We start from the raw sequence: 57671 nt of genomic DNA on the forward strand, positions 1-57671 counted from the left end.
AGCTGTACACGCCGGGGTCGATGTCGCCGCAGCGTGTACCCATGACGAGGCCTTCGATGGGTGTGAAGCCCATGCTGGTATCGACGGATTTGCCGTTTCGGATGGCGGTGATGGACGCGCCGTTGCCGAGGTGGGCGACGATCATTCGCAGGTCTTCCAGCGGTTTGCCTAAAATCCGCGCGGCTTCGGGGGCGACGTAGCGCATACTGGTGCCGTGGAAGCCGTAGCGGCGGAAGGCGTATTTTTTGCGCAATTCGCGCGGCACGGCGTAGGTGTAGGCGCGTTCGGGCATGGTTTGGTGGAACGAGGTGTCCATCACGCCGACGTTGGGCAGGCCGGGGAAGTGTTCCTGCGCGGCGAGGATGCCGCTGATGTTGGCGGGGTTGTGCAGCGGGGCGAGCGGGATGCAGGCTTTCAGTTCGTCAAGGACGTCTTGGTCGATGAGGACGGACTCGTGATATTTTTCGCCGCCGTGGGCGATGCGGTGGCCGATGGCTTTGATGCGGTCGTGCAGGCCGTGTTTTTCCAGTTCGTTCAACAGCATACCCACCGCGCCGGCGTGGCAGTTGCGGCCGGTCAGGGGAACTTGGCGTTTGTTGCCGTCTTTGCTGAAGGTGATGACGGCTTCGGGCGTGGTCAGGCGTTCGCCGAGGCAGCTTAGGACGACGCTGCCGCTTTTGCGGTCGATAACGGCGCCTTTGAGCGAGGAACTGCCGCAGTTCAGGACGAGGATGAGTTGGTCGGACATGATGATTCTCCTTGTAGTTTGTGGTTGTTTTTTTGGTGTGGGGTCGTCTGAAAAAGGATGGGCGTCGGGCGGGGTGCGTTTCAGACGACCTCTTTGGGCAAAGTGTATGCCGCATTTTCTATCGTCATTCCGTCCCCGCCTACGCGAGGACAGGCTGTGGCGGGAATGACGGCGATACGGGAAGCTGTCTTTTATCGAAGTTTCCGTATTTTTCCTTGTGGTTTGCCGCCCTCTACCACAGGGTAAGGGAATGGTCAGTGATTTGATGCCTCCTTGTTTTTCAGACGACCTTTTTATGGCTCGCGGGCAAACCCACGCTGTGTCGATTTAAAAACAATCCTCAGGCACCCTGACCCGCCCTTCCATAATCACGCGCGCGCTGCGGCTCATGACGGCTTTTTTCACTGCCCAAATACCGTCCGAACACTCTGCCGCCGCACCGACGCGCAATGTGCCGGAAGGATGGCCGAAGCGCACTTCGTTGCGCGTTCCGCCGCCTGCGGCGAGGTTGACCAGCGTGCCGGGGACGGCGGCGGCGGCGGCGATGGCGACCGAGGCAGTGCCCATCATCGCGTGGTGCAGTTTGCCCATGCTCAGGGCGCGTACCAGCAAATCGATGTCGGCGGCGTTCACGGTTTTGCCGCCGGAGGCAGTGTAATCGGCGGCGGGCGCGACAAAGGCGACTTTCGGCGTGTGCGCGCGGGCGGCGGCTTCGGAAACGTCGTTAATCAAGCCCATTTTCAGCGCACCGTAAGCGCGGATTTTTTCAAATTTTTCCAGCGCTGCAGCATCGTTGTTGATGTCGTCCTGCAACTCTTTGCCCGTGTAGCCCAAATCAGCGGCGTTCAGGAAAACGGTCGGAATACCCGCGTTGATAAGCGTGGCTTTCAGACGACCTATGTCCGGAACGTCCAGCTCGTCCACCAAGTTGCCGGTCGGGAACATACTGCCTTCGCCGTCGGCGGGGTCGAGGAATTCGATTTGCACTTCGGCGGCGGGAAAGGTAACGCCGTCCAGCTCGAAATCACCCGTTTCCAAAACTTCGCCGTTTTGCATCGGAACATGGGCAATGATGGTTTTGCCGATGTTTTTCTGCCAGATTTTCACCGTGCAGATGCCGTCTGAAGGAATCTTGCCTTTATCGACCAAGCCCTGCTCAATGGCGAACGCGCCCACGGCGGCGGTGAGGTTGCCGCAGTTGCCGCTCCAATCGACGAAAGGCTTGTCGATGGAAACTTGCCCGAAAAGGTAGTCGACGTCGTGGTCGGCGCGTTCGGACTTGTCCAAAATCACCGCCTTGCTGGTGGACGAGCTGGCGTTGCCCAAACCGTCTATCTGCTTGCCGTAAGGGTCGGGGCTGCCGAGTACGCGCAACAGGATTTTGTCGCGCGCGCTGCCCGCTTCCCGCGCCGCCTCGGGCAGGTCGGAGCGTTTGAAAAACACGCCTTTTGATGTGCCGCCTCGGTAGTAAACGGCGGGGATTTTGATTTGCGGCATTCTGTTTCTCCTTGTTTTTGATTTGGGTTTTCAGACGACCTCTACGCCGCGTTCCCTTCCAAAAAATCCTGTGCAAACCGTTGCAGCACGCCGCCGGCTTCGTACACCAGCACTTCCTCTGCGGTATCGAGGCGACAGGTAACGGGGACTTCGACGGTCTCGCCGTTTTTGCGGTGAATGACGAGGGTCAGGTCGCCGCGTGGTTTGCGTTCGCCGACCACGTCGTAGGTTTCCGTGCCGTCCAGTTGCAGGGTGTGGCGGTTGGTGCCGGCTTTGAATTGCAGCGGCAAGACACCCATGCCGATGAGGTTGGTGCGATGGATGCGCTCGAAGCCTTCGGCGGCGATGGCTTCTACGCCCGCGAGCCGCACGCCCTTCGCCGCCCAGTCGCGGCTGGAACCTTGGCCGTAGTCCGCGCCGGCGATGATGATGAGCGGCTGTTTGCGGTTCATATAGGTTTCGATGGCTTCCCACATGCGCATGGTTTCGCCTTCGGGTTCGACGCGGGCGAGCGAGCCTTGGCGCACGCTGCCGTCTTCGTTTTTCACCATTTCGTTAAACAATTTGGGATTGGCGAAAGTCGCGCGTTGGGCGGTGAGGTGGTCGCCGCGGTGGGTGGCGTAGGAATTGAAGTCTTCTTCGGGCAAACCCATTTTCGCCAGATATTCACCTGCCGCACTCGCCGCCAGAATCGCGTTCGAAGGCGAAATGTGGTCGGTGGTGATGTTGTCGGGCAGAATCGCCAAGGGCCGCATTCCCGTCAGGCTGCGTTCGCCTGCCAACGCACCTTCCCAATAGGGCGGACGGCGGATGTAGGTGGACATCGGACGCCAGTCGTACAGCGGACTGGGGGCTTTTTGCGCTTTGCCGGTGTCGAACATCGGTACATACACGTCGCGGAACTGCTGCGGTTTCACATATTCGGCAACGACGGCATCGATTTCTTCGTCGGTCGGCCAGATGTCTTTCAGACGGATTTCTTTGCCGTCGTCTGAAACGCCGAGTACGTCGTTTTCAATATCGAAACGGATGCTGCCCGCGACGGCGTATGCCACCACCAGCGGGGGCGAAGCGAGGAAAGCCTGTTTCGCATACGGGTGGATGCGGCCGTCGAAGTTGCGGTTGCCCGACAGTACGGCGGTGGCGTACAAATCGCGGTCTATGATTTCCTGCTGGATTTTCGGGTCGAGCGCGCCGCTCATGCCGTTGCAGGTGGTGCAGGCGAAGGCGACAATGCCGAAGCCGAGTTTTTCCATTTCGGGCAGCAGGCCTGCTTCTTTCAAATAAATTTCCGCCACTTTCGAACCGGGGGCAAACGAGGTTTTGACCCACGGTTTGCGTTTCAGCCCGAAGCGGTTGGCGTTGCGCGCCAAGAGCGCGGCGGCAACGACGTTGCGCGGGTTGGAAGTGTTGGTGCAACTGGTAATCGCGGCGATGATGACCGCGCCGTCGGGCATGAGGCCGTCTGAAGGCTCTTCGTAAGGCTTCGCCAGCCCTTTCGCCGCCAAATCGACGGTGGCAAAACGCGCGTGCGGGTTGCTCGGGCCTGCCATGTTGCGCGTTACGCTGCTCAAATCAAACTTCAACACGCGCGGATAAACGGCGGTTTCTAAGGCATCTGCCCACAGCCCTGCGGTTTTGGCGTAGGTTTCCACCAATTTCACCTGCGCGTCGTCGCGTCCGGTCAGTTTCAAATAATCAATGGTTTGCGCGTCGATGGCGAACATGGCGGCAGTCGCGCCGAACTCCGGCGTCATGTTGGAAATGGTCGCGCGGTCGCCGATGGACAGGCTTCTCGCGCCCTCGCCGAAAAATTCGACAAACGCCCCAACCACGCGCTCTTTGCGCAGAAACTCGGTCAGCGCCAACACAATATCCGTCGCCGTAATGCCCGCCTGCCGTTTGCCCGTCAACTCCACGCCGACAATATCGGGCAGGCGCATCATGGACGCGCGCCCCAGCATCACGGTTTCCGCCTCCAAACCGCCCACGCCTACGGAAATCACGCCCAGCGCATCAACGTGCGGCGTGTGCGAATCCGTGCCGACGCAGGTGTCGGGAAACGCCACGCCGTTTTTGACTTGGACGACGGGCGACATTTTTTCCAGATTGATTTGGTGCATGATGCCGTTGCCCGCCGGAATCACGTCCACATTTTCAAAAGCGGTTTTCGTCCAGTTGATAAAGTGGAAACGGTCTTCGTTGCGGCGGTCTTCGATTTCGCGGTTTTTGCGGAACGCATCGGGGTCGTAGCCGCCGCATTCCACCGCCAGCGAGTGGTCGACGATAAGCTGCGTCTGCACCACCGGATTTACTTTGGCAGGATCGCCGCCCTTCTCTGCAATCGCATCGCGCAAGCCCGCCAAATCCACCAACGCGGTCTGCCCCAAAATATCATGGCACACCACCCGCGCGGGATACCACGGGAAATCGATTTCCTGCTTGCCTTCTATCAGCTGACCCAGCCAGCTTTGCAGCGTCGGCAAATCGACTTTGTCCGCGCGGTTGACCAAGTTCTCCGCCAAAATGCGGCTCGTGTAAGGCAGCTTGTCGTAAGAGCCGGCTTGAATGTCCTCACACGCCGCACGCGCGTCGTAGTATTCCAAATCCGTACCGGGCAGCGGTTTGCGGTAACGTTGGTTGGCAGCCATGTTCAGTTCTCCTGTGGATCTATTTTTCTTGTGGTTTGAGGTTTCAGACGACGTTTTTGAAGGGGTCGTCTGAAACTTAAATATTCGGTTTTAATGGGTAACAACGATATTGCACGTCGTCTGAAATCCGGTCGGCTCGCGGGCTCTTCCCGCATTTTGGCGAAACCGTGAAAAAAGTTGCCGCGCTGCCTCCGCCATTCCCGCCGCGACCTGTCCTCGCTTAGGCGGGGGCGGGAATGACGGCAGACGTTGCGGCTGGTTTTTCAGACGACCTTCTCTCTCTCACATATTCCAACAGGCCGTCTGAAAAGCGTAACCGTAGGCGGGTTTCGGTTTTCCGCGGGCAAAGCCCACGCTACACGTCGTCTGAAATCCGATTGGCGTCTCCTACGGCTGTTGTCCGTCTCAGCGTTCCTCAATCTCCACAAACGCCAAATCTTCAGGGCCGGTGTAGTTCGCGCTCGGACGGATGATTTTGCCGTCTTTGCGCTGTTCGAGGACGTGTGCCGCCCAGCCGGTGGAGCGCGAAATCACGAAGAGCGGCGTGAACATGGCGGTCGGTACGCCGAGTTTTTGGTAGGACACGGCGGAGAACCAGTCTAAGTTCGGGAACATTTTTTTCTCTTCCCACATCACGCTCTCCAAGCGTTCGGCGATGTCGAAGAGGCGCATGTCGCCCGCTTCCCGGCTCAAACCGCGCGCCACTTCTTTAATCACGACGTTGCGCGGGTCGGAAATGGTGTAAACCGGATGGCCGAACCCGATAACGATTTCCTTGCGGGCGATGCGTTCGCGGATGTCGGCTTCGGCTTCGTCGGCGTTGCGGTAGCGTTTTTGGATGTCGTAGGCGACTTCGTTCGCGCCGCCGTGTTTCGGACCTTTGAGCGCGCCGATGGCGCCGGTGATGCAGGAATACATATCCGAACCCGTACCGGCAATCACGCGGGCGGTGAAGGTGGAGGCGTTGAACTCGTGTTCCGCATACAGAATCAGCGAAACGTGCATGGCCTTAACCTGCGATTCGGTCGGGCGTTTGCCGTGCAACAGGTGCAGGAAGTGGCCGCCGATGGTGTCTTCCTTGCTTTCGACGTCGATGCGTTTGCCGTTGTGCGAATATTGATACCAGTAGAGCAGGATGCTGCCAAGGCTGGCGATGAGTTTGTCCGCGATGTCGCGCGCTTCGCTGTCGGGGTGGCTTTCGCGTTCGGGATGAACGCAGCCGAGCATGGACACGCCGGTACGCATGACGTCCATCGGATGCGTGTGCGCAGGCAGGCTTTCCAACACCTTAATCACGCGGATAGGCAGGCCGCGCATGGATTTGAGCTTGGTTTTGTAGGCGGCGAGTTCGGATTTGTTGGGCAGGTGGCCGTGAATCAGCAGGTGGGCGACTTCTTCAAACTCGCATTTCTGCGCCAGATCGAGAATGTCGTAACCGCGGTAGCTCAAATCGTTGCCCGTGCGGCCGACCGTACACAGCGCGGTATTGCCCGCCGCCACGCCGGAAAGGGCGACGGATTTTTTCGGTTTGAAGGTCGGGGTTTCGGTGGTTGCAGTCATGGTATTTCTCCTTTGTGTTTTTATGGGATTTTGGTTTTTCAGACGACCTATTCAAGGTTGAGGGTCGTCTGAAAACGGTTTTTTTACTTCTGAAACAATTTATCCAGCTTCTGCTCGAAGTCGTGATAATTCAAATGCTCGTAAAGCTCGGCGCGGGTCTGCATGGTATCGACCACCGCCGCCTGCGTGCCGTCGCGCATAATCGCCTCATAAACATTCAGCGCGGCCTTGCTCGCGGCGCGGAACGACGAGAGCGGATACAGCACCAGCGACACGCCGTTGTCCGCCAGCTCTTGCTGCGTATAAAGCGGCGTCGCGCCGAATTCGGTAATGTTCGCCAACACGGGCACTTTCACCGCATCCGCAAATTGCCGGTACATCGCCAAATCCGTCATTGCTTCGGGGAAAATCATGTCCGCGCCCGCTTCCACGCAAGCCTGCGCACGCTCAATGGCGGCATCCAAACCTTCCACCGCCAGCGCGTCCGTCCGCGCCATAATCACAAAATTCTCATCCACACGCGCATCCACGGCGGCTTTAATGCGGTCAACCATTTCATCTTTAGAAACAATGGCTTTGTTCGGACGATGGCCGCAACGCTTCTGCGCCACCTGATCTTCGATATGCACCGCCGCCACGCCCGCACGCTCGAAGTTGCGAATCGTGCGCGCGATATTGAACGCCCCTCCCCAACCGACATCAATGTCCACCAGCAAAGGCGTATCCACATTGTCCGTAATCCGCCGCGCATCAATCAGCACATCTTCCATTGTGGTGATGCCCAAATCCGGAATCCCGCACGAACAGGCCGCCACGCCGCCGCCCGACAGATACACCGCCTTAAACCCGCTCTGCGTCGCCAGCCGCGCAAAATAAGCGTTCACACAGCCGACCACGGCAAGGGGATTCGACTCCTTCACAGCTTGGCGGAAACGGGCACCGGCAGAAAGTTGGCTCATGTTAATTCTCCTTTGTAGATTAGATTTTTTTCAGTATCGGCTCAGCGGCTCGGTTTCCACGAAACCCGAAACGAACCGTTCAAAAAGAAACAATGGTTTCAAAACCATTTTCAGACGACCTTTCAAGCCACTAACCCATCACGTCGCCTGAAAATCAAAATCAATAAAAACAATTGGTTAATAAATTCAATACATACAATTCGGCTGAAGCGGAGGTCTAAGTATTTTTTTATTATTTTAATATTCGGAAGGAAATACAGTGGGAGATACAGAAAATTTAAAACCCGAACCGACCGCAGAAATACGGGAAACCAAATTCGGGCGAAGAGCCGTCAGACCGCCGCGACTGCCCAAAAGCAGACGACGACGAATGCGGCAGGGATAGAAGACAATCTATAACAAGACGGAGAAGTTTGGTACAGATTCATGATAGGGTTCCTTTGTAGTGCGATGTAGTTTTTATTGGTAAGGGCAAATTTAAAAAATAATTTTCAGGCTGTCAAACACTTTTTCTCAAATATTTTTAAAAATTTCAATCATTAATGAACAATACTTCAGAAACAAAACCCAAAACCCTCACCTTGAAACACCTCAAATCCTTACCCGACAAAGCCTTAACCACTTCCAATCAATCAGAACGATTTTAAACAATACTTCTCAAAATTAAATATAATTAATTCATTTTTCAGGAATTTTTGTTTAACCGCAAAAAACAGCATCCAAACCGCCCAAACCACCCGATTTTGCACCCACGCCCTTTTCAGACGACCAAAATTTAAATAACATCATGATTTAACAATAAAAATAATCTAATTTTAAAATGTAGTCGCGTGTAGTTTTAGATATAAAAAGGTCGTCTGAAATCGTAACCCTATGATTTCAGACGACCTTCACACCCAGCCGTAGCATGGGCTTCGCCCACGAAAAAACAATACCATGATTATCGCCCGACTCGAAAACCAACCATTCGACTGCGTGGGCAAAGCCCACGCTACGATCCGTAGTAGGCATCGAACCGCCCTACCCGCCGCCGCGTTGAATTTGCCCATCAAGGAAAGTTTTGTATTTAATGGGAAAGTTTTTTGCTTATCTCAGATTCACGTTCATCCACCATAAAAGTTAAAAAAGGTCGTCTGAAACCCATAACCACATGATTTCAGACGACCTTTTCTCTTTTCCATCCGCTTTTCAGACGACCTTACAGTAAGAATATCGTTGCCAGTCCCAAGAAGATCAGAAAACCGCCGGAATCCGTTACCGCCGTAATCAGCACCGAGCTGCCCAACGCAGGGTCGCGACCGTATTTTTCCATGATGACGGGGATGAGGACGCCGACCGAGGCGGCGAGCAAAAGGTTCAGCGTCATCGCGGCGATCATCACCAAACCGATGCCGATGCTGCCGTACAGCAGCCATGACACCACGCCCATGACCGTTCCCCAGATGATGCCGTTGACCAAAGCGACGCCGACTTCTTTTTTCAACAACCGTCCCGCCTGCATCCCTGTCAACTGCCCCATCGCCATCGCGCGGACAATCATGGTGATGGTTTGGTTGCCGGAATTGCCGCCGATGCCGGCGACGATGGGCATCAGCGCGGCGAGTGCGACGATTTTCTCGATACTGCCTTCAAAAGCGCCGATAACGCGGCTGGCAAGAAAGGCGGTGCAGAGGTTGACGGCAAGCCACATCCAGCGGTTTTTCACCGAATCCCACACAGGCGCAAACAAATCTTCCTCTTCCTGCAAACCCGCCATGTTCAACATATCCGCTTCCGATTCTTCGCGGATAACGTCCACCATCTCGTCGATGGTAATCCTGCCGATGAGCTTTTTGTTTTCATCGACCACGGGCGCGGTGACCAAGTCATAACGTTCGAACGCCTGCGCCGCCTCTTCCACGTCGTCTTCGGGGCGGAAGCGCACGACTTCGGTCGCCATCACGTCTGCCACCAAGTCTTCGGGATCGGCAACCAAAAGTTTGCGGATGGGCAGCACGCCTTGCAGGATGTCGTTTTCATCGACCACAAAAATCTTGTCGGTATGGTCGGGCAGGCTCTCGAAGCGGCGCAGGTAACGCAGCACCACTTCGCAGGCGACGTCGGCGCGAATGCTGACCAGTTCGAAGTCCATAATCGCACCGACTTGGTTGTCTTCATACGACATCGCCGCCTTGACTTGGGCGCGCTCTTCCTCGTCGCGCGTCTGCAAGGCTTCATAGACCACTTGGTGCGGTAAATCGCCCGCCAGCTCCGCCAGCTCGTCCGCGTCCAAGTCATCGACCGCCGCCAACAGCTCGTCTTTGTCCATCGACTCGATCAGCGTTTCACGCACCGCGTCGGAGACTTCCAGCAACACTTCGCCGTCGTCTTCAGGCGTGACCAACAGCCAGACGATATTACGCTCGCGCGGCGGCAACGATTCCAACACCGCCGCCACGTCGGCAGGGTGCAGCTCGTTCAAAAGGACGGTCAGCTCGCTAAATTTGTCACGCAACGCCTCGTCCTCAATCGGCACGCCTTCTTCAATCTGCGGGAAGGCGGGCGAAAGAATTTCGCACAACGCGTGGATACGGTCGAAATCGGCGGAAACGCGCTCTACGTCGCTTTCGATAACGTCGTTTTCAAGGTTCGGAGGGGTTTGTTCGATGCTCATAAATGCTCCGCCCGCCGGATGCGGGAGGGCATTTCGGCGGGATGGTTATCGTGTATTTCGGGATAAACCGGAAGGGAAGTTCAGTAAAAACGAACTGGGAAGATCCATAATAAAAGCCTGCTGATTCAGGCGTCGTGTTGGAAACGGAGCGTATTTTACCGCGTTTCGGAGCGGTTTACTATTTTTAACTGAAAAGGTCGTCTGAAATTTATAAATTTCAGACGACCTTGGTACATATTGGTTTTTAACTCAACCTATGCTTACTGAACTAAACACAAAATATAACCATTCAGCATAATTAAAGTAAAGTTGATATGTTGACTGATAAATTTATGTAGAAATTATATTTAAATTCATTTCATATTCAGAGTCACTTGAATAGATAACAATAACTATATCATTTTTGGAATGTAAGTTTTTAGTCGTCAAGGCAATTAAAAGCCAATTCATATTTAGGGGCGAACTCCCCAAATACTTCTCTACCGATTTTTTTATATTATTTGTTTTCAACGAAAACAAATAAGGTAATAGTTCGTATTTTTCTAAAGTCAAAAAACTATAGCTATCAATCCAATATTGTATAGTACGATTTTCAACATCGCTATAACGAAGAAATTTTTCTAGATTTGAAGATACTTCTGCTTTATTGGTAGAATCAATGTTAAGCCCTCTACTAATATAATTTTTGATATGGATTTTTTTGTCCTCAACCGATTTTTCATTTGAAAAGATAAACCATATAATATTCTCAGTAAAATGACCTTCTGCATTCGAAGAATTATTAATGGCAGGTGAAATAAGCACATGCAAGCCATCTGCCATATCTTCCATCCAGACATCAATAATATTGCCATTATTTTCTTGAACCCACAAAAGATTATTTTTGATGATGTTTTGAAATAAGTTAGCTGTTTTTTTTAAATAATCGAAACAATCTTTCTTATATTGATAATTATCACTATCAATATAAAACCGAATATTGGTTAGCAAAGTTCCCTGCAATAGTTCATCCAATGACTCTAAACATTCCCATATTGCCCGCTTAAAAGTATCTTCAGGTAAGTAAAACACCTCATTATGAAATGTTCCCCCAGTACCATTCAGTATTCCATCTATTGAAATTTCTTGTGGTAAATAAATTCCATTCCTCAATAATGCAATTTTTTTATTTGCCCATTGTTTCCATCTAGATTCAATATGCTTTTTTTCTTCTGCCCATGCTTCTTTTTGATATTGTTTATGTATTCTTATAGAAAGAAAGAAAATACCAACAATTAGCAAAGGTAGGCACAAATATAAGGCTTTCTGTATCAATGTAGAATCTTCTGTAAACCATAACAATATGGCTACTAGAATATATAACATTGTTAAAGCTACCAAACAATACCATTTATATATAGGTCTGAAAACCTCTTCTGCTTCAGGAATATCGGGAATATTCCATTTCATGATATATCCTTTCTCTATCTATCAATACTGTCTGAAAATGATTTTGGATAGTTTGACACTACACGAAGATTTTAACCTTTGTGTATTATTCTATATGGCAATCCATTTTTTGTTCTCAGCTCATATCCGGTTTCATCTTTTGCAGACCAATGGATATACTTGTAACGGATCTTCCGTACCTGTTGCGGTGAGTAATACTTACTCAGTTCAAAATTGTACCTTTTTGCCCAGGAATCTTGGGATGCCTTCTGTATATCATAAGGCAATTTGTTAAGCAGTTCGATAATTTCCGGAAAGTGGGAAGCCTCTCTATGTTTTATCCGATTCCTGTTAAATACAATAACCTTATCACTGCAGTGCGTTTCCACAATCAAGCGCATAATCTTGAATGCAACGCGGGCATAATCATTAGGTATTATATTCTTACGTATTGCTTCCATCGTTTCTGGAGTTTTTTGCGTCCCCCCAAAATCACCTTCATAAGTCTTACTTTTTACCCAATGAATATCATCTTCTTTAAAGAAACCTTGCTCTTGAAACCATTTTTTCATACCTAGAAAATTTTTCTTAACCGGAAACGGTTTTTTTTGCGCTTCGGATTGATAGCTTCCACCAACATCTGCATGTGCACCACTAATAATAACTTCCATTCCAAAACCATTACTAATGGCACTGTCTATATTTGTTAGAGAGAAATATTGTCGGTATTCATCTGCAGCTGTCAAATGAAAAACTTTACTTGCATAATTACGTCCAAAATTGAGATGTAATTCCTTTACATCATCATCAAATGCACTTGTCGGTTCTGGTATAGTATAAACTGCCGAAAATGACGATACAGTATCAAATAAGCCAACAAAATTGACGATAATTCTTTCTCTTTTAAGATTCCAACCTTTAAACAGTTGAGGTTCCGTTTTTACTCTATGTAAAAAATGCCTGGCAGCTGCCGCTCCTCTGCTGAAACCGAATATGTTCAGTATAAGGATCGTCGGGATCCGATCACCTAAACTTTGCTTGACCATAGTCTGAATCTTCTCAAAGGATTGAAAAACACGGGCTTCTATACCGGTAGGACCACTACCGAAAGCAAATCCCTGTTGCGAATCTGTATGATATTCTCTGTCCTTCAGCGGAAAACCTTTACGTGCACGATCTTTGTTCTCCCTATCCCAATGATTAATTTGATCTGCACCGGTACCGATCCCTTCGATATAAGCCCAGCCTATATTAGCTTTTTGTCCTCTTGCTTGATACAGATACGACACATTGGAATGATCATTGAAATAGCTTTCATATTCACTGGCTGTTTCTTTGCCCTTATACATTTGAGGATTTTTCTTCCTATTCTCAATGTTGTATAAATTATTTTTTGTACCGTCAAAAAATACGTTTATCGTAAAAGTATCAACATAGACCTCCTTTTGAGACCCAGTTGTCCCATTGGTTGTCGCTTTACCATGCACGTTACTTCCACGTTGAGTGGCATTTCCCTTCTTTGTGACTATCCTATTAATTAATCTACTTCTACTCATGATATTTCCTTAATAATAAGCGATCTTGCTAATTTCGTAACGTTGATGGATTTCAGCATCTGGCAATACAAATTTTTGCCCATTGTTTTCAAGATACGCCTCTATCAACTCGAAATGATCGTCAAGTTTCAATTTCAATGTAGCAAACTGATTTATCGGAGGTGTACTGATATTATGCGCTCGAGTCCTCTCAGGAAACGCCTGCTGAAATGTCCTGTACAACCTATTTAATCGGATATCATCATATATTATTTTATAATCATTCTGTTCTCGTTCTTCAGTCTTAAATGGATGCAATCTGATGCCCCACCGATTACCCGTTTCTTTGTCTATTAACCATATCTTGATGTAAGTTGGCATCGCCTTCATTGCCTTCTTCTCTTCTTCTACCCTCTCCTTACCGATAGCCGTCCAGCGCTCCGTGTTAGCGAATTCCATATAGTATTCGCCGTTCCATTCCCCTCCATCGACTTCAACCTCCAAGTTCCATGGATATTTCGTTTGCATCTGTTTGTACCACTCCGCACTCACCTTTTTGGGTCCATCTATATAAGTGTGATAGAAATTGGGGTGTTCTTTACGGACTCTGTCTAAATATTCTTTCCGTTCTTCCTGATTGTGAAAACCTGCGACTTTGTAATACCATATTTCATTAAAGTGATGTTTGGCAGCCTCTTCCACAGAAGGCATGATTTCTTTTGCCTGCCAGGACATCAATTCCTTGCGAATAAATACATTGGTAAGGTTCAGCGTCACCCAGCCGTCAGGAGCAACAGCCAATTCAAAATCATTGGGAGATTCATATTGCGGAGTTTCTGTGTCCTCTACTGCATTATTGAATACCCTGTAACTTTTTGCCATCATAGGACGTATCTTTTCGGTTGGAAGGGCTTCATCCAACTGATAAAATTTATTTTCAAACTGAGAGGAATAGGTAAAAGTCAGCCTTTCGGGAAGTAAATCAAACTCTGCCGTTCTTCCCAAATACCCTCCTCTTCCCCATATAGAACCCGTACCAAAGAAATTTCGCAATACTGTTCCGTTCTGCAAATAAAAATCAGAACTGTACTTATTTGATACATCTATTGCTTCTGCATCCAATGTTAAATATGAAGAATTTTCCGGTGTGGCGTTAACCAATATTGCATCTGCCATCGTAATTCCCCAAACCATGCCTTTTCCCTGTTCGGGATTGCCATTGCCTTCAATCATTCTATTTAATCCTATGTTTGCCAATACAATACTCAGATAGCCCGCTGCTACCATGCCTAACAGTAAATTTGTTTTCCTGTGTTTCATTCAGACGGCCTTTTTACTATCTTATTGATTCCAATAAAGATACGAATTAATGATATCAATCCAGTATCCGTAAGTTACCCAGCCATTGAGCAGAATGAAAACAACTGCACAATATTTCCAATGACGGTTTTGATACATTCTAATGATACAGTAGGCATTAACAACCAGAAAAAAAATGTATCTGCCAATCTCCTCCCACAATATCTGAAACGTTAATACCAAATATCCCATATCCAATATCCCTATATCATTTAAATTTCTTTAGATTCTTCATCATCAGATTCAAAAACCATCCCCTCCAGTTTACTTCCTGAATATACCCTGAATGCCTCCCCTTTTTCATTGGTTACACCTCGATAAATTTCACCGTTTGCCATAGTAATTTTATAAGCAAAATTAGGGATAGGCATACCTGTACGTTCATCTTTTAATACAAACATTTCGTCATTTCCTGGATTAGGGATCGCCAAAGGATAGTCCTCGGAATGATTGGCTGTCACATGAAATGGAGCTCTAAAACGCAACATTTTTGGACCACCAATTTCAACCTCTCCATTTTTAATTCGAATGTAAGCTCCCTGACTAACTAACAAAATTCCTTTATCTGATGCAATCGTAATTTCACCTTCTGTACTGGTTAAGGCCGAATTTTTTCGTGCATTAATCTGCAATTCACCATTTTGTGCCTGAATAGCCACTTTACCTTTATTCGCTTGTATTTTCATTCCACTATTTTGGGCAAACAGATTAAGACTATCTGCAGCATGAACAGTAAAATTTTTTCCTGAAGTTATGCCTGTATTTTGTCCACTAACTAAATTAATAAACTCTTTTGCTGTATGAATTTGGCTTTTCGAAGTTGCACTAGCAATACCATTTGGAGCGGATTGGATAATCCCTGCTTGTTTTAATTCTTTAAGGCTATTTTCCAGTTGCTCCCTCTGTATCTTAATTTCTGCCAATTCATTTTGTGCACTTTGCGCAGCTTTATCCAAGCTTTGAGCTAATCCTAACATTTCCTCTAGAACACTTATAGCCTCATGCATATTTAATACTTTATCAGATGGACTCTTACCGTCTGCACTGATTAATATACCATTGCCAGCCCTTACCGCACCCCAGCCGTCGGTTCTGAGTTCAAAGCCTTCGCCGTTCTCTCCGCGTTTTGTCCTACCGCTGTCGACGATGTGGCCGAGGTTGAGTTGGGATTTTTGGTAGTCGGTGGCGAGTTTGATGTGTTCCTGACCTTTTTGGTCTTCCATCCTGAGTTTGTTGTTCGCCCAGGTACGGATGACGTTCCTTGTGTTCCAATCGGCAGGGATGTGGTCGGGATGGGCGCTGTCGTGCATGACGCCGGAGATATACGGGCGATCGGGGTTACCTTGGACGAAGGACAGCATGACTTCGGTGCCTTCGTGCAGGGGGAAGTGGATGCCGTATTCGGGACCGGCATAGGGTTTGGCGAGTCGGACGGGACGGCTTTCTCCGCCGGGGCTCCATTCGTCCAAATCAAACGGCAGTTTGACGCGGTAGCGTCCCATGTCGTCGATGTAGGCGTAGGTGCAGTTCTCCGCCGCGGTCACCCGTGCGGGCAGTGTGCCGGCGATATGGGGACGTGGGGTGGTGCGTTCGGGACGGAAGGCGAGTTGGGCGGGTATGGCGGTAAAGGTGTGGCTGTAGGCGCTATCGCGGCTGCCGCTGTGTTCCATACTGAGTACCAGCCAGCCGTCGGGGGCTTCGGGGAAGGCGGTATCGGTTTGGAACACTTTCATCGGTGCCATCGAAACGACGTTGCCGCTGCCGTTGGCGACGGTTTGGCGGCAGAGGACGGCTTCGTTCAACAGGGTCGTCTGAACTTTGGCTTCATCGGTTGTTTTAGGGTGAAGCCCCCAGTTTTGCTGTTTGCCCAATAAGACGGTATTGTCGGCAGATTCTTCGGATTGTTTGTTGTCGGTTTCTGCGAAGAGGTCGGTATCGGCGGTGCGGTAGTTGTAGTCGGCACTGCGTATGCCTTCGACGATGGGGTTGTGGCGGATGCTTAAGTTGAACAGTGCTTCGGTACCGACGCTTTCCAATCCGGCATGGGGACGGTAGGAAACGGGTAGGCTTTGGTCGCGGAAGTAGTGTTCGGGACTGTCGCCGAAGACGACCACATCGCCATGTTGTTCATTCTGCTCGAAGGCATACCAAATGCCTTCTTCCTCACACAGACGGTTGATAAAGGCGAAGTCGCTTTCGAGATACTGGGTCACATACTCGCGTACGGTGTAACTGCGGCTTTTTTGGAAACGGTAATCCACACCGGAGAAGCCGTGGTGTTTGAAGACGGCGGCAACGATATCGGGGACGGTTTGGTTTTGAAACAGTCGGGAAGATTGGAAATGTTTTAAAGCCGCGAAACGCGGCTCTAAAACAAAGCGGTAAACGGTTTCATCCTTGGATACCGACAGCTTCTCACACGAAGTCACGATGCCCTGCCATTGTTTCGCCGGAGGCTCGTCTGAACCGGCTGCGAAGGCGGCGGCGACTTCGGACAATACGGCTTCCTGCGGACGGATTTCAAACGCTGCGCGTTGGTTGAGGTAGGAAGACAACGGCAGGGAGGAATCGGTGGAGGTGGCGGTGATTTCGACGCGGTAGGCGGTGTTGGCGGCTTCGGAGGCGGTGAAGGATTTGACGGAGAGGGACGGGGAGAAACGGGCGAAGGTGAGGTGGTAGGATTGGCGGGCAGTCATGGCGTTGAATTTAAAGATGACAATGAGGTTCGTATGGTAACTCGAATGGCATCAACAGTAAAGCAGATGGGATAAACGGTAGAAAGGTCGTCTGAATGGAGGTTTTCAGACGACCTACTTTGGGGATAAAAATCTAATCTCAACCTGTTTATACATATCTCATACTCGCTGCGGACATAGATAAAGACACACTAATCATTTTCTACATAAATATGGCAACCCAACCATTTTTTTAATGATATGAAATACAAATTATTCAATTCATGTGCAAAGGGAGTGCCATATTCACTGACCATAACAGTATATTCCTCTAACAAGGAAAAGGTATCATCGGATATTGAAAGAATAAGCTGACCGTCAGTTACATCAAACTCATCTTCATCATTTGAATTCAGAAAAATTCTAAAGGAAAGGTTATATTCTTTCTTGCGCTTTGTTAAAAAAACTTGCCCCTCCCAATAATTCCCTTCTCTTTGTAATGAAGACATTATTTCCTTTAAATCATTTATTTTTACATGCCAATTTATACTGTCACGTCTGATTTCTAAATTCATATTTCCTCTCGACAACAAATATTCGGACTGGCGACATAAGTCATTCCGACCACCCAATAACCCGTAAGAAATAGCTGATAGGGCACGCTATTTATATAAAACATTTTTTGTGAAAATCATTATTCAGCTTTGCTCATCATTTCGCCCCATCTTAATTTAAAAATCCGGATTTTCCTTACGGTATGCTTCGTTATCTTTTTTCAAAGTTTCATGAAACTGATGCATCGGATTTTCCGGTCTCTGCCTACCGTAACTTGAAATTAATACACGCACTGAATAATCCGGCAAAATGTGAAACTGCAATAATCCGTTGTCTTCATCGGTAAATTTATCTACCTTAGCATTAACGTTACGCTCTTCAAATTCATTTTTATCCGTGCTTATCATCAAAGTCAGAGGCAGCGTCATCCCCTCATGCCAGCGCGGGATGGAAACGCAACATTGTCCACCTCCTTCCTCTGCATAAGGACTGATTCCACCTAAATGCCATGTTTGCCCGACCTGTTGATAAAAAATCGTTACACCTCGGTCGGAATAGTTGTTGAGCATAAATGAAAACGAGCGTTCCTGATCGGTATCCACAAAAAAATCATCCTTTTGATTGAAGATTTCTTTTATTGAAGAAGCATAGATTGATAGAACCGGAAGAGCGGCGACTAAAACGACCAAGCCCAAAACCCTAAATATTTTTTTCATTTTTTTTCCTTTTTGTCTGCCATAAGGCTTATGGCAGCGCATTTTAAATGACAACGTGGTTCGTATAGTAGCTTGAACGATGTAATGGGTAAAGCGAATGGGATAACTGGCTAATGGGTCGTCTGAATGGTGTTTTGTTGGCGTTGTTTCTTTCAGACGAGCTTTGATGTGCGTCTCTCCTGACGTTATTGATTTAAAATAAAGGTCGTCTGAAATCTTAGATTTCAGACGACCTTTTTCTGCATTAAACCTTCGATGTTTAGAAAGTCAGCTATTTTCTAACAGTCAACAGTTTTTCTGTTGGTTTTATTTGGGGTTTTTCTCGATGAGGGCGACAAGTTGGTCGATATAGCCTTGAACGAAGCTTCTCGCTGATTCGATGAGTTTGCCGTTGTCGTCAAATAAGGTGGGGGAGTTGCCGAGGAAGACTTCGGGCTGTCCGGTCAGCGGCATATTGAAGTAGGACAAGGCAAGGCGCAGGTTTTTTTGCGAGCTGTAACCGCCCATTTTGCCGACGGAATGGCTGATGATGCCTGCGGGCGTGTTTTTCCATGCGACGTCGGCGTTGGGTTTGGAGCCGATGTCTACCGCGTTTTTCAGGCAGGCGGGGACGGTGCGGTTGTTTTCGGAGGTAACGAACAATACGCCGTCGGAGGCTTTGATGGTTTCGCGGAAGGCGGTGTAGCTTTCGGGCGTGGGGAAGTCGGTTTCGGCGGGGTCGTCGTAGTCGAAATTGTAGAGCGGCAAGCCGCCGATTTCGACGATTTGGGCTTCGTAGCCTTCGGGGAACATGGGGATGACGTTTTGCGCCACTTTGCGGGCGAACGAGCCTTTACGCAGGCTGCCTACTAAAATGCTGACTTTTTTTGCCATGAATTTTCTCCTGATTGTGTGAAAATAATAACGATTCTTAAATTCATTTTAAAACTGTCAGCCGATTGTCGTCAATCCTATTGAGTGCAAATTGACCATTCATTCTGCGCAAAGTGAATCTGAACTGAGGAATCGGTGTGATGGCGGTTTGCCTACCTCTCCCCTGCTCAGGTTTCGAGACGGTCATTTCCTAAATTGCTGGGACAGTATCGGCTCAGCAATCATCGAGGTCGTCTGAAAACCCTATCGGGCATGAATCAAGACGACAATGCTATAATCCATCCTAAAATTTTTATCTTGAAGAACACGCCATGCAAGCCGATTTCAGACGACCTGTCCTTGCCATCGACACCAGCACTTCCTACCTGTCCCTCGCGTTGCAAACCGACGGGCAGATTGTTTCGTTTCATGAAGACGTCGGCACGAAGCAATCCGATTTGATTCTGCCGCAGATTCGTGTTTTGTTTGAACAAGCGGGTATTACGGCGGCGGATTTGGGCGTGATTGTCTATGCACAAGGTCCCGGGGCGTTTACCGGTTTGCGTATCGGGACAGGCGTGGCGCAAGGTTTGGCGACGCCGTTTGGCACGCCCCTCATCGGTATCCCCTGTCTGAATGCGGCGGCGTATCTGCTGCCCGAACAAAGCTGCGTACTGGCAGCGACCGACGCGCGTATGGGCGAGGTGTTTTACGCATGGTTCGACACGGACGCGCACCAGCGGCTTGGCGATTATCAGGTCGGCAAAGCGGCTGAAATTGTCGAACCCGAAGGTCGTGCGTTTACCGGCGGCATAGGCAATGCGTTTGCCCTGACCGATGCACCGCCCTTTGCCGGTACGCCGCAAATGCCTGCCGCGTCCGACTATCTCAAGCTGGCACTGAGCGGGCGTTATCCCGCGTCCGATGCGGCACACGCCGAATTGCTTTATGTCCGCAACAAAGTCGCCCTGACCGCCAAAGAGCAGGCAGAACGGAAAGCGCAGGCATGAATATCCGCCCCGCTTTTTCAGACGACTGCCCTGCCCTTGCCGCGATTGATGCAGTCAGCAATCCGTCGCCCTGGTCTGTGAAACAATTCGCCTCCGCGCTGGCGCAGCCTACGGATAAACTATGGGTCTGCGAGACCGACGGCGTCATCAGCGGCTTTATCGTTTGGCAGGATATATTGGACGAATCTGAGCTGCATTTGATTGCCACCGCACCCGAATACCGCCGCCAAGGCATTGCCGCCGCACTATTGGAGCATTGGTTCCGCCACGCCCAAACCGCCGGCATCACGCGCCTGCTGCTGGAAGTCCGCGCAGACAATGCCGCCGCCCAATCGCTGTATCTCAAATACGGCTTTACCGAGGCCGGCATTCGCAAACATTACTATTCCCTGCCCGAAGGCGGGCATGAAGACGCCGTTTTAATGGAAAAACCATGTTAAGCAGCCGCTATCTCCACTTGCATCAGGCATTAGGCTTAGGCCCGATGTGGCTGAACCGTAACGCCAAAGTCATCCCGCCCGCAGGTGATGCCTCCGTTACGCAGCCGCAAAAACCTGCCGCCGCCCAAGTTGCCGAAGCCGTCCGCACGATTTCCGCATCGGCACATCATGCCCGTATGGCGGCGATGGCGGCGGTTCAACACGAAAAAACTGCCCCCGCAGCGGCAACGCCTCCCGTACCGCCGACTGCTGCGCCGGTTGACGCGCCTGCTCCGTCTGCACGGACGAACTCCGCGCCTGAAGACACCGCCAAAGCCGCCACTACAACCGTTTCAGACGACCTCCCGCGCCTGCAAACCGAAGCGCGTCCGTCCGAAGTCATCATCATCAGCATCTGCCCCGCAACCGAAGACAGTCTGCACGGACAACTCTTTCACGGCGCGGTCGGCGTCCTGCTCGACAATATGCTTGCCGCCATCCACCTGACGCCCCAACAAGCCTACAAAACCAGCTGGGTCAAAGCAGCGCCTGTTTTCAGCCCGCACCCTACTGACGAACAAATCCAAGCCGAGCTGCCCCAGCTTGCCCGAGAGCTGGCCGATACGCAGGCGAAGGCCGTGTTATTGGTGGGTCAAATCTTTGAAAAACCCGAGCTTGCCCCATTAATAGACACCCTCTGCGGCAACACGCCCCGCTTCATCCTTCCCCACCCTGCCCGCCTGCTGCGCCAGCCGCAGCTCAAAGCAAAAGCCTGGCAGGTTTTGAAACAAGTGCGGCAGATACTGAATTAAGGCACGCCGACAGCGTTCCAAACATACCCCGCACCACATCCGACCCCTTCCCTATCCATCATGTACCTCACCCAAGAAAAACCCTACCGCCCGCTGCTGATTGCCCTGATTTTCCTGAATCTGCCTCTGGCATTGCTGCTGCACGAAATCATCACAGTCGGGTTGTTCCGCCATTCCGGACTGCTGCTGACCTTACAAGACGGGCAGTTGCGGCAAGTTGCGGGCTGGGATGACTCCATCGTTTGGTTTATCTGCGGCGTATTCGGCTTTTTCAACCTGATGATTGCGGGCGGTCTGACCAAGCTCGCCTACAAAAAAATGATGCGCTGCCATTTCCGCTACGCCCTGTTTTTAAGCGGGGCGGCGGCGTGTGCGGCGGCTTTGGTCGTGATTATCTTAGAATCTTTACTGGGCAGCGCGGCATTGGGCGGCATGCGGCAAGGCGGGATATTTCTTTACGCATTGAGCGTTTGGATATTGGCGATGCTGACGCTGCCGCGCCAACTGACCCGCGCGCCGGAGCAGCCCATCATTTTTCACAAAATGAAAAGATAAGCCCGACAGCAGGAAATCAGAGCAACGTCTTTCTTCATGTTCTCCGGCAAAAAACCATAAAAAAGGGGTCGTCTGAAACTTTTCAGACGACCCCTTTGCCCAACTCATTCGACCTTAGCGTTTGAATTCAGTTAGGATTTTTAAAGTTTGCATCAATCTGTAAGCAGGCAGGCATCGGATTTTCTGCTATGATTTTTCTATCTTGCCCCAAGGTCGTCTGAAAGAAAGCGCACGATGAAACCTAAACTGATTATCTTCGACTGGGACGGAACGCTGGCAGACACGACGCGCCCGATTATCCGCACCTTCCAACAAAGTTTTGCCGACTGCGGCATGCCCGTTCCCGATGACGATGCCGTTCGCGTCCTTATCGGTTACAGCCTGCCCGAAATCATCCGCCGCCTCGCCCCGCATGCCGGCGAACACATGCGCGAAGAATTGGCGGAAACCTACGCCGCACACTATCTCAATCCCAACAACCACAACATGACGTTCTTCCCCGAAGCACTGCCCTGCCTGCACACCCTGCAAAGCCAAGGCTACTGGCTCGCCGTCGCCACGGGCAAAGGCAGGATAGGACTCGACCGCTCTATCGCGCAAACCGGTACAGCCGATTTTTGGATGGCGACCACCTGCGCCAGCGAACAAGCCTCCAAACCCGCGCCCGACATGGTTTTCAAACTCTGCGACGAACTGGGACTGACGCCGCAGGAAACTTTGGTGGTCGGCGACACGACCCACGACTTGGAAATGGCAGCCAACGCCAAAGCTCCCGCCGTCGCCCTCACCACAGGCGCACACTCCGCCGCCATGTTGAACACCGCCCCGCATCTCGCCATACTCGACAGCCTCTCCGAGCTGCCTGATTTCTTGGAAACGTTTGATTGGACAAGCAAGGTTTGACTCAAGGCACAAGCCCTTTAAAGCTGCAGGCAGCCAAACCGTAGCGATTTGAATTAAACCCTAGACCCACCACCAATCCGTAGCGTGGGCTTCGCCCACGGAATCTATCAATCAAACCCCAAACCAAACTATGACCCAACCGTTTTTTTTTTCGTGGGCAAAGCCCACGCTACAACTCGCTGCAAGCATTACAGCTTGCTGCCTCCTGATACCGTCCTTCCTGCCTGCTCGACCATGCCAAAATGAATGATTCAATCGCCAACAAAAACGTCATCTGAAAACCTATTTCCAAGTTTTCAGACGACCTTTTTTAGTTCACCGAGACCAACCGCCTATCCCTACCTCAACAACTCATCCGTTATCCGTTGCAAAAATTCGATGCGTTCGGGCTTGGCTCCGCCTGCTTCGGCGGCGGCTTTGACGGCGCAGCCGGGTTCGGCGCGGTGGGTGCAGTTGTGGAAGCGGCATTGTCCGACGAGGTGGTTCAGGTCGGGGAAGTATTGCAGCAGGTCGGCAGCTTGGAGGTGGTGCAGCCCGAATTCTTGCAAACCGGGGGAGTCGATTAATTGGGTTTCTTCGTTTAAATCGTAGAGCTGGGCGTGGGTGGTGGTGTGTTTGCCGGAATCGAGCGCGGTGGAGATGTCGCCGGTGCGGGCGGTTTGGTTGCCCAAGAGGGCGTTGGTCAGGGTGGATTTGCCCATACCGCTTTGTCCGAGCAGGATGTTGGTATGCCCTTGCAGGACGGGGCGCAGGATGTCGGCGTTTTCCAGCGCGCGGGTTTCGATCACGGGATAACCGAGCGTTTCGTAGAATTTGAGTTTGTCGCGCCAGAGGGCGGTTTCGGGCAGGTCGGCTTTGTTTAGGATGATGACGGCTTGGATGCCGGCGGCTTCGGCGGCAAGGAGGGCGCGTTGCAACAGGGCTTCGCTGGGCGAGGGAACGGCGGCGGTAACGATAAGGAGCTGGGTAACATTCGCGGCGATAAGCTTGGTTTTCCAAGCGTCTTGGCGGTAGAGCAGGCTTTCGCGCGGCAGGTAGTCTTCGATGACGGCTTGTTCGGCGTTGATGTTTTGGATATGCACGCGGTCGCCGCAGGCGAAATCCACCCGCTTTTTGCGCGTGCTGGCTTCGTAGGTTTTGCCGTCGGGCGTGCGCACGATATAGCGGCGGCCGTAGCTGGTAATGATTTGGGCGGTATCGGTCATAAATGGTTGGGTCGGGTTGGGTCGGGTGGATTGGATAAAGGGAATGTTCGCGGCGGCGTTGTTGCCTTGCGGCGAAAAGGTATTGTACCGAAATAGGCAGGGGTCGTCTGAGTCGTCTGAAACGATTCTATATCGGGTTAACTGTAAACCGATACGGCGTTGCCGCTTTGTCTTAATTCCAACTCATCCGCAAGATTCAAACGGTTTTCAGACGACCTCCCAGCCCATCACAAGCCGAGCGACCACGCGTTGACGCCTTCGGAAAAATCTTCCAAACGGTTTTCGTAGTGCGCGAAGATTTCTTCGATGATTTCGTCTTCGCCGTCGATCAGTCGGATTAAATCCATATCGGCTTCCGAAATCAGCCCACGCCCGAGCAGCTCTTTGCGTATCCAGTCCAACAAGCCCGACCAAAAATCCTTGCCCACCAAGATAATCGGGCGGTCGGGTGTTTTGCCCGTCTGCACCAGCGTCAGGCTTTCAAACAGTTCGTCCAGCGTGCCGAAGCCGCCGGGCATGACGACATACGCGACCGCATGTTTCACAAACATCACCTTGCGCGGGAAGAAATGTTGGAATTTGATGGACAAATCTTGATACGGATTGGCTTTTTGTTCGTGCGGCAACACGATATTCAACCCCACCGCTGGGCTTGCGCCCGCAAACGCGCCCTTGTTCGCCGCTTCCATAATCCCCGGCCCGCCGCCGGAAATGACGGAAAAACCCGCATCCGAGAGTTTGCGCGCCAGACGCAGCGTAAATTCATAGTCGGGATGGTTCTCCGGCGTACGCGCGCTGCCGTAAATGCTGACCGCAGGCTGAATCGCCCGCAGCTCCTCGCCCGCCTCGACAAATTCCGAAATAATCTTCAAAACATGATACGACTCCCGCGCCTGAATCTCGCGGCGCGCCTCATCGGGCAGCATAGGCTTCGGCAGTTTTTTGAGCAGGCTCACAGTTTTTCCTTCATCTTGTTGAATCCCCACATTGTAACCGACAGAACCCGAGGTCGTCTGAAAACGCAGGCAGGAATGACGGCAAATGTTCCTTATTTGAACCGAATCATGCGTTTCAGCCCGCCATCCCGCGCAAAAGAGACAAGATTGCCGTCGCAGCCGCGACCGCTTGCGTTACAATCCCCCATTTCCGCCCACATCAGACCATGCTCGAAATCCTCTACCGCGACAGCCGCACCATCGCCGTCAACAAACCCGCCGGAATGCTCGTCCACCGAAGCTGGCTCGACCGCCACGAAACACAGTTCGTCATGCAGACCCTGCGCGACCAAATCGGACAACACGTCTATCCCGCCCACCGCCTCGACCGCCCCACATCCGGCGTCCTCCTGTTTGCCCTCGACCCCGAAGCCGCCCGCCTGCTGACGCAGCAGTTCGAACAAAAAACCACACGCAAAACCTACTGGGCAATCGTGCGCGGATATTTGCCTGACGACGGACTCATCGACTACCCGCTCAAATATCAGCCCGACAAAATCGCCGAATCCCAAACCGAAGCCACCCTCCAAGAAGCCCAAACCCAATACCGCTGCCTTGCGTGCACCGAATTGCCCTTCCAATCCGCCGCCCGCTACCCAACCTCGCGCTACTCGTGGGCGGAACTCATCCCGCACACAGGTCGCAAACACCAACTCCGCCGCCACATGAAACACATCTTCCACCCCATCGTCGGCGACACCAACTACGGCGACCTGCGCCAAAACCACACCACCGCCGCCCACCTCGGTCCCACCCGCCTCATGCTCCACGCCCGCAGCCTGTCGTTCCAAAGCATCGAAAACGGCGAAACCCTGACCGTCTGCGCCGATACCGACGAGAGCTGGCGGATTTGGCTGGATAAGTTTGAAGCCTAAGCGAAAGGTCGCGAGACAGGCAGGCTGGTGATGCTGCGAAGCTGGACATGGTTTTCAGACGACCTTTATGAATCAAAACATACTTGAGATAACCGACCCCCGTAGCGTGGGCTTTGCCCGCGAGATTTGCCGTCCGCCAGTCTGAATCGGGTATTTGTGCTGACATCTGCTTGCGGGTAGAACCCGCGCTACGGTTTGCTGCACCGATACCGACGAGGGCTGGCGGATTTGGCTGGATACGTTTGAGGCATAAGCGGAAGGTCGTGCAAACAAGTGGGCTGGTTATGTTGCAAAGCCGGACGCGGGTTTCAGACGACCCCATTCCTGCCATCTCATTCCGTTCAACCCACATTCATGCCGAATAATCCTGTTTGACGGTAAAGGTCGTCTGAAAACGCTACACTCTTTCAGACGACGTCTGTCATATCACCATAAGGACATTCCATGAGCGACATCGAAAAACAACTCGCCGCCATCCGCTACACCGCCGACCGCACCAAACGCTACAACGAACATGGCTTTACCCTGTTGCAACTGGGCATACGCGGCGTGGTCTATTTCAATACCCGTGATAATGTCGCCGATGCCTTAACCGGTTTGATGGATTTCTATTACGAATGGGGAAAAAACAAGCTAACAATAGCCAGCCATGAGATAGGAACAGGTACACGGAACAGAAGCGGTCGGATGCGCGAGATCAAGTTGAGTGAAAAGTCGTACCTTAAAGAACGGGATAAAGTGTACCGTTGGCTGGATGAAAGAACCGAAAATGCTTCCGAGGTTGATTGGGGAATGCAAAGCGAGCATGCAAATACCAGTGCATCCTATTATTTCAATATCACTTCTTTTGCCGCCTACTTTGCAAACGATCCAGATATATCAAGAGGCACCCTGCTTTTTAATTTGCCACTGGAAATTTTGTCTTCTCCCCAAGATTTGGCAAAGCTGGATGAATTTGTCGGCAAAATTTCAGAGAAGCTGGATGTTTTCCACGGCTATATCGGACTGGCAGCGATTCCACCGCATAATTATCACGACGGTGCGCCGTATGAATACGGGGTTTGCCGCGAGAATTTAGGGCTGATTCCGGTCACGACCGATTATTTGGCAGACTTTTATGACTACAATATCCGCAGTATCAGTTGGTACACACTGGTCGGCAGGGAACTTTACGGACAGCTCCCGGCAGGTAGGATAGAGCCTGTTTTGGCAAATCATCCCAATATTACTCTGCGCGACATCGCAGGCATCAAGATTTTCAAAATCGGTAGCCTGCCCGAAACAGGGGATATCCGCGAAGATTTACCCTTGGACTACATTGCGCTAAACCGAGCTTTAGAACCGATACGCGAAAAATATCCGCGCGAGAATATGGGCGGCATCACCCGCGAACAGATGTATTATTGGTCGAGAAGATGGGACGGCTGGGAAGTGGAAGAAAAAGACGGCAAGCGGATCTACACCCAAGCGCCGCAAGAAATCATCGGCGTCGAGGAAGAGCCTGTTCCGATTTCAGGTATGTGGAAAATCACCAGCTTTGACGGTGAAACCCGCCATTTCAATAAAGGCGAGATCTTCCCCGAAGGAGAAGGAGTTCGGACGCAAGATGTACTTCTCGGACCCCAAATGGGGCTGACCATTTGGGAGCTGGTCAAAGGCGACCACAACGAGCCTTTGCGCAGAAAGGCAATGTGGTAGGCAAGCGCCCTGCCTTTCCGAACGTCAGCCGATACGTTAAAATATGCCTCGTCTGAAACCCCGTTTTTAAGGAAAACCGCCATGACCCGTATGGTTCACTGCGTCAAACTCGGCAAAGAAGCCGAAGGTATGAAATTCCCACCGCTGCCCAACGAATTAGGCAAGCGCATTTTTGAAAATGTATCCCAAGAAGCTTGGAATGCGTGGACACGCCATCAAACCATGCTGATTAACGAAAACCGTTTGAGCCTCGCCGACCCGCGTGCGCGCGAATATCTGGCACAACAAATGGAGCAGTATTTCTTCGGCGACGGCGCAGATGCCGTTCAAGGTTATGTACCGCAAGAGCCAAAATAACGCCATCATTTGCTCAAAAGGTCGTCTGAAAACGAAAATCGGATTTCAGACGACCTTTTGTATCAATAGACTTGCTGCAAAGCCATTTCATTTTATAGTGGATTAACTTTAAATCAGGACAAGGCGACGAAGCCGCAGACAGTACAGATAGTACGGCAAGGCGAGGCAACGCCGTACTGGTTTAAAGTTAATCCACTATATTTCCGCTATTTCCGTATTTTCCCTATTCCTCTCCCCCGCAAAAGAGGATGAAAAATACCAAAATCGCAACCGTTTATCAGCTTATCAAATTTACCACCAGCTTATTGCATCCTTTGGACAAGAGTTGACCGAATCGCAATAACCCATCAAAATTTGCCGTACTTCAATATAGGTTTCGCAAAAGCTCAAATGAATTTCTCCAACCATCTGTTTTCAGACGACCTCAACATGGTTTCTTTGACCTGCTGCACCCGACCTTTGTCCTGAATAAAGGGAGAAAACGTCGCGTAGGCCTTACCCACGGAAAGTGTTCAAAGAATTATTTATCTAACACCGGCTCCCCATACAAATATAAACCGATTTCCAATGATGCACATATCGATCTTTAACAGTAAGCAAGACCTAATAAAATTCAAAAACTCAATTCCATCCATGAAGTCTCGATTGTGCAAAATACCAATCAACAGAATGCCCTATTTCTATTTGAATCCACCATAAATGCTTCAATGGGTTAAAAAATAAAAAGCCGAACGGATAAACCATTCGGCTTTCTATCAAAAGCAACGATTATTGAACTTTAATTTCTACATCAACACCGGCCGGCAAGTCCAGTTTCATCAGTGCGTCGGTAGTTTTGTCAGTCCAGTCCACGATGTCCATCAGGCGCAAGTGGGTGCGGATTTCCAATTGTTCACGAGAAGTTTTGTTCACGTGTGGAGAACGCAGAATGTTGAAACGCTCGATTTTAGTCGGCAACGGAATCGGACCTTTTACAACGGCACCGGTACGTTTTGCAGTTTCAACGATTTCTTGAGCAGAACGGTCGATCAGGCTGTAATCATAAGCTTTCAGGCGGATACGGATTTTTTGGTTTGCCATTTATCGATATCCTTCAATTAAGCGATGATAGAAGAAACCACACCTGCACCTACGGTACGACCACCTTCGCGAATCGCAAAGCGCAGACCTTCTTCCATAGCGATAGGTGCAATCAGTTCTACAGTGATGGCTACGTTCTCACCAGGCATAACCATTTCTACACCTTCTTCCAAAGTAACCGCGCCGGTTACGTCGGTAGTACGGAAGTAGAATTGTGGACGGTAGTTAGCGAAGAACGGAGTATGACGGCCACCCTCTTCTTTGCTCAATACGTACACTTCCGCTTTGAATTTGGTGTGCGGAGTGATGGTACCCGGTTTAGCCAATACTTGACCGCGTTCCACTTCTTCGCGTTTGGTACCGCGCAGCAATACGCCTACGTTGTCACCGGCTTGACCTTCGTCCAGCAGTTTGCGGAACATCTCAACACCGGTACAAGTGGTTTTTTGGGTTTCTTTCAGACCTACGATTTCGATCTCGTCACCAACGTGGATGACACCGCGCTCTACACGGCCGGTTACTACTGTACCGCGACCGGAGATGGAGAATACGTCTTCGATAGGCAACAGGAAAGGTTTGTCCACGGCACGCTCTGGAGTCGGGATGTAGCTGTCCAATGCGGCAGCCAGTTCGAAGATTTTTTCTTCGTAAGCGGCGTCGCCTTCCAAGGCTTTCAGTGCAGAACCTTGTACGATCGGGCAGTCGTCGCCTGGGAAGTCGTAGCTTGACAGCAAGTCACGGATTTCCATTTCAACCAGTTCCAACAGCTCGGCATCGTCAACCATGTCGCATTTGTTCATGAACACGATGATGTAAGGTACGCCTACTTGGCGGGCCAACAGGATGTGTTCGCGGGTTTGCGGCATAGGACCGTCGGCAGCGGAACATACCAAGATTGCGCCGTCCATTTGTGCGGCACCGGTAATCATGTTTTTAACGTAGTCGGCGTGACCCGGGCAGTCTACGTGTGCGTAGTGGCGGGTTTCGGTTTCGTATTCTACGTGTGAGGTATTAATGGTAATACCGCGGGCTTTTTCTTCGGGAGCGTTGTCGATTTGGTCGTAAGCTTTTGCAGCACCGCCGAATTTTTTAGCTAAAATAGTAGTCAAAGCAGCAGTCAGAGTGGTTTTACCATGGTCAACGTGACCGATGGTGCCAACGTTTACGTGCGGTTTGCTACGTTCAAATTTTTCCTTAGCCATGAGCTAATTCCTTTACATTAAAGATCGATTAAAGAACAGAGGTCGTCTGAAAAATCATTTCAGCCTTTCAGACGACCTATTTGCCTGATTAGCCTTTACGGGCTTCAGTTACAGCAGCAGCTACGTGGGCAGGAGCTTCAGAATATTTCTTGAACTCCATAGAGTAAGTTGCGCGGCCTTGGGTTGCAGAACGCAGGTCGGTAGAATAACCAAACATTTCTGCCAGAGGTACTTCGGCACGGACTTTTTTACCGCCAATACCGTCATCATCCATACCCAATACAACGCCACGACGACGGTTCAAGTCGCCCATTACGTCACCCATGTATTCTTCAGGAGTTTCCACTTCAACTGCCATGATCGGCTCAAGCAGAGCAGGATTGGCTTTACGCATACCTTCTTTGAAGGCTTGAGAAGCAGCCAATTCGAAGGCCAGCTGAGAGGAGTCAACGTCGTGTGAAGAACCGAAGATCAAACGTACGCGTACATCAACTACAGGGTAGCCTGCAACGATACCGTTAGGCAGGGTATCGCGGATACCTTTATCCACAGACGGAATGAATTCGCGAGGAATCACACCACCTTTAATTTCGTCGATAAATTCGTAACCTGCACCACCCGGTTCCATAGGTTCCATTTTAATCACAACGTGACCGTATTGACCTTTACCACCGGATTGTTTAGCGTGTTTATATTCGGCTTCGACTTCTTTGCGGATGGTTTCGCGGTAAGCCACTTGAGGCGCACCGATATTTGCTTCCACGCCAAATTCGCGTTTCATACGGTCAACAATAATTTCCAAGTGCAGCTCACCCATACCCGAAATAATGGTTTGACCGGATTCCTCGTCTGTACGAACGCGGAAAGAAGGGTCTTCTTTAGCCAGACGGTTCAGGGCAATACCCATTTTCTCTTGGTCGGCTTTGGTTTTCGGCTCAACGGCAATATGGATTACCGGCTCAGGGAATTCCATGCGTTCCAAGATAATTGGCGCGCTTTCTGCACACAAGGTTTCACCGGTAGTAACGTCTTTCAGACCGATAGCAGCTGCGATGTCGCCAGCGCGTACTTCTTCAATTTCAGTACGGTCTGCAGCAGTCATTTGTACCAAACGGCCGATACGTTCACGAGTGCCTTTCACAGAGTTCAATACGGTATCACCGGACTTCACGACACCGGAGTAAACGCGAATGAAAGTCAGTTGACCAACGTATTTGTCGTTCAACATTTTGAACGCCAATGCAGAGAATTTCTCTTCATCGCTGGCTTGACGGCTGTCGGCCTCTTCAGTGTTAGGGTTAACACCTTGAACAGGAGGAATATCGGTAGGAGCAGGCAGCAATTCTACAACTGCGTCCAACATACGTTGAACACCTTTGTTTTTAAATGCAGAACCACACAACATAGGTTGGATTTCGCCTGCCAGAGTACGTTGACGCAAACCGCCTACGATTTCTTCCTCAGTCAGCTCGTCGCCGCCCAAGTATTTGTCCATCAATTCTTCGCTGGCTTCTGCCGCAGCTTCAATCATGTTTTGACGCCATTCTTCAGCAGTTTCAACCAACTCGGCAGGAATATCGCCATAGGTAAAGGTCGTACCTTTGTCAGCTTCGTTCCAGATGATAGATTTCATTTTCAGCAGGTCAACAACGCCGCTGAAGCTATCTTCTGCACCAACCGGGATTACGATAGGTACAGGGTTTGCGCGCAAACGGGTTTTCATTTGCTCGACAACGCGGAAGAAGTTGGCACCCTGACGGTCCATTTTGTTTACAAACGCCAAGCGCGGTACTTGGTATTTGTTAGCTTGACGCCATACGGTTTCAGATTGTGGCTGAACACCGCCCACTGCGCAGTAAACCATTACCGCACCGTCCAATACACGCATAGAGCGCTCCACCTCTACGGTAAAGTCAACGTGTCCCGGTGTGTCGATGATGTTGAAGCGGTGTTCGGGGAATTGTTTCGCCATACCGGACCAGTAGGAAGTTACGGCAGCAGAAGTAATGGTAATACCACGCTCTTGCTCTTGTTCCATGTAGTCGGTAGTAGCCGCACCGTCATGTACCTCGCCCAATTTGTGGGTCAAACCAGTATAGAACAAAATACGTTCTGTAGTAGTGGTTTTACCCGCGTCGATATGAGCGGAAATACCGATGTTGCGGTACAGGCTGATCGGGGTCTTACGAGCCATTTTATTAGCCTTTCAAAATTAGAAACGGAAGTGAGAGAATGCTTTGTTGGCTTCAGCCATGCGGTGTACTTCTTCACGTTTTTTCAACGCACCGCCGCGACCTTCGGACGCATCAATCAACTCGCCTGCCAAACGCAGGTCCATGGATTTCTCACCACGTTTGCGGGCCGCATCGCGAACCCAGCGCATTGCAAGAGCCAGACGGCGTGAAGGACGAACCTCAACAGGAACTTGGTAGTTTGCACCACCTACACGGCGGCTTTTCACTTCCACGATAGGTTTGGCGTTTGCAATGGCTTCGTTGAATACTTCGATTGCTGCTTTGCCGGTTTTTTTCTCGATTTGCTCCAACGCACCGTAAACGATACGTTCGGCAACAGATTTTTTACCGTCAATCATCAATACGTTCATGAATTTAGTCAGCTCGACGCTGCCGAATTTAGGATCAGGCAATACATCGCGCTTGGGGACTTCTCTACGTCTTGGCATTTTAATTTCCTTTAATCTATTCAGTTGGGTCAATTCCCATGAATACCCAAAAGAGCATTCACTTACTCGGCCGTTGTTCAGCTTAGGCGGCCGACGTGCCTATTTAAGTCCCTGCAATTATTTAGGACGCTTAGCACCGTATTTAGAACGGGCTTGTTTACGGTCTTTGACACCTGCAGTATCCAAGGAACCGCGTACAGTGTGGTAACGTACACCCGGCAAGTCTTTTACACGACCACCGCGAATCAGTACGACGCTGTGCTCTTGCAGGTTGTGGCCTTCACCGCCGATGTATGAAATGACTTCAAAACCGTTGGTCAGGCGAACTTTACATACTTTACGCAATGCAGAGTTAGGTTTTTTAGGGGTAGTTGTGTATACACGGGTGCATACGCCGCGTTTTTGCGGGCAAGCTTCCAGTGCAGGCACTTTGTTCACGTACACAGGCTTTTGACGGCCTTTGCGTACCAATTGGTTGATAGTTGGCATATTTTCTCGTCCTGTTGAGTTAAATACTTGCCGACACCATGTCGGCAAGATTGGAATTATATTTTTATTGCAAGAGTTTAGTCAAGCAAACAGCAGATAAAAGTTGGTATTTTGTATTTACTAAGAACTATTTAGCAACTGAGGTCGTCTGAAATGGATAAAGAGTTTTCAAACTCTGCGCTCCCTATTTCAGACGACCTTTATCAAAAATAAGTCGGTTCGCAACTCTTAAGGACTGCCCTTCCTCCCGTACTTTTCACGACAACCTTGACAAGCCACACCGGTCGTCTGAAAAAGAAAACCGCAAGCTGTGTTGGCTTGCGGTTTTCTTTCAAACAAATATCCCATGGATTATTCATCTGTCGCTTCGATTTCGGAAGTTTCTTGCTCCGCTTCTTGCCATTGCTGGCGGCGGCTGCGGTGGTAAGTCAAACCGGTACCGGCAGGAATCAGACGACCTACGATTACGTTCTCTTTCAGACCGCGCAACTCGTCTTGCTTGCCCATGATGGCGGCTTCGGTCAGAACGCGGGTCGTTTCTTGGAACGATGCGGCAGAAATGAAGCTGTCAGTAGACAGAGAGGCTTTGGTAATGCCCAACAATACGTTTTCGTAACGTGCCGGCTCTTTACCTTCCTCCAACGCTTTTTCATTGGCTGTCATCACATCGCCGCGTTCGACTTGCTCACCGGTAATGAATTCGGTTTCACCTGAATCGACAATATTCACACGGCGCAGCATTTGACGGATGATGACTTCGATATGTTTATCAGAAATCTTCACACCTTGCAGACGGTAAACCTCCTGCACCTCTTGGACAATGTAGCGTGCCAATGCTTCGATGCCTTGCAAACGCAGGATATCATGCGGATCGACAGCTCCGTCAACGATGGTTTCGCCGCGGTTTACCACTTGACCGTCGTGTACCAAAATTTGTTTCTCTTTGGAAATCAAAGTCTCGTATGCCACACCATCCACGTCAGTGATAATCAGACGTTGCTTGCCTTTGGTCTCCTTACCAAAAGAAACGGTACCAGTAATTTCTGCCAGCATACCTGCATCTTTCGGCACGCGTGCTTCAAACAGCTCGGCAACGCGCGGCAGACCACCGGTAATGTCGCGGGTTTTGGAAGAGGCTTGCGGGATACGCGCCAATACGTCACCTTTACCGATTTCCTGACCTTCGCGTACGGTAATCACTGCGCCCACTGGGAACGCCATAGATACCGGAGTGGAAGTACCCGGGATGCAGATTTCCAAACCGTTTTCATCCAAGAGTTTCACAGTCGGACGCAGCAGTTTGGATGCGCTTCCGGAGCGGCGTTTGCCGTCAATAACTACCAAAGTGGACAAACCAGTTACATCGTCAGTTTGTTTGGCAACGGTTACACCCTCTTCCACATTCTCGAATTTCACCCAACCTGCATGTTCGGTAATCATCGGACGGGTATGCGGATCCCAGGTTGCCAATGTTTGACCGGCTTTAATGGCTTCACCGTCTTGAACCATCAAAATCGCACCGTAAGGCACTTTGTGGCGTTCGCGCTCACGACCGATGTCATCATGAATAACGACTTCGCAAGAGCGGCCGATGACAACCAATTCGCCTTTGTTATTGGCAACATAACGCATTTGGCTGCTGAATCGTGCCGTACCGTTGGATTTGGCTTCAACTTGACTGGCTGCTGCCGCACGGGATGCCGCACCACCGATGTGGAACGTACGCATGGTCAACTGGGTACCCGGTTCACCGATAGACTGAGCCGCAATGACGCCGACTGCTTCACCGGCATTAACCAGTTTACCGCGTGCCAAGTCGCGACCGTAACAGTGCGCGCACAAGCCATGGCGGGTTTTACAAGTAATCGGGGTACGGACCTTGACTTCATCGACACCGGATTGGTCAATCATATCCACCAGTTTTTCAGTCAACAACGTACCGGCTTCAACCAAGGTTTCGCCACTTGACGGATCGACAACGTCAGACGCGGTAACACGACCCAAAATACGATCGCGCAATGCTTCAATCACATCACCGCCTTGCACAACTGCCTTCATGACAAAGCCGTCTGTAGTGCCACAATCGTCTTCAACAACGACCAAGTCTTGAGTTACGTCTACCAGACGACGGGTCAGGTAACCGGAGTTCGCAGTTTTCAATGCGGTATCCGCCAAACCCTTACGCGCACCGTGGGTCGCAATAAAGTATTGCAATACGGTCAGACCTTCGCGGAAGTTTGAGGTAATCGGCGTTTCAATAATCGAGCCGTCAGGTTTAGCCATCAGACCACGCATACCGGACAACTGTTTAATCTGAGCCGCAGAACCACGGGCACCAGAGTCTGCCATCATATAGATGGAGTTGAATGACTCTTGATCGACTTCGTTGCCGTCACGGTCGATAACTTTCTGTTTAGACAAGTTATCCATCATCGCTTTAGCAATTTTATCGCCGGCACGACCCCAAATATCCACCACTTTGTTGTAGCGTTCGCCGTTGGTGACCAAACCTTGACGGTATTGGTCTTCGATTTCTTTAACCTCGGCATTAGCTTCAGCCAACAAGGCCGCTTTTTCTTTCGGAATTTCCATGTCGTCAACAGCAATGGAAATACCGCCTTTGGCTGCGAATCCGAAACCGGTGTACATCAAGTGGTCGGCGAAGATAACCGTATCGCGCAAACCGCATAGGCGGAACGATGCGTTAATCAGCTTAGAAATTTCTTTTTTCTTCAGCGCTTTGTTGATGTATTCGAACGGCAGGCCTTTAGGCAGGATTTCGCTCAACAATGCACGACCGACAGTCGTTTCGTAGCGGGTAACGACAGGCTCAAATTCACCAGCTTCGTTTTTCACCCATTCGCGCAGACGTACGGTGATTTTCGTACCCAGCTCAACCTGTTTGGTATGGTATGCACGATGCACTTCTTTCACATCAGCAAACAGACTGCCCTCACCTTTGGCATTGATGCGGTCGCGGGTCATGTAGTACAGACCCAATACAATGTCTTGGGAAGGTACGATAATCGGTTCGCCGTTGGCAGGAGACAATACGTTGTTTGAAGCCAGCATCAGGGTGCGCGCTTCCATTTGCGCTTCCAAGCTCAATGGAACGTGTACCGCCATTTGGTCACCGTCAAAGTCGGCGTTAAACGCGGCACATACCAACGGATGCAGCTGAATGGCTTTACCTTCAATCAGGATGGGTTCAAACGCTTGAATACCCAAACGGTGCAGGGTCGGCGCACGATTCAGCATAATAGGATGTTCGCGAATGACTTCTTCCAAGATGTCCCATACTTCAGGTACTTCTTGCTCTACCAATTTTTTCGCTGCTTTAACGGTAGAAGCTAAACCTTGTTTTTCCAGTTTATGGAAAATGAACGGCTTGAACAGTTCCAAAGCCATTTTTTTCGGCAAACCACATTGGTGCAGACGCAGGTATGGACCTACGGTAATCACGGAACGACCGGAGTAGTCCACACGTTTACCCAGCAGGTTTTGACGGAAACGACCGCCCTTACCTTTAATCATGTCGGCCAATGATTTCAGCGGACGTTTGTTGGCACCGGTCATGGCTTTACCGCGACGGCCGTTATCCAACAGCGAGTCAACCGCTTCTTGCAACATACGTTTTTCGTTGCGAACAATGATGTCAGGAGCGTGCAGTTCCAGCAGGCGTTTCAGACGGTTGTTACGGTTGATGACGCGACGGTACAAATCGTTCAAATCGGAAGTGGCAAAACGACCACCGTCCAACGGAACCAGAGGACGCAAATCAGGCGGCAATACCGGCAACACGTCCATAATCATCCACTCCAGTTTCATACCGGAACGATGGAAGGCTTCCAATACTTTCAAACGTTTTGCGATTTTTTTGATTTTGGTATCTGAACCGGTCGACTCAAGCTCTTGGCGCAGAATTTCGATTTCGCCTGCTACATCCAAGGTGCGCAACAATTCGCGGATACCTTCCGCACCCATTTTGGCATCGAAATCGTCGCCGTATTCGTCCAGTTTGTTGTAGTAGTCATCTTCAGTCAGCAATTGACGGCGTTGCAGCGGAGTCATGCCGGGGTCGGTCACAACAAATGCTTCAAAGTACAATACGCGCTCGATGTCGCGCAAAGTCATGTCCAACACCATACCCAAACGAGAAGGCAGGGATTTCAAGAACCAAATGTGTGCCACAGGTGCGGCCAATTCGATATGACCCATGCGTTCGCGGCGTACTTTGGACAAAGTCACTTCAACGCCACATTTTTCACAGGTTACGCCTTTAAATTTCAAGCGTTTATATTTTCCGCACAAGCATTCGTAGTCTTTGACCGGACCAAAGATTTTGGCGCAGAACAGACCGTCACGCTCAGGTTTGAACGTACGATAGTTGATGGTTTCGGGCTTTTTAACTTCGCCGTAAGACCATGAGCGGATGGTTTCGGGAGAAGCAATGCCGATTTTGATGGCATCAAACTCTTCTTCCATGCCGGCAGTTTGCAACGGATTAAATAAGTTCAACAAATTCATTTTTGCTCCTTGAAGGAAGTATTTTTACTGCGTAGCGGATTTTCGATATTGGAAACGGTACGTTGCGGTTTCAGACGAACTGATATTTTCAGATTTCGATTAATTCATTCTTATTCTGCAACCGCTTTTTCAGACGACCTAGAGAGGTCGTCTGAAAACTTCTGTTTAGTAACGTTCCAAATCGATATCCAAGCCCAGTGAGCGAATCTCTTTAACCAATACGTTGAAGGACTCAGGCATACCGGCATCGATTTTGTGTTCGCCTTTGACGATGTTCTCGTACATTTTGGTACGACCTGTTACGTCGTCGGACTTCACGGTCAACATCTCTTGCAGTGTGTAGGCTGCGCCGTATGCTTCCAGCGCCCAAACCTCCATCTCACCGAAACGTTGGCCACCGAACTGAGCTTTACCGCCCAGAGGCTGTTGAGTAACCAGACTGTACGGACCGGTAGAGCGCGCGTGCATTTTTTCGTCAACCAAGTGGTGCAGTTTCAGATAGTGCATCACACCTACTGTTACCTTGCGGTCAAACGGTTCGCCTGAGCGTCCGTCATACAGCGTGATTTGGGTTTTGCTGTCGTTAAAGCCCAGTTTTTCGACTTCAGGATCATCACTCGGATAAGCCAAGTTCAGCATTTCGCGGATTTCGGATTCTTTCGCACCATCAAATACCGGCGATGCGAAAGATGCGCCTTTACGCAGGTTGGAAGCCAGTTCGATGATTTCTTCATCAGTCAGGGCATCCAAATCTTCTTTCTTACCGCTGCCGTTGTAGAGTTTGTTCAAGAACTCGCGCAGCTCGCTGGCTTTGCGTTGTTCTTTCAGCATACGGTCGATACGCTCGCCGATACCTTTTGCTGCCCAACCTAAGTGAACTTCCAAAATCTGACCGATGTTCATACGGGAAGGTACGCCCAACGGGTTCAGTACGATGTCCACAGGACGACCGTCCGCCATGTAAGGCATGTCTTCTACAGGCAGAATGCGCGATACCACACCTTTGTTACCGTGGCGGCCCGCCATTTTGTCACCGGCTTGCAAACGGCGTTTGATGGCGATAAAGACTTTCACCATTTTTTGTACGCCAGGCTGCAATTCGTCGCCTTGGGTCAGTTTTTTCTTCTTGATTTCGTACAACTCGTCCGCTTCTTCGCGTTTTTGTTGCAGACTCAATTTAATCAGTTCTAATTGTTTGGCCAAATCTTCATCAGCCAAACGGATATCGAACCAATCGTGTTTGCTAGGCAGCCCCGCCAGATATTCCGTCGAGATTTCGCTGCCTTTAGCCAGCTTCATAGGACCTCCGTTGGCTTTTTGGCCGACGATCATACGCTCAATACGGTCAAATGCGTCGTTATCAAAAATACGCAACTGGTCGCCCAAGTCTTGACGGTAACGTTTCAGCTCGGAATCGATAATAGATTGAGCACGTTTGTCACGTTGGATACCTTCGCGGGTAAAGACTTGAACGTCGATAACCGTACCGCTCATGCCGGTAGGCATACGCAAAGAGGTGTCTTTTACGTCGGATGCTTTTTCACCGAAGATGGCGCGCAACAGTTTTTCTTCCGGAGTCAGTTGGGTTTCGCCTTTAGGCGTTACTTTACCTACCAACACATCGCCTGCTTCCACTTCTGCACCGATATAAACGATACCTGATTCGTCCAAACGGTTTTGCATACGCTCGGACAAGTTCGGAATATCGCGGGTAATATCTTCCGCACCCAGCTTGGTATCGCGGGCAACAACATTCAATTCCTCAATGTGAATCGAAGTATAGCGGTCGTCCGCAGCCACTTTTTCGGAAATCAGAATCGAGTCTTCATAGTTATAACCGTTCCACGGCATGAAGGCGATGGTCATGTTTTGACCCAAAGCCAATTCGCCCAAATCGGTGGATGCACCGTCAGCAATCAAATCGCCGCGTTGCAAAACGTCGCCTGCTTTGACGGCTGGACGCTGATTGATATTGGTAGACTGGTTGGAACGGGTGAATTTAACCAAGTTGTAAATATCGACACCCACTTCACCGGCAGTCGCTTCATCGTCATGAACACGAATCACAACACGGTTGGCATCGACATACTCAACCACACCGCCGCGGCGGGCAACGATTGCAGTAGCAGAGTCAACGGCAACGGAACGCTCAATACCGGTACCAACCATCGGTTTTTCAGGACGCAGGCACGGTACGGCCTGACGTTGCATGTTGGCACCCATCAATGCACGGTTCGCATCATCGTGCTCCAAGAACGGAATCAGAGATGCCGCTACAGATACCACTTGACCAGTTGCCACGTCCATATATTGGACACGGTCAGGCGTTGCCATAATGGTTTCACCTTTTTCACGACAAGTTACCAAGTCACCAATCAAATTACCGTCTTTGTCCAAATCAGCATTCGCCTGTGCAATCACATAGCGGCCTTCTTCGATAGCAGACAAGTAATCGATTTCCTCGGTTACTTTGCCGTCGATAACGCGGCGGTAAGGAGTTTCCAAGAAACCATAATCATTGGTACGCGCATAAACGGACAATGAGTTAATCAAGCCGATGTTCGGACCTTCAGGCGTTTCAATCGGACATACGCGGCCATAGTGGGTCGGATGCACGTCTCGCACCTCGAAACCGGCACGTTCACGGGTCAAACCACCCGGGCCCAACGCAGATACGCGACGTTTATGGGTTACTTCAGACAAGGGGTTGGTCTGATCCATAAACTGACTCAATTGGCTTGAGCCGAAGAATTCTTTGATGGCAGCAGAAACAGGTTTCGCATTAATTAAATCATGCGGCATTAAGTTTTCTGATTCTGCCTGATTCAAGCGTTCTTTTACGGCACGTTCCACACGAGCCAAACCACTGCGGAATTGGTTTTCAGTCAACTCACCTACCGAACGCACACGACGGTTGCCCAAGTGGTCAATATCGTCTACTTCGCCATGACCGTTACGTAATTCAACCAAAGTAGCAATAGAAGCAACAATATCTTCGACGCTCAGAACATAACCGCCTTTTTCGGCAGCACCTGCGAAGGTTTCGTTCAACAAACGGTCATACCAAGAATGTTGTTGTGCTTCAGACAATTTTTGCTCATAAGTACGCGTATTGAATTTCATACGGCCTACGCGAGACAAATCGTAGCTGTCCTCACTGAAGAACAAGCGGTTAAACAATTGCTCGACTGCCTCTTCGGTAGGCGGCTCGCCCGGGCGCATCATGCGGTAAATCGCAACACGTGCTGCTTGCTGATCAGCAGTCTCATCAGTACGCAGAGTATTGGAAATATAGCCACCCTGATCCAATTCATTAATGTAAAGCGTAGTAAGCTGTTTTACACCATGGATATCAAATTTTGCCAACAACTCTTCAGTGATTTCATCGTTGGCCACAGCCAATACTTCACCCGTTTCAGGATCAATCAAATCCGCGGCCAAAGCTTTGCCAATCAAACTTTCCGGCTCCACATCCAAACGAGTCAATCCCGCATTGCTGATATCACGGATATTTTTTGCGGTAATGCGTTTACCTTTAGCAACCAATACGTTGCCTTCTTTATCTAAGATATCAACTTTGGCAGTTTCACCTTTCAGACGACCTACAACCAAATCGGTTTGAACACCATTTTCAGACAGATAGAACGTTTCTTTATCGTAAAAAATATCCAAGATCTGTTCATTGTTGTAGCCCAAAGCCTTCAACAAAATCGTAACCGGCATTTTACGGCGACGGTCGATACGGAAATACAGCAAATCTTTCGGGTCAAATTCGAAATCCAACCACGAACCACGGTAAGGAATGATTCGAGCAGAGAACAACAATTTACCGGAGGAATGGGTCTTGCCGCGGTCATGCTCAAAGAACACACCAGGAGAACGGTGCAACTGAGAAACAATTACACGTTCGGTACCGTTAATGACAAACGAACCACTTGGAGTCATCAATGGGATTTCGCCCATGTACACTTCATTTTCACGAACTTCTTTGACTGTCGGTTTAGACGCTTCCTTGTCTAAAATAACCAATCGGATACGCGCACGCAAGGGAGCGGCATAAGTGATTCCGCGCAATTGACATTCAGGAATATCAAACAAAGGCTCACCCAACGTGTAATGCACAAACTCCAAACGCGCATAACCGTTGTGGCTTACGATAGGGAAAATAGAATTAAATGCAGCCTGCAGACCATCGTCAGTACGCTGATCAAAAGCATTTTCTAATTGCAGAAATTTCGCATAAGAATCAATTTGTGTTGCCAACAAAAAGGGAACGTCCAATACGTTCTCTCGTTTTGCAAAACTCTTACGGATACGTTTTTTCTCGGTAAACGAATAGTTCATATACACTCCGAAAAGCAATTTTTAAAGAAAGAGGTCGTCTGAAATAACGCCTATTGTTTGTGATATTTACATTTATTTAAACTTAACTTACGAATAAATTGCAAATAAATGTAAATATCAAATTAACCTAATAACAACAAGCAAAATAAGGCTGGCAGAAAACTGCCAGCCTTCACAGGAAGCATCAAATTATTTGATTTCGACTTTAGCGCCGGCTTCTTCCAATTGTTTTTGGATGTCTTCAGCTTCAGCTTTAGAAACACCTTCTTTAAGAGTTTTAGGTGCGCCATCAACGATGTCTTTAGCTTCTTTCAGACCCAGACCAGTAATTGCGCGAACTACTTTAATCACGCCAACTTTTTGGTCACCGGCAGAAGCCAGTACTACGTCAAATTCAGTTTTTTCTTCAGCAGCAGCTGCACCAGCACCTGCAGGACCTGCAACTGCAACTGCAGCAGCAGAAACACCGAATTTTTCTTCAAAAGCTTTAACCAAGTCGTTCAATTCCATTACGGTCAAAGAACCAACTGCTTCCAAAATGTCTTCTTTAGTAATAGCCATGCTATTTATACTCCAAATATTGTATTAAAAAATAATTGATTAACAGAAACAAAATTGATTAAGCGGCTTCTTCGCCTGCTTTTTTCTCTGCCAAAGCAGCCAAACCGCGCGCAAAGCCTGATACAGGAGCTTGCATAACGAACAACAGTTTGGACAACAGCTCTTCGCGGCTCGGAATAGAAGCCAACTCAGCAACCTGAGCAGCATTCATTACTTCACCATTGTAAGAACCGGCTTTAACTACAATTTTGTCATCTTTTTTCGCGAATTGGTGCAGCACTTTAGCAGCAGCAACAGCATCTTCAGAAGCAGCATAAACCAATGGACCAACCATTTGATCAGCCAAAGCTGCGAATGAAGTACCCTCTACTGCACGACGAGCCAATGTATTTTTCAGAACGCGCAAGTAAACGCCTTCTTTACGCGCATTAGCGCGAAGCTCAGTCATGCTGGAAACACTGATACCGCGATATTCAGCAACCACGAGAGTCTGAGCGTTAGCAATTGCTGCGCTGATTTCCTCTACGGCTACTTTCTTGGTTTCAATATTGAGACTCAAGGTCTACCTCCCACTGTTTATAAACAGGATATCTGAATGATATCCCACCAGCGCGGTAACCTAAAAAGACATCTTACAAGCAATCTTGCAATGTGTTTCAGGACTACCGTCTGCGTAGGGTAGTTACGATTAAATCTTGCGATCCCTACGGTCTTGGACATCTACTTAATTCTAAGTAGCCCAAATTCAAGCAACTCAAAATAGAGTTGCTTGAAAATTTCTTAGATTAGTTATTCACACTTGATGTATCAACGCGAACACCTAAACCCATAGTGCTGGACACAGCAACTTTTTTCAGGTACTGACCTTTAGCAGCAGCGGGTTTAGCTTTAACGATAGCGTCCAGCAATGCATCAAAGTTCTCTTTCAAATCAGCCTCAGCGAATGAAGCACGACCGATAGTTGCATGAACGATACCAGCTTTGTCTGTACGGTATTGCACTTGACCTGCTTTTGCATTTTTAACTGCCTCAGCCACATTAGGAGTAACAGTGCCCACTTTAGGATTTGGCATCAAACCACGCGGACCCAAGATAGTACCCAATTGACCAACGATGCGCATTGCATCAGGAGAAGCAATAACGACATCAAAGTTCAGATTACCTGCTTTGATTTCAGCAGCCAAATCCTCAAAGCCGACAACATCAGCACCAGCTTCTTTAGCTGCATCAGCATTTGCACCTTGAGTAAATACTGCTACGCGGGTTGTTTTACCAGTACCTTTAGGCAGAACGACTGAACCACGGATAACTTGGTCAGATTTACGCGGATCAACACCTAAGTTGAAAGATACGTCAACAGACTCGTCAAATTTAGCAGTCGCTGCTTTTTTGACCAAAGCAATTGCTTCATCAATTGCATATAATTTATTGGCTTCAACAGAAGAGCGCAAAGCTTTCAAGCGTTTAGATACTTTAGCCATTATACAACACCCTCCACATCCAAGCCCATTGAGCGAGCAGAACCAGCAATAGTGCGAACAGCAGCATCCAAATCAGCTGCAGTCAAATCAGGTTCTTTAGTTTTAGCAATTTCTTCCAACTGAGCACGGGTCAATTTACCCACTTTATTTGTCAGAGGATTAGAACTACCTTTTTGCAGACCAGCAGCTTTTTTCAACAGAATAGAAGCCGGAGGAGTTTTCATCACAAAAGTGAATGATTTATCCGCAAATGCAGTAATGACAACTGGAATCGGCAAACCAGGCTCCATGCCTTGAGTTGCAGCATTAAATGCTTTACAGAATTCCATAATATTCAGACCACGTTGACCCAAAGCAGGACCAACTGGGGGAGATGGATTGGCTTTACCTGCAGGAATTTGCAGTTTGATGTAGCCGATAATTTTCTTTGCCACTTATAGGACTCCTAAAAACGGGTATAGCGCGGAACCATTTCCGCTTCCCAAAAAGAATTTAGCATTATATTTGCTTAGAGATTTTTTTTCAAGAGATTTAAAAACTTAAATCTTTTCCACTTGACCAAACTCTAGCTCAACTGGGGTTTCACGACCAAAAATCTGAACAGAAACCCTCAATTTATTACGCTCATAATTCACTTCATCTACAATACCATTGAAGTCAGCAAAAGGTCCTTCGTTTACACGAACTTGTTGTCCAACTTCAAATTCAACCTTAGGTTTAGGCTTCTCAACTCCAGAACGAACCTGTTGCAAGATTGCATCAGCTTCTCTTTGAGAAATCGGAGTAGGCTTATTTGCCGTACCACCAATAAAGCCTGAAACACGGGGGGTGCTTTTCACCAAATGCCATGAGTCATCAGTCATTTCCATTTCGACCAAGACATAGCCTGGATAAAACTTACGCTCACTAATGGTTTTTCGACCATTTTTGATATCGACCACTTCTTCAACAGGAACAAGGATCTGACCGAAATAACCTTCCATACCTTCGCGAGCAATGCGCTCTTTTAATGTCTTTTGGACATTTTTCTCAAAGCCGGAATAAGCCTGCACAACATACCAACGTTTTGACATTTTTACCCCCTCTTCAACAACACATCAAAAAACAGCCATGAAATAGCACTGTCCGCTGCATAAATAAATACTGCCAAGATTGAAACAAATATAACAACGAAGATCGTCATCTTAACTGCATCATCTCGCGCAGGCCAAACAACTTTTTTAAACTCAGACCATGAGTTTTTAAAATAGGAAAGCAGCCCTTCTCGCTTAGGTGGCGTAGAATGATTGCCGGATGTTACAAGCTGACCCGACTTTTCTGCTTTATGTTCAGATGTATGTTCAGTCATCTTTACTCACTCACCACAGCATCAAAGTCGCACTATCTCACTCATGCAATGGTTTAAATTAATTACTAAAAAAGAAATGCAAAAAAATTAACCGGCACAGGGCCGGTTAATTTTTTATTTGGCAGGCCAAGAGGGTCTCGAACCCCCAACCCTCGGTTTTGGAGACCGATACTCTACCAATTGAGCTATTGGCCTCTAAACTTAAGCGATGATAGAAGAAACCACACCTGCACCTACGGTACGACCACCTTCGCGAATCGCAAAGCGCAGACCTTCTTCCATAGCGATAGGTGCAATCAGTTCTACAGTGATGGCTACGTTCTCACCAGGCATAACCATTTCTACACCTTCTTCCAAAGTAACCGCGCCGGTTACGTCGGTAGTACGGAAGTAGAATTGTGGACGGTAGTTAGCGAAGAACGGAGTATGACGGCCACCCTCTTCTTTGCTCAATACGTACACTTCCGCTTTGAATTTGGTGTGCGGAGTGATGGTACCCGGTTTAGCCAATACTTGACCGCGTTCCACTTCTTCGCGTTTGGTACCGCGCAGCAATACGCCTACGTTGTCACCGGCTTGACCTTCGTCCAGCAGTTTGCGGAACATCTCAACACCGGTACAAGTGGTTTTTTGGGTTTCTTTCAGACCTACGATTTCGATCTCGTCACCAACGTGGATGACACCGCGCTCTACACGGCCGGTTACTACTGTACCGCGACCGGAGATGGAGAATACGTCTTCGATAGGCAACAGGAAAGGTTTGTCCACGGCACGCTCTGGAGTCGGGATGTAGCTGTCCAATGCGGCAGCCAGTTCGAAGATTTTTTCTTCGTAAGCGGCGTCGCCTTCCAAGGCTTTCAGTGCAGAACCTTGTACGATCGGGCAGTCGTCGCCTGGGAAGTCGTAGCTTGACAGCAAGTCACGGATTTCCATTTCAACCAGTTCCAACAGCTCGGCATCGTCAACCATGTCGCATTTGTTCATGAACACGATGATGTAAGGTACGCCTACTTGGCGGGCCAACAGGATGTGTTCGCGGGTTTGCGGCATAGGACCGTCGGCAGCGGAACATACCAAGATTGCGCCGTCCATTTGTGCGGCACCGGTAATCATGTTTTTAACGTAGTCGGCGTGACCCGGGCAGTCTACGTGTGCGTAGTGGCGGGTTTCGGTTTCGTATTCTACGTGTGAGGTATTAATGGTAATACCGCGGGCTTTTTCTTCGGGAGCGTTGTCGATTTGGTCGTAAGCTTTTGCAGCACCGCCGAATTTTTTAGCTAAAATAGTAGTCAAAGCAGCAGTCAGAGTGGTTTTACCATGGTCAACGTGACCGATGGTGCCAACGTTTACGTGCGGTTTGCTACGTTCAAATTTTTCCTTTGCCATGGCAAATTTCCTATCTTTAAAATACTGAGAAAATGGTATTTGGTGCCCATGGGCAGATTTGAACTGCCGGCCTCTCCCTTACCAAGGGAGTGCTCTACCCCTGAGCTACATGGGCCAATAGACTATTGGAGCGGGTGAAGGGAATCGAACCCTCACCGTAAGCTTGGAAGGCTTCTGCTCTACCATTGAGCTACACCCGCAGACTTACTGCATCAATGCTCCAACACATTGGGATTTGGTGGTGGGAGAAGGATTCGAACCTTCGAAGCTCTCGCAACAGATTTACAGTCTGCCCCCTTTGACCGCTCGGGAATCCCACCAAAAGAGAACGCAAGTTTATTCGCGACTCAGATTTTCGTCAAGCTCTTTTTTAATTTTGTTTTTTAAAAATCACTCAATTTATTGCTTTAAAAAAGAATTTATTTGAACTGAATGATTTTTTCGTATTTTGCCATCAGCTCTTCGTGCGTTTCCGGATGCTCTTCATCAATCAGGATACAGTCTACAGGACATACCTGCTGGCATTGCGGCTCATCATAGTGACCTACGCACTGCGTACACAAATTAGGGTTGATTTCGTAGATTTCTTCACCTTGCGAGATAGCGTCATTGGGGCACTCCGGCTCGCAAACGTCACAGTTAATGCACTCATCTGTAATAAAGAGCGACATTTCTTTTCCTTTTTCATTTAAATTATCAAAACCGATTGGGCGCGGATTATAGCACAAACGCGTCAAAAACAATCTGTTTAGGCGAATGTTTACACCCTGGTAATGATTCTCAAATCTCTTACTATTCAGCCACTTGGACAAACTGCAAGAGCACAAAACTACTCTTACCCGCCCGCCCTTCGCGATAAGGCTCCAACCACTCGGGAAAATCGGGCAGCTCCCCTGCTTCAATATAGACCATTGCCCCGTTTTTCAAGCTATTTTTCAAAGAAGCAAACAAATTTTCCCAGCCCTGCCACGCAAACGGCGGATCCAAAAAGACCACATCAAACTTTTCAGGCGACCTCTGCAAATACGCAAGACCATCGGTATTGAGGATTTCCAGTTTATCCAAACCCAATACTCTGGCGTTTTGCCGCAGCATATCGGCAGTTTTACGGTTATTATCTGCCAACACTGCCCTTTTCGCGTTACGGGACGCGGCTTCAAATCCCAACGCGCCGCTACCTGCAAACAGGTCCAACACATTCATACCGGTCAAATCCTGACCGAGCCAATTGAAAAGTTTTTCGCGGACACTATCAGGCGTCGGGCGCAGACCGTCTGCATCTGCAAAAACCAGTTTCCGCCCCCTGCATTGCCCGCCGATGATGCGGACTTGATTTGAATGTTTGCTGTGTTTGCTCATGATTAAAACAAATCGTCCGACAGTTTCAGACGACCTCTAAAGAATGACAAAGCAGCCATTATACCGCAGCGTTTTTTCATTTAAGGTCGCATGAAAACAAATCGGCGCATCGTGAAATTTTATTTTTTATGATGCTAAACTTACAAAATTTTATAAATCATAAAATATTTTCTCAAATAAAAAGGTCGCTTACGTCCGCCATTAGAACTTTCCCACCGCTTTTTCAGTCTATTGGTCATAATACGTAATGAAAATATGGATGGCTGACAATGCCACTTTGGAAAATTATTTTGGGTGTTTATATCAGCGGTGTGATTGCATTCACCGCCCATGCCCATTTCTTTGACGAATATTACCGCCACTTGGGATTGATACCGAACTTGGAACGCGGTCTGCTTTGGTTCGTCTTTTGTCTGCCCTTGATTGGCAAAACTGTCGCTTTGATAGTCAGTTTGTTCTTTCTTGCCACATTGGTTTTCGCGAGACGTTGAGTCCTTTCTTAATAAGACTGAAAAGGTCGTCTGAAAATTTTTCAGACGACCTTTTCTCTTTCAAACCAACCTAATCTCACTCTTTCGGTGCAGGCGGTTCAATCTGTTCTTTCCAGCCGCATTCTTTTTGCGGGCAGACTTTTTCCACACCCCAGCGTTTGGTGGTTTTGATGGTTAAAACCGGCCAATGGCAGTTCGGGCATTCTTCGGCGACGGGCGGGTTCCAGGTGGCGTAGTTGCAGTCGGGATAGGTGCTGCAACTGTAAAACAGTTTGCCGTAGCGGGATTTGCGCTCGACGAGGTTGCCTTTTTTGCATTGCGGGCATTGGACGCCGGTGTCTTTAGGTTTTTCCAACGGCTCGACGTGTTTGCATTTGGGGTAGTTCACGCAGCCAATGAATTTGCTGCCGGTGCGGCTGTATTTGTACAACAGCCGTCCGCCGCATTTGGGACATTCGCGTCCGTCGAGTTCGGCTTGTTCTGCTTCGGCTTTGGCGATGCGCTCGGCGGCTTCTTCGGCGGTTTCGTTGACGTTGCGGGTGTAGCTGCACTCGGGATAGCCGGCGCAGGCAACGAAGCGGCCCATTTTGCCGAACTTGATTTGCAGTTTGTGTTCACCGCATTTAGGACAGGTTTCGTCGAGTTCCTGCGTGGTGAATTTGGCGCGTTCGATGCCTTCTTTTTCCTCCACTTGTTTGATGAACGGTTTCCAGAATTTGTCCATCACAGGAATCCAGCGGCGTTTGCCGTCGGCGATTTCGTCGAGCTGGTCTTCGAGTTTGGCGGTGAAGTGGTAATCGACGTATTGGGCGAAGTGTTCGGTCAGGAATTTGTTGACGATGTCGCCTGTGTCGGTGGGCATGAAGCGTTTTTGCTCAAGGGTAACGTATTCGCGGTCTTTGAGCGTGGAAATAATGCTGGCGTAGGTCGAAGGACGGCCGATGCCGTATTCTTCGAGGGCTTTAACCAGTGTGGCTTCGTTGTAGCGCGGCGGCGGGGTGGTGAAGTGTTGCTCGCCGTAGAGTTTGTCCACGGGCAGTTTGTCGCCTTCGCTCATTTCAGGCAGTTTTTTGCTGTCTTCGCCTTCTTCATCGTCGCTGCTTTCTTCGTAAACGCTGAGGAAGCCTGCGAAGGTTTGCACTTGTCCGGTTACGCGGAATACGCCTTTACCGACGGTAATATCGACGGTGGTTTGGTCGAATTTGGCGGGCGTCATCTGACAGGCGACGGTGCGCTGCCAAATCATTTGATAGAGTTTGAACTGGTCTGCGCTCAGGAAGGGTTTGACGCTTTCGGGCGTGCGGTACACGGAAGTCGGACGGATGGCTTCGTGCGCTTCTTGGGCGTTTTTGGATTTGGTTTTGTATTGCTTGGCGGCACTCGGCAGATATTCTTTGCCGATTTTGTTTTCGATGTAATGGCGGATTTCGGTTAACGCTTCGTCAGCCAAGTTCACGCTGTCGGTACGCATATAGGTAATCAGACCGATGGCGCCCTGCCCTACGTCAATACCTTCATACAGCTGTTGGGCGGTACGCATGGTGCGGTCGGTAGTGAAGCCGAGTTTGCGCACGGCATCCTGCTGCATGGTTGATGTCGTAAACGGCGCGGCGGGATTGCGGCTGCGCTTTTTCTTTTCGATGGCGGTAACGACGGCCTCTTTGCCTTCGAGTTCTTTCAACACATCGGCTTGCGCGGCTTCGTTCGGCAGGTCGAATTGTTCGAGTTTCGCGCCGTTGTATTGGACGAGTTTGGCGGTAAACTTGCTGCGGCCTTTGTGGCTGTCGAGATGCACCGTCCAATATTCCTGCGCTTCAAACGCGCGGATTTCGTTTTCGCGTTCGCAAATCAGACGCAAGGCGGGACTTTGCACACGACCCGCACTCAAACCGCGGCGGATTTTTTTCCACAACAATGGCGAGAGGTTGAAACCGACCAGATAGTCCAGCGCGCGGCGGGCTTGTTGCGCATCGACCAAGTCCATTTCGATTTCGCGCGGGTTGGCGACGGCGTCGAGCACAGCGTTTTTGGTGATTTCGTGGAACACGACACGCTGCGGCTTGATGTTTTTCAGACCGCGTTTGGATTTGAGGATTTCATAAAGATGCCATGAGATGGCTTCGCCTTCCCTATCCGGGTCGGTTGCGAGGTAGATGTTTTCGGCTTCTTTGGCTCCGGCGACAATCGCATCGACGTGTTTGGCGTTGCGTTTGATCAGCTCGTATTTCATGGCGAAGTCGTGTTCGGGATCGACGGCTCCGTTTTTGGGGACGAGGTCGCGGACGTGGCCGTAGGAGGCCAGGATTTCGAAATCGCCGCCAAGGTATTTTTTCAGGGTTTTGGCTTTGGACGGTGATTCGACGATTAAGAGGTTTTTCGCCATTGTTTGTTCTCTTTTAATGTATTGGATGATGCGTTTCAGACGACCTTTCTGAACAAGCTGCGTCAAAAGGTCGTCTGAAAAGGTTTAATGCATGGTCGCTTTGCCGTTGAGCGCGCCCATCAGGTCGTCGCCGATTAAGACGGGTAATTCGCTTTTGTGCGCCCACAATAAGAGCAACACCAGCACTTTCGCCGTATCGAGCGTGATTTCTTCGGGCGGGATGTGCATCAGGGCGTGGATGACGATTTCGCGCTGCTCGTAAGTGATGGCGCGTTCGGCAACCAGATACTGCATCAGCCCGATGACTTCCTGCGGCAGGTTTTCGATTTCTTCGTTGCAATACACGCGCAGGGCATGGCTGTCGAACGGCGCGGCGGAGAATTCGGACGTGTTGAACAACACTTCCATCATCATCAGCGTATTGCCGATTTCCGTGACGTCAAAACCCGCATCTTCCAACAGGCGCCCCAAATCCTCCGGCGGCGGGCAGTTGTCGAAATCTTGGAAGTGTTCGATGAGATAGGCGATGACTTCTGTCATGCTGGTTCCTTAATGAATGAATCAATTATGCTTTTATGCGCTGATAGCGTCCGCCCGGCAAGGCGGCGACGATGCCGTCGAGTTCGTATTCCAGCAGTCGGGCGTAAACGTCTGCCGCCGCCCATGCAGTTTGCTGCGCCAACATATCGGGATGCACGGGGTCGTAACCCATGGCGTTCAGCAGTTCGTCTTCCGCTGTCGGCGCGGCAACCGTATGGGCTTGCGCCGGCTGTTTTCGGACATCAAGGTCGTCTGAAAACGGCAAAACAGGTTCAGACGACGTCTCTCTGACGGCAGTGCGTTTTTCCGTTTTTTTGTTTTTCTTATTTATAGAATATGATGGAACTGCCGCATTTTGCAATAGCCCCGGACATTCGTGAAGGATGTCGTCCAAACATTCCACCAATTTCGCGCCGTCTTTAATCAGCTTGTGGCAGCCTTTACTGTGCGGATTGTCTATCGAACCGGGCACCGCCATCACCTCCCGCCCCATCTCCGCCGCCAGCTTGGCGGTAATCAACGAACCGGATTCCAAAGCGGCCTCGACCACCAGCGTAACCTGCGACAACGCGGCAATCAGGCGGTTGCGGCGCGGGAAGTTGCCCGCAAACGGGCGCGTATCCAAAGGGAACTCGCTGACAATCAGTCCTTTTTCGGCGATTTCATAGGCAAGGTTTTTATTGGACGGCGGGTAAATGCGGTCTATGCCCGTCCCCCATACGGCGATGGTGCCGCCATCTGCCTGCAATGCACCTTGATGGGCGGCGGTGTCGATACCCGAAGCCATACCCGACACGACGGGAATATCCTTTTCGCTCAACGCCTTGCCGAAATCTTTGGCAATCCGCATCGCCTGCGGCGTGGCATGGCGGCTGCCGACAATGGCGGCGGAAGGTTTGTGCAGCAGTTGCACGTTGCCGCGCAAAAACAAAACCGGCGGCGCGGTGATGCCCTGCGTCAGCATTTCAGGAAAATCCTCATCTTGCAGCAGCAACAAACGGCAGCCGTCCTGCGTTTCCCATTGCAACGCGGCTTCCGCAGCCTTTTGCGCCAACGCCCGTTTTTCGCCGTTTCGCCAAGATTCGGCTGCCTGCTTGTGGCGCACTATCGTGGCGATTTGCTCCGCAGGAGCGTCCAGCGCGGCTTTCGCGCTGCCGAAACGTTGCAGCAGGAGCAAGAAGCCCTCCGCGCCGACATAAGGCGTAAACGCCAGTTGCAGCCAGTCAAGGCGGTCGTTTTCCGTCATCAATTATGTCCCCTTGTTGTTTTCAGACGACCTTTGTTCGGGAGGTCGTCTGAAAACAGATAAATGTCAGTATTCAAAGATTGAGCGGCAAACTTTAAACCGATACGGCGTTCCCGCGCCAGCTTCCGGTTTCGTGTCTGTTCACCGTCATGCGAATGCTGCCAAACAGTCGGCAGCCCGTTAGTAACTTTTGTAATATTTTTATATTCTACACGATACGGTAGAAATATCCGTTATTCAGATGATTGTCGCACGCAGCCGTGATTCCTTCTCACCCTGCACGGAAATGGCGCACTCAATATAGTGGATTAAATTTAAACCAGTACGGCGTTGCCTCGCCTTGCCGTACTATTTGTACTGTCTGCGGCTTCGTCTCCTTGTCCTGATTTAAATTTAATCCACTATAAATGAACCGGATTCGCATCAGTGGGTTGGATACGGCAAAAGCGAACAGATTAATGGCAAACAAGGTCGTCTGAAAACATACCGCGGCGTGCCGTATGCTTTCAGACGACCTTTTGTCCTACTACCGCCCTACTCTTCTGCTTTTTCCGCTGCGCTGCGGCGGGAAACGCTGATGCCTAATTGTTTGAGTTTGCGGTAGAGGTGCGTGCGCTCCAGACCGACTTTTTGGGCGACACGGCTCATGTTTTGCCCTTCTTGGGCGATGTGGTACTCGAAATAGCGGCGTTCCAACTCTTCACGCAGTTCGCGCAAAGGCATGTTGAAATTGAAACCGCCGACGATTTCGGTGGCGACTGTCGCCCGTTTTTGCCCCAATGCGGCAACGACCGCCTGCTCGTGGACTTCTTGTCCGTCCGCCTCCAGCATCAGGTTTTTCACGACGCTGCGGAGCTGGTCAAAATTACCCGGCCAGTTGTATTGGCACAGGACGGTCAGCGAGCCGTTGCTGAATTTGACGGGCTGGATTTTTTCGCTGTCTGCCAATTCGGTCATGACTTGGTTAACCAAGAAGGCGATGTCTTCGGATTGGCTGCGCAACGGCGGAATGCTGATAACATTGCCGGAAAGCAGTTCGGACAACTTGGCATCGGCAATGGCATCAGCCGGGCTTTCATCGGCGGCGTGGCTGCCCGCGACAATAACGCGCACGTTGTAACGGTCTGCCTTGCCGAGGATGAAGCTGATGCCGTTTTGGATGTTTTTACTGTACTGCGCGGCATCACCGAGATAAAGCGTGCCGCCCGATGCTTTTTGCAGCAGCTCTAAAGGCGCATCGGCGATGAGTTCAACGCGGCTGAGTCCGACCCAAGGCGTGCCGCTTTTGTGGAAATAACGGGCAACGATTTCAAACGGCGAACCGGTTTCGCCGCTGAGCAGCACGGGGCCGCTTTTTTTCACGGCAGACTCGAGCTGCTGTTTGAATTCCTGAATGGCGGGGCTGTTGCCGAGCTTATCGAAGGACAAGCCCGCCGCCATCTGCATTTCGCCGTGTTTGAGGGCGCGGTCGACGGTAGAGAGCAGCTTTTGCAGGGCAATCGGTTTTTCCAGAAAATCGAGCGCGCCGATTTTGGTGGCTTCAACGGCGGTGTCGATGCTGGCGTGTCCGCTCATCATCACCACGGGCATGTTGAGCTGTCCGTTTTTCGCCCACTCTTTGAGCAGGGTAATCCCGTCGCAGTCGGGCATCCATATGTCCAACAACACCATGGCGGGACGGGTCTGGTGGCGCAGTTGGCGCGCCTCTTCGGCGTTTTCCGCCAAAGCCACGGAATAACCTTCGTCTTGGAGGATTTCCGAGAGCAAATCACGGATACCTACTTCGTCATCTACAATTAAAATATCACTGCTACGCATAAGTTTCTACCAATCGGGGTAAGGCTATTTTCACACACGCGCCGCCTTCGTTCTGATTGCTCAGGCTGATGCGGCCGCCGTGCTCTTCGATGATTTTCTTCACAACGGGCAATCCCAGTCCCGTACCTGTCGGTTTGTCGGTTACATACGGCTCGAAGGCATTATGTAGCATTTCTTTGCTGAAACCTTTGCCGTTGTTACACACGGTCAATAAAACCTGTCCGTCGTTATCTTCGCCGACGCTGACATTCACTTGGGGAACTTCTGCCTCTTCCGCCGCTTCCGCCGCGTTTTTAAAGATATTGTGCAATACCTGCCGCATGGCGGTGGTATCGGCGGAAATCGGCTGCGGCTTGTCGGACAAGTTCGGAACAAAGCGGCACGCCCCGCCTTCGTATAGCAGCAGCACTTCTTCAACCAAGCGGTTCAAATCGTGTTTTTCAAAATTCAGCGACGGCGCGCGGGCGTAATTGCGGAAGGCTTCGACCATTTCTTTCAATGCCGCCACCTGTTTGACGATGGTGTCGGTCGAACGGCTGAGGATTTGGGCGTGTTGTTCGTCCAATTTATCATGCAATTTCCATGCCAATCTCTCGGCGGAAAGTTGGATAGGCGTGAGCGGATTGCGGATTTCATGCGCCAACCGTTTCGCTACTTCGCCCCATGCGGCTTCTTTTTGGGCGCGGATGAGGACGGTGATGTCGTCAATCACCATCACCACGCCGTTGTCGTTGTCGTCGGGCAGGATGGTGGCTTTACCCAAAAGAATCCGCGCATCGTCGGGGGCGGCGTATTCGACTTGGACGGGTTTGGCGGCATTAGCGGTTTCTTCAATGGCGGCAAACACTTCGGCAAGCAGGGTTTGTTGCGGCGATTGTCCGCGCCAGTCGTGCCAGTTGCTGCCCCACAGCGGCACCAATTCAATGCCCAAAATCCGTTCGGCGGCTTTGTTGAAGGTTTTCAGACGACCTTCGGCATCCAAAGTAATCACGCCCGTGGTCAAGCTTTCCAACACGCATTCGAGATAGTGGCGCGCCGCTTCTTCGCGCAGGCGGTTGTTCTCGTCGGCTTCTTTGGCAATGGCAAGCTGTTCGGTCATGTGATTGAACAACTGGGTCAACCTACCGAATTCGTCGTTGCGGAACACGGGGCGTTTCTGGCTGAAATCGCCCTGCGCCACCGCCCTTGCGCCTTCTGCCAACGACAACACCGGCTCGACGAAGCGGCGGGCGAAATACAGCGCCATCACCAAGGCAAGGAAAATAGCCAACAGCGCGGCAACCAGCAAAGTCGCCAAGAAGAAGGTTTGCAGGCCTTGTTTGGTGTAGCTCAATTCGGCGTATTTCGCCCGCGCCGCTTCAATCAGCGTCGCGTCTTGCGCCACATCCTGCGGGATGGGCTGGCGGAAAAACAAGGCGTAATCGCGTCCGTTGTGCGCGCCGATGAGCATCCAGCCTTGCGCGTACAAGACATTTTCTATGTTTTCCAAACTGCGTATCGAGCCGGTCTGCTCCAGCGTATCCCATCCTTCTTTGTCGAGTTCGGGCTGGTTTAGTTTCAGCGGATTGACACTTTTCTCGGTTTTATGGGTTTTGACATCATAGAGCGAAAGTTGGGTAAAGCCGCCCGATTTAGCCGCATTTGTCAGGGCTTTGCCCAAGTCGCCGTCCACAGACGCGGTGCTGATCAGGTCGATTTGCACCGGCGTAGCGTTGCTGACGGCGTTGTCCACTGCCAGATTCAGCGCGGATTTGCTCAAGTTCAGACTGCGTTCGAGGGCTTCGTGGGTATCGTTGCCGAACCATGAATTAATCGTGCCGTTGATGAACTGCGCAGAAATGCCGAACAGGAACACACCCGGCAATACCGCCACCAGCGTAAACATCCCCGACAGCCGCCGCGCAATCTGCGAACCGAACACACCCTTGCTTTTGTCGCGCATGAGGAGCAGGACGTAGCGCGTCAAAACCGATACCAACACCAGCATCAGCAGCGCACATAGGGCGATAATCCACCAGAAATATTCCGCTAGCGGGCTGGTGCTGCCCGTTGCGACGGTCAGTCCGTAAAGCAGTCCTACCGCCGCCAACACGGCAATCAGGAGAAAGCGGCGCATGGTTTACTCCTGAGAGATGGTCAGCGACTTCCAGCCGGAATCCAAGTGCCAGTTTTTAGAAGTCAATGCGTTGATTTGGAAGGGTTTGGGCAGCTTCGCCGTCGAGAGCAGCAGGCGGATTTCGGCTTGTGTGTCTTTCGCTGAGACGCCGCTTAACGCGCCTTTGGACAGCACTTTCCAGTTGGCGACCGCCCCTACGCCGCGCAAGGCGGTATCGAGCGTGTCGTATTCGGTGGAAAACGTGCCGACGGTTATGCGGTAGCGGTTGGTCAGCGGATGGAAGGAAAGTTTGTAGTGGATGGTGTTGTCGCTGTTGAGCAGCTGGTCAAACTTGAAGCGGTAAGACGGCATGGAAGGCGCAGAAAGCTGCCAGCTCAAAGTGAAATTCAACGGCACACCCTGCCGGAGCGCCTGTTTGAGCTGGTCGGGCAAATCGGTGCGGAAACGGCTGCTGACGGAAAGCTGTCCGGTATCGGTCAGCTTCGCCTCGGAGCGGGTCACACTGATGCCCTCCGCCGCCGCATTCAGCGACAGGGTGAGCAACAGCGTTCCAAACAGCCGTTTACTGCTTTTTGATAAGCGCGTAATAAAAGCCATCTT

At 50.1% G+C, this 57671-nt stretch carries 47 protein-coding genes, 4 tRNA genes and 1 pseudogene (2 of these 52 cut by a window edge); 9 read left to right on the plus strand and 43 right to left on the minus strand.

What is annotated here, in order from left to right:
* The 14 genes from DBZ16_RS12150 to DBZ16_RS12225 form a co-directional block, all read right to left on the minus strand.
* Window positions 1-748: the 5' portion of an acetate kinase gene (locus DBZ16_RS12150; RefSeq protein ID WP_107814179.1), read on the minus strand. The gene continues 464 nt to the left of window position 1, outside the view; only the first 748 of its 1212 coding nucleotides appear in the window; it begins with the start codon at window positions 746-748; its stop codon lies off the left edge, out of view.
* A 327-nt stretch (window positions 749-1075) separates the two neighbouring features.
* Entirely contained in the window at window positions 1076-2245 is a 1170-nt protein-coding gene (prpF, locus tag DBZ16_RS12160) for a 2-methylaconitate cis-trans isomerase PrpF (protein WP_107814180.1), read from the minus strand.
* 41 nt (window positions 2246-2286) lie between these two features.
* Window positions 2287-4896, minus strand: coding sequence for a Fe/S-dependent 2-methylisocitrate dehydratase AcnD (gene acnD, locus DBZ16_RS12165; protein ID WP_107814181.1), 2610 nt, complete (start codon window positions 4894-4896; stop codon window positions 2287-2289).
* Window positions 4897-5301: 405 nt separating this feature from the next.
* Complete coding sequence (gene prpC / locus DBZ16_RS12170; RefSeq protein WP_107814182.1) at window positions 5302-6456, minus strand: bifunctional 2-methylcitrate synthase/citrate synthase; 1155 nt, start codon at window positions 6454-6456, stop codon at window positions 5302-5304.
* A gap of 83 nt (window positions 6457-6539) precedes the next feature.
* Complete coding sequence (gene prpB, locus DBZ16_RS12175) at window positions 6540-7415, minus strand: methylisocitrate lyase (protein ID WP_003744088.1); 876 nt, start codon at window positions 7413-7415, stop codon at window positions 6540-6542.
* Window positions 7416-8294: 879 nt separating this feature from the next.
* A complete protein-coding gene (locus DBZ16_RS16555) occupies window positions 8295-8426 on the minus strand; it encodes a hypothetical protein (protein ID WP_276308313.1) in 132 nt (43 codons plus the stop codon).
* Between the two features lie 187 nt (window positions 8427-8613).
* Window positions 8614-10068, minus strand: a complete 1455-nt coding sequence (gene mgtE, locus DBZ16_RS12180; RefSeq protein ID WP_107814183.1) for a magnesium transporter — start codon at window positions 10066-10068, stop codon at window positions 8614-8616.
* Window positions 10069-10398: 330 nt separating this feature from the next.
* On the minus strand, window positions 10399-11517 hold the full coding sequence (locus tag DBZ16_RS12185; RefSeq protein ID WP_107814184.1) for a hypothetical protein: 1119 nt from the start codon (window positions 11515-11517) through the stop codon (window positions 10399-10401).
* 71 nt (window positions 11518-11588) lie between these two features.
* Window positions 11589-13052 carry a T6SS phospholipase effector Tle1-like catalytic domain-containing protein gene (locus DBZ16_RS12190; protein ID WP_107814185.1) on the minus strand — a complete coding sequence of 488 codons (1464 nt, stop codon included), beginning with the start codon at window positions 13050-13052 and terminating at the stop codon, window positions 11589-11591.
* Between the two features lie 9 nt (window positions 13053-13061).
* Window positions 13062-14351: a DUF2931 family protein gene (locus DBZ16_RS12195; RefSeq protein WP_107814186.1), complete on the minus strand. Its 1290-nt coding sequence runs from the start codon at window positions 14349-14351 to the stop codon at window positions 13062-13064.
* A gap of 251 nt (window positions 14352-14602) precedes the next feature.
* Window positions 14603-17086 (minus strand): type VI secretion system Vgr family protein, encoded by a 2484-nt coding sequence (locus DBZ16_RS12205; protein ID WP_107814188.1) that lies wholly within the window; start codon window positions 17084-17086, stop codon window positions 14603-14605.
* 191 nt (window positions 17087-17277) lie between these two features.
* Window positions 17278-17640 carry a hypothetical protein gene (locus DBZ16_RS12210; RefSeq protein WP_107814189.1) on the minus strand — a complete coding sequence of 121 codons (363 nt, stop codon included), beginning with the start codon at window positions 17638-17640 and terminating at the stop codon, window positions 17278-17280.
* Between the two features lie 156 nt (window positions 17641-17796).
* On the minus strand, window positions 17797-18336 hold the full coding sequence (locus DBZ16_RS12215; RefSeq protein WP_107814190.1) for a DUF3304 domain-containing protein: 540 nt from the start codon (window positions 18334-18336) through the stop codon (window positions 17797-17799).
* 306 nt (window positions 18337-18642) lie between these two features.
* Complete coding sequence (locus tag DBZ16_RS12225; protein ID WP_003744098.1) at window positions 18643-19209, minus strand: NADPH-dependent FMN reductase; 567 nt, start codon at window positions 19207-19209, stop codon at window positions 18643-18645.
* 311 nt (window positions 19210-19520) lie between these two features.
* Here DBZ16_RS12225 and tsaB point away from each other — a divergent pair, with 311 nt between their 5' ends.
* The 5 genes from tsaB to DBZ16_RS12250 all read left to right on the plus strand — a co-directional run bounded on the left by tsaB (window position 19521) and on the right by DBZ16_RS12250 (window position 22887).
* Window positions 19521-20198 (plus strand): tRNA (adenosine(37)-N6)-threonylcarbamoyltransferase complex dimerization subunit type 1 TsaB, encoded by a 678-nt coding sequence (gene tsaB / locus DBZ16_RS12230; protein ID WP_107814191.1) that lies wholly within the window; start codon window positions 19521-19523, stop codon window positions 20196-20198.
* Complete coding sequence (gene rimI, locus DBZ16_RS12235) at window positions 20195-20638, plus strand: ribosomal protein S18-alanine N-acetyltransferase (RefSeq protein WP_107814192.1); 444 nt, start codon at window positions 20195-20197, stop codon at window positions 20636-20638. Before tsaB ends, rimI begins: the two co-directional genes overlap by 4 nt.
* A complete protein-coding gene (locus DBZ16_RS12240; RefSeq protein ID WP_107814193.1) occupies window positions 20632-21429 on the plus strand; it encodes a uracil-DNA glycosylase family protein in 798 nt (265 codons plus the stop codon). Before rimI ends, DBZ16_RS12240 begins: the two co-directional genes overlap by 7 nt.
* Before the next feature lie 60 nt (window positions 21430-21489).
* Window positions 21490-21984 carry a hypothetical protein gene (locus DBZ16_RS12245; RefSeq protein WP_107814194.1) on the plus strand — a complete coding sequence of 165 codons (495 nt, stop codon included), beginning with the start codon at window positions 21490-21492 and terminating at the stop codon, window positions 21982-21984.
* 234 nt (window positions 21985-22218) lie between these two features.
* A complete protein-coding gene (locus DBZ16_RS12250) occupies window positions 22219-22887 on the plus strand; it encodes an HAD-IA family hydrolase (RefSeq protein WP_107814195.1) in 669 nt (222 codons plus the stop codon).
* A 338-nt stretch (window positions 22888-23225) separates the two neighbouring features.
* Here the strand turns inward: DBZ16_RS12250 and rsgA are convergent, their stop codons facing one another.
* Both rsgA and DBZ16_RS12260 read right to left on the minus strand, forming a co-directional pair.
* Window positions 23226-24092 (minus strand): ribosome small subunit-dependent GTPase A, encoded by an 867-nt coding sequence (gene rsgA / locus DBZ16_RS12255; protein ID WP_107814196.1) that lies wholly within the window; start codon window positions 24090-24092, stop codon window positions 23226-23228.
* A gap of 227 nt (window positions 24093-24319) precedes the next feature.
* A complete protein-coding gene (locus tag DBZ16_RS12260; RefSeq protein WP_009312705.1) occupies window positions 24320-25048 on the minus strand; it encodes a TIGR00730 family Rossman fold protein in 729 nt (242 codons plus the stop codon).
* Between the two features lie 206 nt (window positions 25049-25254).
* Between DBZ16_RS12260 and truC the strand changes: the two genes are divergently transcribed.
* From truC to DBZ16_RS16055, 4 genes and pseudogenes are all read left to right on the plus strand, one after another.
* Window positions 25255-25962 (plus strand): tRNA pseudouridine(65) synthase TruC, encoded by a 708-nt coding sequence (gene truC, locus DBZ16_RS12265; RefSeq protein WP_107814197.1) that lies wholly within the window; start codon window positions 25255-25257, stop codon window positions 25960-25962.
* A 444-nt stretch (window positions 25963-26406) separates the two neighbouring features.
* Window positions 26407-27660 carry a type VI immunity family protein gene (locus DBZ16_RS12275; protein WP_107814199.1) on the plus strand — a complete coding sequence of 418 codons (1254 nt, stop codon included), beginning with the start codon at window positions 26407-26409 and terminating at the stop codon, window positions 27658-27660.
* A gap of 81 nt (window positions 27661-27741) precedes the next feature.
* Window positions 27742-28017, plus strand: coding sequence for an oxidative damage protection protein (locus tag DBZ16_RS12280; RefSeq protein ID WP_003762149.1), 276 nt, complete (start codon window positions 27742-27744; stop codon window positions 28015-28017).
* 93 nt (window positions 28018-28110) lie between these two features.
* Window positions 28111-28218, plus strand: a pseudogene (locus tag DBZ16_RS16055) (IS5/IS1182 family transposase); the annotation flags it as partial.
* 567 nt (window positions 28219-28785) lie between these two features.
* Here DBZ16_RS16055 and rpsJ read toward each other — a convergent pair.
* From rpsJ to rsmB, 27 genes are all read right to left on the minus strand, one after another.
* Window positions 28786-29097 (minus strand): 30S ribosomal protein S10, encoded by a 312-nt coding sequence (gene rpsJ, locus DBZ16_RS12285; protein WP_002642322.1) that lies wholly within the window; start codon window positions 29095-29097, stop codon window positions 28786-28788.
* A 17-nt stretch (window positions 29098-29114) separates the two neighbouring features.
* Window positions 29115-30299, minus strand: a complete 1185-nt coding sequence (gene tuf, locus DBZ16_RS12290; RefSeq protein WP_003742643.1) for an elongation factor Tu — start codon at window positions 30297-30299, stop codon at window positions 29115-29117.
* 88 nt (window positions 30300-30387) lie between these two features.
* Window positions 30388-32493: an elongation factor G gene (gene fusA, locus DBZ16_RS12295; protein ID WP_004565796.1), complete on the minus strand. Its 2106-nt coding sequence runs from the start codon at window positions 32491-32493 to the stop codon at window positions 30388-30390.
* An 18-nt stretch (window positions 32494-32511) separates the two neighbouring features.
* Entirely contained in the window at window positions 32512-32982 is a 471-nt protein-coding gene (rpsG, locus tag DBZ16_RS12300) for a 30S ribosomal protein S7 (protein ID WP_003745196.1), read from the minus strand.
* Between the two features lie 117 nt (window positions 32983-33099).
* On the minus strand, window positions 33100-33471 hold the full coding sequence (gene rpsL / locus DBZ16_RS12305; RefSeq protein ID WP_002218431.1) for a 30S ribosomal protein S12: 372 nt from the start codon (window positions 33469-33471) through the stop codon (window positions 33100-33102).
* A 351-nt stretch (window positions 33472-33822) separates the two neighbouring features.
* Window positions 33823-37998 carry a DNA-directed RNA polymerase subunit beta' gene (gene rpoC / locus DBZ16_RS12310; protein ID WP_107814200.1) on the minus strand — a complete coding sequence of 1392 codons (4176 nt, stop codon included), beginning with the start codon at window positions 37996-37998 and terminating at the stop codon, window positions 33823-33825.
* Between the two features lie 165 nt (window positions 37999-38163).
* Window positions 38164-42342, minus strand: a complete 4179-nt coding sequence (gene rpoB / locus DBZ16_RS12320; protein ID WP_107814201.1) for a DNA-directed RNA polymerase subunit beta — start codon at window positions 42340-42342, stop codon at window positions 38164-38166.
* 189 nt (window positions 42343-42531) lie between these two features.
* Window positions 42532-42903, minus strand: coding sequence for a 50S ribosomal protein L7/L12 (gene rplL / locus DBZ16_RS12325; RefSeq protein ID WP_003677916.1), 372 nt, complete (start codon window positions 42901-42903; stop codon window positions 42532-42534).
* 58 nt (window positions 42904-42961) lie between these two features.
* Complete coding sequence (rplJ, locus tag DBZ16_RS12330) at window positions 42962-43462, minus strand: 50S ribosomal protein L10 (protein ID WP_003760504.1); 501 nt, start codon at window positions 43460-43462, stop codon at window positions 42962-42964.
* 226 nt (window positions 43463-43688) lie between these two features.
* Entirely contained in the window at window positions 43689-44384 is a 696-nt protein-coding gene (gene rplA / locus DBZ16_RS12340) for a 50S ribosomal protein L1 (RefSeq protein WP_003742647.1), read from the minus strand.
* Entirely contained in the window at window positions 44384-44818 is a 435-nt protein-coding gene (gene rplK, locus DBZ16_RS12345) for a 50S ribosomal protein L11 (protein ID WP_002220151.1), read from the minus strand. The genes rplA and rplK overlap by 1 nt, the downstream gene beginning before the upstream one ends.
* A gap of 105 nt (window positions 44819-44923) precedes the next feature.
* Window positions 44924-45457, minus strand: coding sequence for a transcription termination/antitermination protein NusG (gene nusG, locus DBZ16_RS12350; protein WP_003760509.1), 534 nt, complete (start codon window positions 45455-45457; stop codon window positions 44924-44926).
* Between the two features lie 2 nt (window positions 45458-45459).
* Window positions 45460-45732 carry a preprotein translocase subunit SecE gene (secE, locus tag DBZ16_RS12355; protein ID WP_070538904.1) on the minus strand — a complete coding sequence of 91 codons (273 nt, stop codon included), beginning with the start codon at window positions 45730-45732 and terminating at the stop codon, window positions 45460-45462.
* Window positions 45733-45851: 119 nt separating this feature from the next.
* Window positions 45852-45927: transfer RNA gene (locus DBZ16_RS12360), tRNA-Trp, on the minus strand.
* Between the two features lie 6 nt (window positions 45928-45933).
* Window positions 45934-47118 carry an elongation factor Tu gene (gene tuf, locus DBZ16_RS12365; protein ID WP_003742643.1) on the minus strand — a complete coding sequence of 395 codons (1185 nt, stop codon included), beginning with the start codon at window positions 47116-47118 and terminating at the stop codon, window positions 45934-45936.
* 40 nt (window positions 47119-47158) lie between these two features.
* A tRNA-Thr gene (locus DBZ16_RS12370) sits at window positions 47159-47233 on the minus strand.
* Window positions 47234-47244: 11 nt separating this feature from the next.
* Window positions 47245-47318, minus strand: a tRNA-Gly gene (locus DBZ16_RS12375).
* A gap of 36 nt (window positions 47319-47354) precedes the next feature.
* Window positions 47355-47438, minus strand: a tRNA-Tyr gene (locus tag DBZ16_RS12380).
* A gap of 99 nt (window positions 47439-47537) precedes the next feature.
* Window positions 47538-47789, minus strand: a complete 252-nt coding sequence (locus DBZ16_RS12385; protein ID WP_003679513.1) for a YfhL family 4Fe-4S dicluster ferredoxin — start codon at window positions 47787-47789, stop codon at window positions 47538-47540.
* A gap of 121 nt (window positions 47790-47910) precedes the next feature.
* The gene (rsmD, locus tag DBZ16_RS12390; protein ID WP_107814203.1) at window positions 47911-48477 is read right to left on the minus strand and encodes a 16S rRNA (guanine(966)-N(2))-methyltransferase RsmD; all 567 of its coding nucleotides are present in this window, start codon (window positions 48475-48477) and stop codon (window positions 47911-47913) included.
* Window positions 48478-49044: 567 nt separating this feature from the next.
* Window positions 49045-51351: a type I DNA topoisomerase gene (gene topA, locus DBZ16_RS12405; protein WP_107814205.1), complete on the minus strand. Its 2307-nt coding sequence runs from the start codon at window positions 51349-51351 to the stop codon at window positions 49045-49047.
* A gap of 84 nt (window positions 51352-51435) precedes the next feature.
* Window positions 51436-51891 (minus strand): DUF494 family protein, encoded by a 456-nt coding sequence (locus DBZ16_RS12410; RefSeq protein WP_049228162.1) that lies wholly within the window; start codon window positions 51889-51891, stop codon window positions 51436-51438.
* A 25-nt stretch (window positions 51892-51916) separates the two neighbouring features.
* The gene (dprA, locus tag DBZ16_RS12415; RefSeq protein ID WP_107814206.1) at window positions 51917-53137 is read right to left on the minus strand and encodes a DNA-processing protein DprA; all 1221 of its coding nucleotides are present in this window, start codon (window positions 53135-53137) and stop codon (window positions 51917-51919) included.
* A 534-nt stretch (window positions 53138-53671) separates the two neighbouring features.
* Window positions 53672-54955, minus strand: a complete 1284-nt coding sequence (locus tag DBZ16_RS12420) for a sigma-54-dependent transcriptional regulator (protein ID WP_107814207.1) — start codon at window positions 54953-54955, stop codon at window positions 53672-53674.
* Entirely contained in the window at window positions 54948-57071 is a 2124-nt protein-coding gene (locus tag DBZ16_RS12425) for a sensor histidine kinase (RefSeq protein ID WP_107814208.1), read from the minus strand. Before DBZ16_RS12425 ends, DBZ16_RS12420 begins: the two co-directional genes overlap by 8 nt.
* 3 nt (window positions 57072-57074) lie before the next feature.
* Window positions 57075-57668: a DUF4390 domain-containing protein gene (locus DBZ16_RS12430; protein WP_107814209.1), complete on the minus strand. Its 594-nt coding sequence runs from the start codon at window positions 57666-57668 to the stop codon at window positions 57075-57077.
* Window positions 57634-57671 carry the end of a 16S rRNA (cytosine(967)-C(5))-methyltransferase RsmB gene (gene rsmB / locus DBZ16_RS12435; protein WP_107814210.1) on the minus strand. Its footprint extends 1222 nt past the window's final position, so only the last 38 of its 1260 coding nucleotides appear in the window; its start codon lies beyond the right edge, outside the window; the stop codon is at window positions 57634-57636. Before rsmB ends, DBZ16_RS12430 begins: the two co-directional genes overlap by 35 nt.

This window comes from Neisseria sicca, from assembly GCF_003044565.1.
Lineage (GTDB): Bacteria > Pseudomonadota > Gammaproteobacteria > Burkholderiales > Neisseriaceae > Neisseria > Neisseria sicca_A.

Bases quoted from the DNA above. Each gene is read 5' to 3' on its own strand.
- prpF (WP_107814180.1), bottom strand. From the start codon at position 2,245: ATGCCGCAAATCAAAATCCCCGCCGTTTACTACCGAGGCGGCACATCA.
- acnD (WP_107814181.1), bottom strand. From the start codon at position 4,896: ATGGCTGCCAACCAACGTTACCGCAAACCGCTGCCCGGTACGGATTTG.
- prpC (WP_107814182.1), bottom strand. From the start codon at position 6,456: ATGACTGCAACCACCGAAACCCCGACCTTCAAACCGAAAAAATCCGTC.
- prpB (WP_003744088.1), bottom strand. From the start codon at position 7,415: ATGAGCCAACTTTCTGCCGGTGCCCGTTTCCGCCAAGCTGTGAAGGAG.
- DBZ16_RS16555 (WP_276308313.1), bottom strand. From the start codon at position 8,426: ATGCCTACTACGGATCGTAGCGTGGGCTTTGCCCACGCAGTCGAATGG.
- mgtE (WP_107814183.1), bottom strand. From the start codon at position 10,068: ATGAGCATCGAACAAACCCCTCCGAACCTTGAAAACGACGTTATCGAA.
- DBZ16_RS12185 (WP_107814184.1), bottom strand. From the start codon at position 11,517: ATGAAATGGAATATTCCCGATATTCCTGAAGCAGAAGAGGTTTTCAGA.
- DBZ16_RS12190 (WP_107814185.1), bottom strand. From the start codon at position 13,052: ATGAGTAGAAGTAGATTAATTAATAGGATAGTCACAAAGAAGGGAAAT.
- DBZ16_RS12195 (WP_107814186.1), bottom strand. From the start codon at position 14,351: ATGAAACACAGGAAAACAAATTTACTGTTAGGCATGGTAGCAGCGGGC.
- DBZ16_RS12205 (WP_107814188.1), bottom strand. From the start codon at position 17,086: ATGACTGCCCGCCAATCCTACCACCTCACCTTCGCCCGTTTCTCCCCG.
- DBZ16_RS12210 (WP_107814189.1), bottom strand. From the start codon at position 17,640: ATGAATTTAGAAATCAGACGTGACAGTATAAATTGGCATGTAAAAATA.
- DBZ16_RS12215 (WP_107814190.1), bottom strand. From the start codon at position 18,336: ATGAAAAAAATATTTAGGGTTTTGGGCTTGGTCGTTTTAGTCGCCGCT.
- DBZ16_RS12225 (WP_003744098.1), bottom strand. From the start codon at position 19,209: ATGGCAAAAAAAGTCAGCATTTTAGTAGGCAGCCTGCGTAAAGGCTCG.
- tsaB (WP_107814191.1), top strand. From the start codon at position 19,521: ATGCAAGCCGATTTCAGACGACCTGTCCTTGCCATCGACACCAGCACT.
- rimI (WP_107814192.1), top strand. From the start codon at position 20,195: ATGAATATCCGCCCCGCTTTTTCAGACGACTGCCCTGCCCTTGCCGCG.
- DBZ16_RS12240 (WP_107814193.1), top strand. From the start codon at position 20,632: ATGTTAAGCAGCCGCTATCTCCACTTGCATCAGGCATTAGGCTTAGGC.
- DBZ16_RS12245 (WP_107814194.1), top strand. From the start codon at position 21,490: ATGTACCTCACCCAAGAAAAACCCTACCGCCCGCTGCTGATTGCCCTG.
- DBZ16_RS12250 (WP_107814195.1), top strand. From the start codon at position 22,219: ATGAAACCTAAACTGATTATCTTCGACTGGGACGGAACGCTGGCAGAC.
- rsgA (WP_107814196.1), bottom strand. From the start codon at position 24,092: ATGACCGATACCGCCCAAATCATTACCAGCTACGGCCGCCGCTATATC.
- truC (WP_107814197.1), top strand. From the start codon at position 25,255: ATGCTCGAAATCCTCTACCGCGACAGCCGCACCATCGCCGTCAACAAA.
- DBZ16_RS12275 (WP_107814199.1), top strand. From the start codon at position 26,407: ATGAGCGACATCGAAAAACAACTCGCCGCCATCCGCTACACCGCCGAC.
- DBZ16_RS12280 (WP_003762149.1), top strand. From the start codon at position 27,742: ATGACCCGTATGGTTCACTGCGTCAAACTCGGCAAAGAAGCCGAAGGT.
- rpsJ (WP_002642322.1), bottom strand. From the start codon at position 29,097: ATGGCAAACCAAAAAATCCGTATCCGCCTGAAAGCTTATGATTACAGC.
- tuf (WP_003742643.1), bottom strand. From the start codon at position 30,299: ATGGCTAAGGAAAAATTTGAACGTAGCAAACCGCACGTAAACGTTGGC.
- fusA (WP_004565796.1), bottom strand. From the start codon at position 32,493: ATGGCTCGTAAGACCCCGATCAGCCTGTACCGCAACATCGGTATTTCC.
- rpsG (WP_003745196.1), bottom strand. From the start codon at position 32,982: ATGCCAAGACGTAGAGAAGTCCCCAAGCGCGATGTATTGCCTGATCCT.
- rpsL (WP_002218431.1), bottom strand. From the start codon at position 33,471: ATGCCAACTATCAACCAATTGGTACGCAAAGGCCGTCAAAAGCCTGTG.
- rpoC (WP_107814200.1), bottom strand. From the start codon at position 37,998: ATGAATTTGTTGAACTTATTTAATCCGTTGCAAACTGCCGGCATGGAA.
- rpoB (WP_107814201.1), bottom strand. From the start codon at position 42,342: ATGAACTATTCGTTTACCGAGAAAAAACGTATCCGTAAGAGTTTTGCA.
- rplL (WP_003677916.1), bottom strand. From the start codon at position 42,903: ATGGCTATTACTAAAGAAGACATTTTGGAAGCAGTTGGTTCTTTGACC.
- rplA (WP_003742647.1), bottom strand. From the start codon at position 44,384: ATGGCTAAAGTATCTAAACGCTTGAAAGCTTTGCGCTCTTCTGTTGAA.
- nusG (WP_003760509.1), bottom strand. From the start codon at position 45,457: ATGTCAAAACGTTGGTATGTTGTGCAGGCTTATTCCGGCTTTGAGAAA.
- secE (WP_070538904.1), bottom strand. From the start codon at position 45,732: ATGACTGAACATACATCTGAACATAAAGCAGAAAAGTCGGGTCAGCTT.
- tuf (WP_003742643.1), bottom strand. From the start codon at position 47,118: ATGGCAAAGGAAAAATTTGAACGTAGCAAACCGCACGTAAACGTTGGC.
- DBZ16_RS12385 (WP_003679513.1), bottom strand. From the start codon at position 47,789: ATGTCGCTCTTTATTACAGATGAGTGCATTAACTGTGACGTTTGCGAG.
- rsmD (WP_107814203.1), bottom strand. From the start codon at position 48,477: ATGAGCAAACACAGCAAACATTCAAATCAAGTCCGCATCATCGGCGGG.
- topA (WP_107814205.1), bottom strand. From the start codon at position 51,351: ATGGCGAAAAACCTCTTAATCGTCGAATCACCGTCCAAAGCCAAAACC.
- DBZ16_RS12410 (WP_049228162.1), bottom strand. From the start codon at position 51,891: ATGACAGAAGTCATCGCCTATCTCATCGAACACTTCCAAGATTTCGAC.
- dprA (WP_107814206.1), bottom strand. From the start codon at position 53,137: ATGACGGAAAACGACCGCCTTGACTGGCTGCAACTGGCGTTTACGCCT.
- DBZ16_RS12420 (WP_107814207.1), bottom strand. From the start codon at position 54,955: ATGCGTAGCAGTGATATTTTAATTGTAGATGACGAAGTAGGTATCCGT.
- DBZ16_RS12425 (WP_107814208.1), bottom strand. From the start codon at position 57,071: ATGCGCCGCTTTCTCCTGATTGCCGTGTTGGCGGCGGTAGGACTGCTT.
- DBZ16_RS12430 (WP_107814209.1), bottom strand. From the start codon at position 57,668: ATGGCTTTTATTACGCGCTTATCAAAAAGCAGTAAACGGCTGTTTGGA.